At 61.4% G+C, this 57,671-nt stretch carries 53 protein-coding genes and 1 pseudogene (2 of these 54 only partly in view); 42 read left to right on the top strand and 12 right to left on the bottom strand.

The window, feature by feature from the left end; genetic code table 11:
* The 3 genes in view from hpaH to QCE64_RS19695 are tightly spaced (at most 29 nt apart) and all read left to right on the top strand, a layout consistent with a single transcriptional unit that may run on beyond the window.
* A protein-coding gene (gene hpaH, locus QCE64_RS19705; protein WP_310005663.1) for a 2-oxo-hept-4-ene-1,7-dioate hydratase crosses the window boundary here: on the top strand, nucleotides 1-636 show its 3' portion. 168 nt of this gene lie to the left of the window's left edge; only the last 636 of its 804 coding nucleotides appear in the window; its start codon lies beyond the left edge, outside the window; its stop codon occupies nucleotides 634-636.
* A gap of 9 nt (nucleotides 637-645) precedes the next feature.
* Complete coding sequence (gene hpaI / locus QCE64_RS19700; RefSeq protein WP_310005661.1) at nucleotides 646-1,461, top strand: 4-hydroxy-2-oxoheptanedioate aldolase; 816 nt, start codon at nucleotides 646-648, stop codon at nucleotides 1,459-1,461.
* Between the two features lie 29 nt (nucleotides 1,462-1,490).
* Nucleotides 1,491-2,234: an SDR family oxidoreductase gene (locus QCE64_RS19695; RefSeq protein ID WP_310005659.1), complete on the top strand. Its 744-nt coding sequence runs from the start codon at nucleotides 1,491-1,493 to the stop codon at nucleotides 2,232-2,234.
* Between the two features lie 20 nt (nucleotides 2,235-2,254).
* Here the strand turns inward: QCE64_RS19695 and QCE64_RS19690 are convergent, their stop codons facing one another.
* On the bottom strand, nucleotides 2,255-3,187 hold the full coding sequence (locus QCE64_RS19690; protein ID WP_309927774.1) for a LysR family transcriptional regulator: 933 nt from the start codon (nucleotides 3,185-3,187) through the stop codon (nucleotides 2,255-2,257).
* 96 nt (nucleotides 3,188-3,283) lie between these two features.
* Nucleotides 3,284-4,213, bottom strand: coding sequence for a LysR substrate-binding domain-containing protein (locus tag QCE64_RS19685; protein ID WP_310005657.1), 930 nt, complete (start codon nucleotides 4,211-4,213; stop codon nucleotides 3,284-3,286).
* Here QCE64_RS19685 and QCE64_RS19680 point away from each other — a divergent pair.
* The 5 genes from QCE64_RS19680 to QCE64_RS19660 are packed head-to-tail and all read left to right on the top strand — an operon-like array spanning nucleotide 4,212 to nucleotide 9,352.
* Nucleotides 4,212-5,699 carry a pyridoxal-phosphate dependent enzyme gene (locus QCE64_RS19680; protein ID WP_310005654.1) on the top strand — a complete coding sequence of 496 codons (1,488 nt, stop codon included), beginning with the start codon at nucleotides 4,212-4,214 and terminating at the stop codon, nucleotides 5,697-5,699. The genes QCE64_RS19685 and QCE64_RS19680 overlap by 2 nt on opposite strands.
* Nucleotides 5,700-5,725: 26 nt before the next feature.
* The gene (locus QCE64_RS19675) at nucleotides 5,726-6,601 is read left to right on the top strand and encodes an ABC transporter substrate-binding protein (protein ID WP_309931937.1); all 876 of its coding nucleotides are present in this window, start codon (nucleotides 5,726-5,728) and stop codon (nucleotides 6,599-6,601) included.
* A 9-nt stretch (nucleotides 6,602-6,610) separates the two neighbouring features.
* Nucleotides 6,611-7,546, top strand: coding sequence for an amino acid ABC transporter permease (locus tag QCE64_RS19670; RefSeq protein ID WP_310005653.1), 936 nt, complete (start codon nucleotides 6,611-6,613; stop codon nucleotides 7,544-7,546).
* Nucleotides 7,543-8,277, top strand: coding sequence for an amino acid ABC transporter ATP-binding protein (locus QCE64_RS19665; protein WP_310005650.1), 735 nt, complete (start codon nucleotides 7,543-7,545; stop codon nucleotides 8,275-8,277). The genes QCE64_RS19670 and QCE64_RS19665 overlap by 4 nt, the downstream gene beginning before the upstream one ends.
* Before the next feature lie 13 nt (nucleotides 8,278-8,290).
* On the top strand, nucleotides 8,291-9,352 hold the full coding sequence (locus QCE64_RS19660; RefSeq protein ID WP_310005648.1) for a succinylglutamate desuccinylase/aspartoacylase family protein: 1,062 nt from the start codon (nucleotides 8,291-8,293) through the stop codon (nucleotides 9,350-9,352).
* Nucleotides 9,353-9,374: 22 nt separating this feature from the next.
* Here QCE64_RS19660 and QCE64_RS19655 read toward each other — a convergent pair whose 3' ends face one another.
* Nucleotides 9,375-10,061 carry a response regulator gene (locus QCE64_RS19655; RefSeq protein ID WP_310005645.1) on the bottom strand — a complete coding sequence of 229 codons (687 nt, stop codon included), beginning with the start codon at nucleotides 10,059-10,061 and terminating at the stop codon, nucleotides 9,375-9,377.
* A gap of 580 nt (nucleotides 10,062-10,641) precedes the next feature.
* Between QCE64_RS19655 and QCE64_RS19650 the strand changes: the two genes are divergently transcribed.
* The 6 genes from QCE64_RS19650 (at nucleotide 10,642) to QCE64_RS19625 (ending at nucleotide 20,989) form a co-directional block, all read left to right on the top strand.
* Entirely contained in the window at nucleotides 10,642-11,853 is a 1,212-nt protein-coding gene (locus tag QCE64_RS19650) for an efflux RND transporter periplasmic adaptor subunit (RefSeq protein ID WP_310005643.1), read from the top strand.
* Nucleotides 11,850-14,969 carry an efflux RND transporter permease subunit gene (locus QCE64_RS19645; protein WP_310005641.1) on the top strand — a complete coding sequence of 1,040 codons (3,120 nt, stop codon included), beginning with the start codon at nucleotides 11,850-11,852 and terminating at the stop codon, nucleotides 14,967-14,969. Before QCE64_RS19650 ends, QCE64_RS19645 begins: the two co-directional genes overlap by 4 nt.
* Nucleotides 14,966-18,274 (top strand): efflux RND transporter permease subunit, encoded by a 3,309-nt coding sequence (locus QCE64_RS19640; RefSeq protein ID WP_310005639.1) that lies wholly within the window; start codon nucleotides 14,966-14,968, stop codon nucleotides 18,272-18,274. The genes QCE64_RS19645 and QCE64_RS19640 overlap by 4 nt, the downstream gene beginning before the upstream one ends.
* The gene (locus QCE64_RS19635) at nucleotides 18,271-19,740 is read left to right on the top strand and encodes an efflux transporter outer membrane subunit (RefSeq protein WP_309927758.1); all 1,470 of its coding nucleotides are present in this window, start codon (nucleotides 18,271-18,273) and stop codon (nucleotides 19,738-19,740) included. Before QCE64_RS19640 ends, QCE64_RS19635 begins: the two co-directional genes overlap by 4 nt.
* A 199-nt stretch (nucleotides 19,741-19,939) precedes the next feature.
* Complete coding sequence (locus tag QCE64_RS19630; RefSeq protein WP_310005637.1) at nucleotides 19,940-20,752, top strand: FAD-dependent monooxygenase; 813 nt, start codon at nucleotides 19,940-19,942, stop codon at nucleotides 20,750-20,752.
* Nucleotides 20,753-20,782: 30 nt separating this feature from the next.
* Nucleotides 20,783-20,989, top strand: coding sequence for a hypothetical protein (locus QCE64_RS19625; protein ID WP_310005635.1), 207 nt, complete (start codon nucleotides 20,783-20,785; stop codon nucleotides 20,987-20,989).
* A 185-nt stretch (nucleotides 20,990-21,174) separates the two neighbouring features.
* On the opposite strand, the gene QCE64_RS19620 is transcribed toward QCE64_RS19625, so the two are convergent.
* A complete protein-coding gene (locus QCE64_RS19620; protein WP_310005632.1) occupies nucleotides 21,175-22,740 on the bottom strand; it encodes an ATP-binding protein in 1,566 nt (521 codons plus the stop codon).
* Nucleotides 22,740-23,546: an alpha/beta hydrolase gene (locus QCE64_RS19615; RefSeq protein ID WP_310005629.1), complete on the bottom strand. Its 807-nt coding sequence runs from the start codon at nucleotides 23,544-23,546 to the stop codon at nucleotides 22,740-22,742. The genes QCE64_RS19620 and QCE64_RS19615 overlap by 1 nt, the downstream gene beginning before the upstream one ends.
* 355 nt (nucleotides 23,547-23,901) lie before the next feature.
* Here QCE64_RS19615 and QCE64_RS19610 point away from each other — a divergent pair, with 355 nt between their 5' ends.
* Nucleotides 23,902-24,294 carry a response regulator gene (locus QCE64_RS19610; RefSeq protein ID WP_310005627.1) on the top strand — a complete coding sequence of 131 codons (393 nt, stop codon included), beginning with the start codon at nucleotides 23,902-23,904 and terminating at the stop codon, nucleotides 24,292-24,294.
* 259 nt (nucleotides 24,295-24,553) lie between these two features.
* Here QCE64_RS19610 and QCE64_RS19605 read toward each other — a convergent pair whose 3' ends face one another.
* A complete protein-coding gene (locus QCE64_RS19605) occupies nucleotides 24,554-25,603 on the bottom strand; it encodes a putative zinc-binding metallopeptidase (RefSeq protein ID WP_310005625.1) in 1,050 nt (349 codons plus the stop codon).
* Between the two features lie 41 nt (nucleotides 25,604-25,644).
* Entirely contained in the window at nucleotides 25,645-26,454 is an 810-nt protein-coding gene (locus QCE64_RS19600) for a transglutaminase family protein (protein WP_309927744.1), read from the bottom strand.
* Nucleotides 26,455-26,896: 442 nt separating this feature from the next.
* Between QCE64_RS19600 and QCE64_RS19595 the strand changes: the two genes are divergently transcribed.
* The 3 genes from QCE64_RS19595 to QCE64_RS19585 all read left to right on the top strand — a co-directional run bounded on the left by QCE64_RS19595 (nucleotide 26,897) and on the right by QCE64_RS19585 (nucleotide 29,831).
* On the top strand, nucleotides 26,897-27,241 hold the full coding sequence (locus tag QCE64_RS19595; protein WP_310005623.1) for a response regulator: 345 nt from the start codon (nucleotides 26,897-26,899) through the stop codon (nucleotides 27,239-27,241).
* A 365-nt stretch (nucleotides 27,242-27,606) separates the two neighbouring features.
* Complete coding sequence (locus QCE64_RS19590) at nucleotides 27,607-28,233, top strand: tyrosine-type recombinase/integrase (protein ID WP_310005621.1); 627 nt, start codon at nucleotides 27,607-27,609, stop codon at nucleotides 28,231-28,233.
* Nucleotides 28,234-28,454: 221 nt separating this feature from the next.
* A complete protein-coding gene (locus QCE64_RS19585; protein WP_310005619.1) occupies nucleotides 28,455-29,831 on the top strand; it encodes a DUF308 domain-containing protein in 1,377 nt (458 codons plus the stop codon).
* 793 nt (nucleotides 29,832-30,624) lie between these two features.
* On the opposite strand, the gene QCE64_RS19580 is transcribed toward QCE64_RS19585, so the two are convergent.
* Entirely contained in the window at nucleotides 30,625-30,765 is a 141-nt protein-coding gene (locus QCE64_RS19580) for a hypothetical protein (RefSeq protein WP_310005617.1), read from the bottom strand.
* A gap of 1,402 nt (nucleotides 30,766-32,167) precedes the next feature.
* On the opposite strand from QCE64_RS19580, the gene QCE64_RS19575 reads away from it, so the two are divergent.
* The 3 genes from QCE64_RS19575 to QCE64_RS19565 all read left to right on the top strand — a co-directional run bounded on the left by QCE64_RS19575 (nucleotide 32,168) and on the right by QCE64_RS19565 (nucleotide 33,653).
* Nucleotides 32,168-32,371 (top strand): cold-shock protein, encoded by a 204-nt coding sequence (locus QCE64_RS19575; RefSeq protein WP_040048723.1) that lies wholly within the window; start codon nucleotides 32,168-32,170, stop codon nucleotides 32,369-32,371.
* A gap of 537 nt (nucleotides 32,372-32,908) precedes the next feature.
* On the top strand, nucleotides 32,909-33,262 hold the full coding sequence (locus tag QCE64_RS19570) for a hypothetical protein (protein WP_309920486.1): 354 nt from the start codon (nucleotides 32,909-32,911) through the stop codon (nucleotides 33,260-33,262).
* 82 nt (nucleotides 33,263-33,344) lie between these two features.
* Nucleotides 33,345-33,653: a hypothetical protein gene (locus QCE64_RS19565; RefSeq protein WP_309931966.1), complete on the top strand. Its 309-nt coding sequence runs from the start codon at nucleotides 33,345-33,347 to the stop codon at nucleotides 33,651-33,653.
* Between the two features lie 481 nt (nucleotides 33,654-34,134).
* Here the strand turns inward: QCE64_RS19565 and QCE64_RS19560 are convergent, their stop codons facing one another.
* Nucleotides 34,135-35,142, bottom strand: coding sequence for a serine protease (locus QCE64_RS19560; RefSeq protein ID WP_310005615.1), 1,008 nt, complete (start codon nucleotides 35,140-35,142; stop codon nucleotides 34,135-34,137).
* Between the two features lie 1,191 nt (nucleotides 35,143-36,333).
* Here QCE64_RS19560 and QCE64_RS19555 point away from each other — a divergent pair.
* The 10 genes from QCE64_RS19555 to QCE64_RS19510 all read left to right on the top strand — a co-directional run bounded on the left by QCE64_RS19555 (nucleotide 36,334) and on the right by QCE64_RS19510 (nucleotide 46,887).
* Nucleotides 36,334-36,573: a hypothetical protein gene (locus QCE64_RS19555; protein WP_309920492.1), complete on the top strand. Its 240-nt coding sequence runs from the start codon at nucleotides 36,334-36,336 to the stop codon at nucleotides 36,571-36,573.
* A gap of 389 nt (nucleotides 36,574-36,962) precedes the next feature.
* Nucleotides 36,963-37,403 carry a DUF4174 domain-containing protein gene (locus QCE64_RS19550; RefSeq protein ID WP_309920495.1) on the top strand — a complete coding sequence of 147 codons (441 nt, stop codon included), beginning with the start codon at nucleotides 36,963-36,965 and terminating at the stop codon, nucleotides 37,401-37,403.
* Nucleotides 37,404-37,549: 146 nt separating this feature from the next.
* Complete coding sequence (locus QCE64_RS19545; protein ID WP_310005613.1) at nucleotides 37,550-38,590, top strand: LacI family DNA-binding transcriptional regulator; 1,041 nt, start codon at nucleotides 37,550-37,552, stop codon at nucleotides 38,588-38,590.
* A gap of 107 nt (nucleotides 38,591-38,697) precedes the next feature.
* The gene (locus tag QCE64_RS19540; RefSeq protein WP_309920499.1) at nucleotides 38,698-39,882 is read left to right on the top strand and encodes an enolase C-terminal domain-like protein; all 1,185 of its coding nucleotides are present in this window, start codon (nucleotides 38,698-38,700) and stop codon (nucleotides 39,880-39,882) included.
* Between the two features lie 113 nt (nucleotides 39,883-39,995).
* Entirely contained in the window at nucleotides 39,996-41,339 is a 1,344-nt protein-coding gene (locus tag QCE64_RS19535; protein WP_310005611.1) for an MFS transporter, read from the top strand.
* The gene (locus QCE64_RS19530) at nucleotides 41,336-42,298 is read left to right on the top strand and encodes a D-glycerate dehydrogenase (RefSeq protein ID WP_310005610.1); all 963 of its coding nucleotides are present in this window, start codon (nucleotides 41,336-41,338) and stop codon (nucleotides 42,296-42,298) included. The genes QCE64_RS19535 and QCE64_RS19530 overlap by 4 nt, the downstream gene beginning before the upstream one ends.
* 5 nt (nucleotides 42,299-42,303) lie before the next feature.
* The gene (locus QCE64_RS19525) at nucleotides 42,304-43,353 is read left to right on the top strand and encodes an Ldh family oxidoreductase (RefSeq protein WP_309931976.1); all 1,050 of its coding nucleotides are present in this window, start codon (nucleotides 42,304-42,306) and stop codon (nucleotides 43,351-43,353) included.
* A 29-nt stretch (nucleotides 43,354-43,382) separates the two neighbouring features.
* The gene (locus QCE64_RS19520) at nucleotides 43,383-44,291 is read left to right on the top strand and encodes a dihydrodipicolinate synthase family protein (protein ID WP_309920511.1); all 909 of its coding nucleotides are present in this window, start codon (nucleotides 43,383-43,385) and stop codon (nucleotides 44,289-44,291) included.
* A gap of 18 nt (nucleotides 44,292-44,309) precedes the next feature.
* The gene (locus QCE64_RS19515; protein ID WP_309931978.1) at nucleotides 44,310-45,653 is read left to right on the top strand and encodes an MFS transporter; all 1,344 of its coding nucleotides are present in this window, start codon (nucleotides 44,310-44,312) and stop codon (nucleotides 45,651-45,653) included.
* Between the two features lie 52 nt (nucleotides 45,654-45,705).
* Entirely contained in the window at nucleotides 45,706-46,887 is a 1,182-nt protein-coding gene (locus QCE64_RS19510; protein ID WP_309920518.1) for a porin, read from the top strand.
* 95 nt (nucleotides 46,888-46,982) lie between these two features.
* On the opposite strand, the gene QCE64_RS37975 is transcribed toward QCE64_RS19510, so the two are convergent.
* The 3 genes and pseudogenes from QCE64_RS37975 to QCE64_RS19500 form a co-directional block, all read right to left on the bottom strand.
* Entirely contained in the window at nucleotides 46,983-47,249 is a 267-nt protein-coding gene (locus QCE64_RS37975; protein ID WP_404987416.1) for a DUF3331 domain-containing protein, read from the bottom strand.
* Between the two features lie 149 nt (nucleotides 47,250-47,398).
* On the bottom strand, nucleotides 47,399-47,908 hold the full coding sequence (locus QCE64_RS19505) for a nuclear transport factor 2 family protein (protein ID WP_404987415.1): 510 nt from the start codon (nucleotides 47,906-47,908) through the stop codon (nucleotides 47,399-47,401).
* A 26-nt stretch (nucleotides 47,909-47,934) separates the two neighbouring features.
* Nucleotides 47,935-48,028 (bottom strand): annotated as a pseudogene (locus QCE64_RS19500) (hydrolase); the annotation flags it as partial.
* Here QCE64_RS19500 and QCE64_RS19495 point away from each other — a divergent pair.
* From QCE64_RS19495 to QCE64_RS19445, 11 genes are all read left to right on the top strand, one after another.
* Nucleotides 48,018-48,299, top strand: a complete 282-nt coding sequence (locus QCE64_RS19495) for a LysR substrate-binding domain-containing protein (protein WP_404987400.1) — start codon at nucleotides 48,018-48,020, stop codon at nucleotides 48,297-48,299. The pseudogene QCE64_RS19500 and the gene QCE64_RS19495 overlap by 11 nt on opposite strands.
* A 303-nt stretch (nucleotides 48,300-48,602) precedes the next feature.
* A complete protein-coding gene (locus tag QCE64_RS19490) occupies nucleotides 48,603-48,989 on the top strand; it encodes a nuclear transport factor 2 family protein (protein WP_309920521.1) in 387 nt (128 codons plus the stop codon).
* 13 nt (nucleotides 48,990-49,002) lie between these two features.
* A complete protein-coding gene (locus QCE64_RS19485) occupies nucleotides 49,003-50,397 on the top strand; it encodes an amidase (protein ID WP_309920523.1) in 1,395 nt (464 codons plus the stop codon).
* 45 nt (nucleotides 50,398-50,442) lie between these two features.
* Nucleotides 50,443-50,997 (top strand): flavin reductase family protein, encoded by a 555-nt coding sequence (locus tag QCE64_RS19480; RefSeq protein WP_309920525.1) that lies wholly within the window; start codon nucleotides 50,443-50,445, stop codon nucleotides 50,995-50,997.
* A 41-nt stretch (nucleotides 50,998-51,038) separates the two neighbouring features.
* Nucleotides 51,039-51,461, top strand: coding sequence for an OB-fold domain-containing protein (locus tag QCE64_RS19475; RefSeq protein ID WP_310005608.1), 423 nt, complete (start codon nucleotides 51,039-51,041; stop codon nucleotides 51,459-51,461).
* Complete coding sequence (locus QCE64_RS19470) at nucleotides 51,458-52,606, top strand: acetyl-CoA acetyltransferase (RefSeq protein ID WP_310005606.1); 1,149 nt, start codon at nucleotides 51,458-51,460, stop codon at nucleotides 52,604-52,606. The genes QCE64_RS19475 and QCE64_RS19470 overlap by 4 nt, the downstream gene beginning before the upstream one ends.
* A gap of 28 nt (nucleotides 52,607-52,634) precedes the next feature.
* On the top strand, nucleotides 52,635-53,765 hold the full coding sequence (locus QCE64_RS19465; RefSeq protein WP_309920533.1) for an LLM class flavin-dependent oxidoreductase: 1,131 nt from the start codon (nucleotides 52,635-52,637) through the stop codon (nucleotides 53,763-53,765).
* A gap of 105 nt (nucleotides 53,766-53,870) precedes the next feature.
* Nucleotides 53,871-55,406: an AMP-binding protein gene (locus QCE64_RS19460; protein ID WP_309931990.1), complete on the top strand. Its 1,536-nt coding sequence runs from the start codon at nucleotides 53,871-53,873 to the stop codon at nucleotides 55,404-55,406.
* A 194-nt stretch (nucleotides 55,407-55,600) separates the two neighbouring features.
* Complete coding sequence (locus QCE64_RS19455) at nucleotides 55,601-56,737, top strand: extracellular solute-binding protein (RefSeq protein WP_309920538.1); 1,137 nt, start codon at nucleotides 55,601-55,603, stop codon at nucleotides 56,735-56,737.
* Between the two features lie 33 nt (nucleotides 56,738-56,770).
* Complete coding sequence (locus tag QCE64_RS19450) at nucleotides 56,771-57,595, top strand: ABC transporter permease (protein WP_309920540.1); 825 nt, start codon at nucleotides 56,771-56,773, stop codon at nucleotides 57,593-57,595.
* On the top strand, nucleotides 57,582-57,671 hold the 5' portion of the coding sequence (locus QCE64_RS19445) for an ABC transporter permease (protein WP_310005604.1). The gene runs 750 nt beyond the window's last position; only the first 90 of its 840 coding nucleotides appear in the window; the start codon lies at nucleotides 57,582-57,584; its stop codon lies beyond the right edge, outside the window. Before QCE64_RS19450 ends, QCE64_RS19445 begins: the two co-directional genes overlap by 14 nt.

Genomic DNA, 57,671 nt, shown 5'->3' with positions numbered 1-57,671 from the left:
ATCAAGGGACGAAAGATTGGCTTGACGTCGCGTGCGATGCAGCAGGCAAGCCAGATTACCGAGCCCGATTTTGCGCCCCTGATGGACGACATGTTCTTCGAGGGCGGCGGCGATATCCCGTTCGATCGCTTCATCGCGCCACGCGTCGAAGTGGAGCTGGCCTTCGTCATGAGCCGTCCGCTCAAGGGCCCGGGTATCACGATGTTCGACGTACTGTCCGCGGCGAGCTATGTGGTCCCGGCCATCGAGATCATCGATGCGCGCATCGAACAGCGCGACAGCGAAACGGGCGCGATGCGCCGGGTCTGCGACACCATCAGCGACTTCGCGGCGAACGCCGGCATCGTTCTCGGCGGACGTCCGATGAACCCGCTGGAAGTGGATCTTCGCTGGATCGGCGCGATGCTCTACAAGAACGGCGTCATCGAAGAAACCGGGCTCGCGGCCGGCGTGCTGAATCATCCGGCAAACGGCGTGGCATGGCTCGCGAACAAGATCGCGCCCTACGACGAACAGATCGAGGCGGGCGACATCGTGCTGGCGGGTTCGTTCACGCGACCGTGCTTCGCGGCATTCGGCGACAGCTTCCATGTCGACTACGGTCCGCTCGGCGCGATCTCGTTCCGCTTCCATTGAGGACTCTAGATGCAGATTCGCGAAAATTCATTTCGACGGGCGCTGCACGCGGGAGAGCGGCAGATCGGGCTGTGGGTGGGACTCGCCGACGCCAATGCCGCCGAGCTGCTCGCCGGAACGGGCTTCGACTGGCTCCTGCTCGACAACGAGCACGCGCCCAACGATGTACGGACGACGCTGGACCAACTTCGTGCGATCGAGCCGTATTCGTCGCACGCAGTTGTACGTCCGGTGCGTGCCGATGTGTCGCTCGTCAAGCAATACCTGGACATCGGCGCGCAGACGCTGCTCATTCCAATGATCAACACCGCCGAAGAAGCACGCCTGATGGTGCAGGCCATGCGCTATCCGCCCGAGGGCATACGGGGGCTTGGGGCAGCGCTGGCGCGGGCGTCGCGCTGGAACCAGATCGACGACTATCTGAATCAGGCCAACGGCGAGGTTGCCTTGCTGGTTCAGGCCGAGACACGGCAAGCCATGAGCAACCTGCACGAGATCGCATCGACCGAGGGCGTCGACGGCGTGTTCTTCGGCCCATCCGATTTGTCCGCGGACATGGGTTTGCGCGGCCAGGCCAATCATCCCGATGTGCGAGCGGCGATCATCGAGGGCATCGCGGTGGTGCGAAGCGCAGGCAAGGCGGCGGGTGTCCTCGTGACGGATGGCAAGCTCGCGCATGACTATCTGGAGGCCGGCGCGCAGTTCGTGGCCGTCGGTGTCGACACGACCTTGCTGGTGCGTGCGGCAACCGAGCTTGCGCGCAGTTTCAGGAACGCGGCTCTTGTCGCGAAGAGCGCGTCGCATGCGAACGACGGCGCTTACTAGACCTCGATCAGACTGGAAAAGGAAGCTGGATGAGCGATAAACCACTGTTCGTGATCACGGGCGGCAGCCGCGGCATTGGCGCGGCCATTGCGCGTCGCGCCGCGATGACGCATCCCGTGGTGATTCTCTATAAGAACGACGCGCTTGCTGCGCAGGGTGTCGTCGACGAGATCGAAACAAACGCGGGCAAGGCGTGGGCGATCCGCGCGGACATGGGCGACGAGCACGCGCTGCTCGACGCGTTCCGGCAGATCGACGAACTGGGCCGCATCGGCGTGCTGGTGAACAACGCGGGCATCACGGGCGGCACGTCCCGCGTGGCCGATCTCGATAGCGACAACCTGGCGAAGGTGTTCAGCGTCAACGTGATCGGCGCATTCATCGCCACGCGCGAGGCGGTGCGACGCATGTCGACGGAGCGAGGCGGCGCGGGCGGCGTCATCGTCAACATGTCTTCGGGTGCGTCGGTGCTGGGTGCGCCCAACGTATGGGTCCACTACGCGGCGACCAAGGGCGCGATGGATACGATGACCATCGGCTTGTCGAAGGAACTGGCGCAGGAAGGCATTCGCGTCAACGCGGTACGGCCCGGCGTCATCGACACGGAATTGCACCAGCAGCGCACGGCCGATTCGCTGGCTCGCTTTGCGAGCACGATTCCGCTGGGACGCATGGGAACGGCGGACGAAGTCGCGGAAGCGGTGGTGTGGCTGGCGTCGCCCGCTGCTTCTTATGTGACGGGCTGCCTGATGGATGTGCGTGGCGGACTATGACGATCGCCTTCGGGTAACCATCATCGCGCCGTCAGCGCCGCGACCGATTGCTCGTCTGACTTGAACAGGGAAAGAAAGGTCTCGCGCAGCCATGCGTGAGCGGGATCGGTGTCGAAGCGCGTATGCCAGTACATGCGGACATCGAAGAACGGGCAGGGGAAGGGCACGTCGTATACGTCGAGCGACATGCTGCGCTGAAAGTGCGCGGCGACGCGTGAGGGCACGGTGGTGAGCAGATCAGACTGCGCGATGACGCTCGGCAAGGCGAAGTAGTTCGGCATGCGCATGACCACCGTGCGCCGGATGTTGAGATCCTCGAACGCGGACTCGACCGGGTCGTCCAGTTGTTTGATGGCGACATGCGAACCCGACTGGAATTCGTCGAGTGTCAGCGCATTGGAGGCGCTGTCAGCACGATCCCGCTTGCGCGTCACGACCACGCATTGGTCGCGAAACACATGGGCATGCCGAATGGTCTGCCGGGTCATGTTCAGGTGACCCACCACGAGATCCACTTCGCGTCCCACCAGCATCTGTTCATAGCTCGAACGCGGCGCCTGGAAGATCGCGAGTTTCACCTTTGGCGCAATCTCGTTGAGGCGGCTGAGCAGGCGAGGAATGAACAGGATCTCGCCCACATCCGACAGCAGCAGGCGGAACTCGCGCGTGCATTCTTCCGGCAGGAATTCGATCGAGTCCAGCAGGGAATCCTGAATGGTGGCGAGCGCGGAACGTATGGGTTCCGCGAGGCGCTCGCAGCGGGCCGTCGGTTCGAGTCCGGCGGACGTTCTGATGAACAAGCGGTCGCCGATGGCCTCGCGCAGCCGCCCGAGTGCGTGACTCACCGCCGGCTGACTGAGATGGACTTCCTTGGCGACTTCCGACAGGTTTCGCAGGCGATAAACAGCGTCGAAAATCTTGAGGAGATTGAGGTCCAGGCGGTTGATGTCCATTTGAATTGTCTGTATCGCTCTGGCCCGCGGAGAGGGTGACAAGGGTACAACGAAGGTCAGGTTTTGAATAGAAGCGCTTACGCGAACATGAGTACATCACCGATAGTCCTGCTCGATCAAACCGGCTTTGCGCAACGCGTCGAACGTCGCCAGCTTTTCCTCCTCCATCGCCTTGATGAAACCGGCGCCCAATCGGGATGGCTTGCGTGATGCCGGAACGAGAAGCTCGATGGCGTTCCGGATGGAAAACTCGAGCGGCCGGAAAACGATGTTCTTGAAGCGGCCTTCGAGAAACATTAGCGGGTCGGTAATGGACACACCGATTCCATTCGCAACCATCGCGCATAGCACGCTGGCCGATTGCGATTCCGCGACGAGATTGCGTTTGACATTGCGTTCGGAGAAGGCAAGGTCCACTACATGCCGCGTCGGATCTTCGAGCGCCAGCGAGATGAATCGCTCGCCTTCGAAGTCTTCTTGCCGAAGCGAATGCTTGCGCGCAAGCCGATGACCTTTAGGCAGAACGGCAACTGCACTGTTCGCCATGAATGTATGGGTAGTGATACCGGCGAATCCTTCCTTCGGACCGGCGAATCCGAGTTCGCATAATCCGCCCGCCGTGTACTCCCAGACCTGACTGCTCGGCCTCGACTGAAATGAAATCGTTGCTTCCGGAAAGCGGTCGAGGAAGCGACGCATTGCCCGTGGAGCGAAATCGAACGAGAGCGCCATCAGGCTGGCCACTCGCAGTCGCCCGTTACCGAATTCCTTGATGTCCCGCGCAGCCTGACCAAGCCGGTCCAGTCCGGCGAAGCTGTGCTGCACTTCGCGGAAGAACGACAGCCCTTCGTCGGTGGGTGTCACGCGCTGCTTCTCACGATTGAACAGCTGGAACCCGACGTCTTTCTCCAGCGCGGCGATGGCCCGGCTGATGTTCGGTTGTGCCACACCCAAAGCCGCTGCGGCCCGGTTGATGCCGTTGTGCAGCATTACCGCCCGAAACAACTCGATCTGCCGCATATCCATGCTTTCACCTCGCTGCGTTGATATCTCGATTGAATCAACTACATGCAATTTGATATTTGACAGATATTATTGCCGGCTCGACACTTTTGAACAAGATGAACCGGGCTCAAGAAGCCGCCGGCATCGAGTCATCGCTCTTCGAATCTCCGGACCGCGGCGCCGCCAATCGCGCAACGCCACCCAGTCCGGCAGCACTGTGCAAGCAAGACCTGAGGTTATCGATCGAGTCGCAGCGGATCACGCTCGCGGACTGGATTCGCTTTGCCTTGTAAAACGCGAGTCGTTCTCGCATGAACCAGGGATATTCATGAAACACGTTGTCCGCAACCCTTTGTTGATTGGATTCAGAAGTCTCGACGGTCAATCGCATTTCGGCGTGGGAGACTGGTTCGAAGGCGATCCGGCGTCGAGAAGCCGCGGCGAGCCGACCTCGGTCGCCGCCGAATACAGACCGAGCGAGTTGTCGTTGCCGCCATGCGTCGGACCGATGCGATCGTACGGTGCCTGGTTGCCCTACCTCGACTTTCCGTCGCTCGGCGAAGGCGGAACGCCGGCCGTCGATGTGCCCGCGCTTGCAGATGCGATGGGTCTCGACAGGCTGATCTTCAAGCGCGAGTCGGCGAACCCTACCGGCAGCCATAAAGACCGGATGACGCCGCTGGCATTGGCCCGTGCGATCGAAACCGGTGCCGCCGGCGTGGTCTGCGCCAGTTCCGGCAACGCAGCGATTTCCCTCGCCGCGTACGCGTCGGCTGCAAGTGTGAAGTGCCGCGTGCTGGTGACGGCATCGATCTCGGATGCGTATCGAAGTCTGCTCGAACGGATGAATGCGGAGATCGTCGTGTGCCGCACGCATCTGGATCGCTGGAAGGTGATGGCCGGGATGGTGTCGGAAGGCTGGTATCCGATCACCAACTTCGCCTTGCCCGCGGTCGGGAGCAATCCCTATGGCGTGCAGGGCTACAAGACGGTCGCCTACGAAATCTTCCAGCAGGCAGAGGCCGTCGATGATGTCGTCGTGCCGTGTGCGCGGGGAGATCTGCTATGGGGCATCGGCGAAGGCTTCGACGAACTGAAGCGCGCCGGGATGATCGACAAGGTGCCGAGGCTGCATGCGGTCGAGCCATTCCCGCGCCTGTCGCGAGTCCTGCAAGGTCAGGCAAAGTCGACGGATCTTTTTTCGGGCGACACGCAGCAGTTTTCCATCGCCGGCGATACGACCACCGATCAGGCCGTCAGAGCCGTGACGGCGAGCCGCGGGTCGGCGGTCTGCGTCGACGACACGCTTGCAGCTGTGGCACAGAGCGACGCAGCGCGCCACGGCTTCGATCTTGAACTCAGCTCGGCCTCGGCGCTCGGCGCCATCCGCATTCTGAAAGCGAACGGCACGCTGCCGCACGGGGCGACCGTCGTGATGATCGCGACGGCCAGTTCGGCGCGCGAACCCGTCGCAGCAGGCGCGCCGCTGGCTGCACCAAACGCATGACCATTCAAAGAATCAGGAGATGCAACGTGAACCTCGATCGCTCGACCGGAACGCTCAGAAAGTGGTTGTCATGGATCCTGGCGCTGCTCGCGCTCGGCACGCCATGGATCGTCAACGCACAATCCCCGATTCAGACGCCGGCTGTCATCAAATCGGCAGGGGTGTTGCGCATCGCCAGCTACATCGGCTTTCCGCCGCTCGAATTCGACAAGGACGGTCAGATGATGGGCGCCGAAATCGATCTCGGGAAAGCGCTGGCCGACAAGCTCGGCGTCAAGGCGTCGTTCTCGAACGTGCCGTTTGAAGGCATCATCCCCGGGCTGCTGTCGGGCCGTTTCGACATGGCGCTCTCGGACATGTCGGATACCGAGGCGCGGCGCAAGCAGGTGGACTTCGTCGACTATGCGCAGGCGTTCACGTCGATCATCGTGCAAAAAGGCAATCCGCGGCATATCCGGAGTCTCGGCGATCTGTGCGGCCTTCCCGTCGCGACCCAGCAAGGCAGCATGCAATCGACCATTCTCGAACAGCAGAGTTCGAAGTGCGCCGCCGACGGCAAGCAGCCGATCGCGATCTCGAGGTTTCCCAGCCAGGCACAGGTCAGTCTGGACCTGAAGTCGGGACGCAGCGCGGCGGAAGTGCGCGATTTTGCGCTCGGCGTGTACGAGGTCGATCAATCGGAAGGACGGCTGGAAGTGGTCAGCGTCGATGGCAAACCTGCGATGGTCGGTGAATCCGGCAAGGTCGGGATCGCCGTGAAGAAGGGCAATCTCGAACTTGCCAAGGCCATCCAGGCCGCGCTGCAATCGTTGAAAGCCGACGGGACTTATGAGCGGATCTTCGACAAATGGAATGTCAGCGCGGAGAAGATTTCCGACTTCACCATCAACGACGGCCAGTGAGGCACACGCATGCCGGTCAACCCCATCATGAAAGGCGCGGCCACGCCGCTCGGCGCCGCCGCTGCTACCGCCGGCAGCGCGCTGCCGTACCGGAAGCGCAGGCGCACGGGCGCTTGGATCGTATCGATTGCCATCGTCACGATCCTGGCCACGCTCGCGCTCGATGTCGCGCACACCCGCGCGATCAACTTCGCGGCCGTCCCGCGCTTTCTGCTCGATCCGCGGATTCTCGCGGGCGTGAAAATCACGCTGGTACTGACCGTTGCCGGACTGGTGATCGGCGTGTTGTGCGGACTGCTGCTGGCGTGCGCAAGGTTATCGAGGATCGGGGTGGCGCGCACGCTGAGCGCCACCTACACGTGGGCGTTTCTCAGCGTGCCCGGTCTCGTCCAGCTGATCTTCTGGTACAACCTCGCGATCGTCTTTCCGCACATCCATCTGGAGTTGCCGTTCCTCGGCACGATCTGGGAAGGACAGACGAACGCGATCATCACGGCGATGACTGCGTCGATGATCGGACTCGGGCTGCATGAAGCGGCCTATTTCTCGGAGATCATCCGCTCCGGCATCATCTCCGTCGATCGCGGGCAGGTCGAAGCCGCGCAGAGCCTCGGCATACGCAGCCGGACGATCCTCTTCAAGATCGTGATGCCGCAGGCGCTGCGCGTGATGCTGCCTTCGGGCATGACGAGAGTGGTCGCGCTGATGAAGGACACGTCGCTCGTCGCGGTCATCGGCGGAGGCGACATCATGACCCACGCGCAGGAAATCTACTCCGACAACTTTCTCATCATCGAACTGCTGCTCGTGGTGAGCGCGTGGTACCTGTTCATGGTCTCCGCGCTGATGCTCGCTCAGGCGGCGGTCGAGCGATGGGCTTCCCGTTACCAGCGCTCCAGCGGGGCGGCGCCGGTCAGGAGCGCTGTCGTGGAGGAACTCGCATGAGTGCGCCCGTTGATATCGTCTGTGCGCGCAACGTAACCAAGCGATTCGGTGACGCTGCCGTCCTTGCCGATTTTTCTCTCACCGTCCGACAGTCGGAAGTCGTGGTGTTGATCGGCGCATCGGGTTGCGGCAAGACCACCTTCCTGCGCTGCATCAATGGTCTCGAGCAGATCGACTCCGGCGAGCTGACCGTCGCGGGGACGCCGGTGGGATTCGTACGCGAGAAGCATTGTTATCGTGAGGCGTCGGACAGGCAATTGGCGGAAATGCGTACCCGGATCGGCGTGGTGTTCCAGAACTACAACCTCTTCCCGCATTTGAACGTCCTCGATAACGCCGCATCCGGACTGCGTTTCGCGCTGAAGAAAAGCTGGAAGGAATCGCGCGAGCGAGCGATGCACATGCTGGAGCGCGTCGAAATGGCCGGCAAGGCGAATGCTTACCCATCCAGTCTGTCCGGCGGTCAGCAGCAGCGCGTCGCGATTGCACGAGCGCTTGCGATGGAACCGCAACTGATGCTCTTCGATGAACCGACGTCGGCGCTCGATCCGCGCATGGCCTCGGAAGTGCTGAAGGCGATGCGCATGCTCGCGCGGGAAGGGATGACGATGGTGGTGATCACGCACGAGATGCGCTTCGCTGCCGAAGTGGCTGACCGGGTAGCCTTGATCGAACAGGGGCGGGTAGCGCGCACCGGCACGCCTTCCGAAGTATTGAACATGAATGGATGAGGGAAAGATCGCCGTGGACAAGCTCACCGAAGCCAACGCAAGCAGGCTGACGACCAATATCGACTTTGCAACTCCGGGCAAGCAGCACGGTTACCTGAGCGTGCCCGATTCGAACGATCTGTCCGCCTACGGGCGCATCCAGATTCCTGTCGTTTGCATCCGCGGCAGACCGGGGCCGACGGTCCTCATGTTGGGCGGCAATCACGGCGACGAATACGAAGGGCAGGTGACGCTGTCGCGCCTCGCGCTCGAACTCAATGCCGGCGATGTCAACGGGCGGCTGATCATACTGCCCGCCGCGAATCTGCCCGCGGCCGCAGCGGGAACGCGCACGTCGCCCATCGATGGCGGCAATCTCAATCGGAGCTTCCCCGGCGATCGAAACGGCGGACCCACGGCGATGATCGCGCACTATGTCGAATCGGTTCTCCTGCCGATGGCCGATGTTGCAATCGACCTGCATTCGGGCGGGCGTTCGCTCGAGTATCTGCCGTGCTCCATCATTCGCGACTTCGGTAGCCCGTCGCATGTGGCGAAGACCTTCGCGCTGGCGCAGGCATTTGCGGCGCCCCATTGCATCATCAGCTACGGCGGCAGCCAGGGCGCGGAGCGCACCTTTCATTCGGCGGCGGATCGGGCCGGTACGGTGGTGCTGACGGCCGAACTCGGCGGCGCAGCGCGGATAACGCCTGACATCCTGGCGTTCGCGGAGGCGGGTGTGCGGCGCGTATTGCATCGGACCGGGATCATCAGCGTGACTCCGCAAGCCGCCGCGCAACCGATGCGCCTTTTCAAAAGTGCCGGTGGCAGGTCGTTCGTCCTCTCGCCCGAGCGCGGCGTGTTCGAACCGAAGGTTCGTCTGGGCGAACAAGTCGAGGAAGGGGAGCTGGCCGGTTATATGCACGATGTCGAGACGCCGTTGCGTGCAGCGACGCCCGTCTTCTTCTCCACGACGGGAACCGTGATCTGCGTACGCTCGATGAGCAAGACGCAACGGGGAGACTGCCTGTATGAGGTGATCGAGCCTGTCGATATGCCCGCGCTCGAAGACGGCGAGCTTTGTTGGGCGGAGTGAGGATAAATACGGCGCAGCGCGTTCACATCCAGTGGCCCTCGTCCGGCACGAACATGTAGCCTATGCCGCGAAGCGTTTGAATGCGACGCGGGACGGCGGGATTCTCCTCCAGCAGGCGGCGCAGCCGCCAGACCGGCACGTCCATGCCGCGTTCCGTCACCGTTGCGCGAGGCCCGTGCAGCAACTCCACAAGCCGGGCACGCGAAAGCGCCTGCATCGGATACTGCGTGAATATGACGAGCAACGCGTATTCGCTGCCGCATATCTTGAGCGGCGTCTGGTCACGCAGCAAGGTGCGGGTTGAGAAATCCAGCGTAAACGGACCGAAATGAAAGGGGTCGACGCGGCGCGCAGTGGCGCGCGGGCCGTGCATCAGCGCGATGATGCGGGCGTGAAGCTGCTGCGCGCTGAAAGGTTTGCTCAGGTAATCGTCGGCGCCGAGGCCGAGTTCAAGCGCGCGATCGATATCTCGCGGGTGAGCCGTCAACACAATGAGGGGCACGTGGGCGCCCAGTCCGCGCAGCGCCCGCAGAGCGGCAAGCGTGTCGATCACTGGCATCGTCAGATCGAGCACGACAAGTTCAGGGTGCTCGCTCTCGATGCGCTTCTCCACGCCATTGCCCTGCGTCGCCACGGTCAACTCGATGCCGTGCCGCTGAAGAAATGCACGCATCGACGCGGCCGATTGCGCGTCATCGTTGACCAGCATTACATGAAGCGGCGTTTGGGTATTCCGCATGAGTGAATCGCGGGACGGTCGGCATACGGTCAATGGCTCACAGGCTACCGCCAAAGCATGTCGCCGCGCGATGCATCGTCCTGATTCTTCTTTACCGCGCGTTACACCGGTGAGGCATACGAATCATACGTTTTGCTGACACGAAAATGGCGGATCAACGCCTGCCTGCTGTCCACACCGTTCATTTTCGCGGATTCATTCGACGCTATGCAACGAACGGCGGTTTTGCTTACCGAAGCATGCGGTCCTTTCAAGCGTGCAATGAAAACGTCAATACCCTTTGTTTCATGATTCGATTGACGATTGTTACGAAGTCTCCCGGCACGTAACCCGTAACGACCCACGCTCGGCTATCGTCTGCATTGCGATTCGACCAAGACGGGAACGACCCGGATGAACAAGCAATCAAACGGTGCTTACGAATCGTCATCTCTGCTCTTTTCGCCATGACCGAGGAGATCAACATGCTCAGAGGCGTTTCATCTTCAATCGCGTGCCTGAGTCGAAACGCGCCTTTGCACGTCAGCACACACCTCGCAAGGGTTCGGGCATGAGCGCCACCGGCGGGACGAACGACACGCCGCCCGCGCGCCGCAAACGGCACGGCTTGCGCTATGTGCTGTTGCTCATCGTAGTCATCGTGGCGGTGCTCGTGACACTGCACGTGATCAGGCGCAAGCCGGCGTTGCGCGGCGCTCAGGCACAGGTCGTGACGGTGGCCACGGTCGTGCAGGGCGACATGCCCGAAACGCTCAACGCGCTCGGCACGGTGACGCCCGTCGCCACGGTGACCGTGTTGCCGCAACTGTCCGGCTATCTCACCGAGGTGGGGTACAAGGAAGGGCAGGACGTCGTTAAAGGGCAGTTCCTCGCGCAGATCGATCCGCGCCAGTACGAGATCGACAAGCAACAGGCCGAAGCGCAACTCGCCAAGGATCGCGCGGCGCTGGCACAGGCCCGTGCCGATCTCGCCCGCTACACGCAGCTCAACGCGCAGAAGTCGATTGCCGAGCAAACCTTCGCCGATCAGCAGTTCACCGTGCAACAGGACGCCGCCGCCGTGCAGGCCGATCTCGCCAACATCAGGCAGTTCGACCTGGACCTGGTGTATTGCCGCATCGTCGCGCCGGTGTCGGGGCGTATGGGATTGCGGCTCGTCGATCCGGGCAACTACGTGACGGCATCGAGCAGTCCGGGCATCGCCGTCATCACGACCATTGCGCCGACCACCGTGGAGTTCGCCGTGCCGCAGGATTCGCTCGGCGGCATCCTGCAGCGCTTCGGGCAGGGGGCGAAGCTGCCGGTAAATGCCTACAGCAGCGACAACACCCGGCTGCTCGGAACCGGCACGCTGTACGCGATCAGCAATCAGATCGTCACCAGCACCGGCACCGTGACCTTGCGGGCGGATTTTCCGAACGCGGACAAGGTGCTGTTCCCGAACGAATTCGTGAACGTGAAATTGCTGATCGACACGCTTCACGGCGCGTTGCTCGTACCGACTGCCGCCGTGCAGAGCGGCGCGCCGGGCAACTTCGTGTATCGCGTGAACGCGAACGGCACCGTCTCGGTGAACAAGATCGGGATCGGTACGAGCGACGGCGTGCATACCGTCGTCACGTCCGGGCTCGCGGCGGGGGCGACGGTGGTGACCGACGGCATGGACCGTCTGAGCGATGGCGCGAAGATCCGCGTATCGGGAGCAGGGGGCGCGGCGAGTGCGTCCGCGCCGGGATCCGCCTCGCAGCCGCACGCGTCATGAACCTGTCCCGTCCCTTCATTCTGCGGCCCGTCGCGACCTCCTTGCTGATGATCGCGATGGTGCTGGTCGGGTTCGTCGCGATGCATTTCCTGCCGATCTCGTCGCTGCCCGATGTCGATTACCCGACCATCCAGGTGCAGACCTTCTATCCCGGTGCGAGCCCCGACGTGATGGCCACCACCGTGACCGCGCCGCTCGAAGTGCAGCTCGGCGAGATTCCCGGCGTGCAGCAGATGATTTCGTATAGCTCGGAAGGCGCGTCGGTCATCACGTTGCAGTTCGACCTTGCGCTGAGCCTCGACGTCGCTGAGCAAAACGTGCAGCAGGCCATCAACGCGGCCAGCAGCTATCTGCCGACCGGCCTGCCCGCGCCGCCGACCTATGCGAAAGTGAATCCGGCAGACCAGCCGATCATGACGCTTGCCATCACCTCGAAGTCGATGTCGCTCACCCAGTTGCAGGACGTGGCGAACAACCGCCTCGGCACCAAGATCTCGGAAGTGCCGGGCGTCGGCCTCGTCACGGCGGCAGGCGGCAACGTGCCCGCCGTGCGCGTGGAGGCCGATCCCCAGAAGCTCGCCGCCTATGACCTCAACATCGACGATCTGCGCACGTTGCTCGCGAACGTCAACGTGAGTCAGCCGAAGGGCAATTTCGACGGCCCCGAACTCGACTACACGGTCAATTCCAACGATCAGATCACCGATCCGCAGGATTACATGGACACGGTGATCGCCTATCAGAACGGCTCGCCCGTCTATCTGCGCGATGTGGCGCGCGCGAGCGCGGGTGCGCAGGACATCGAGCGCGGCGCATGGAGCGGCCGCACGCCCGCCATCGTACTGAACGTGCAGCGTCAGCCGGGTGCGAACGTCATCGCGACCGTCGACCAGATTCGCAAGCAGCTTCCCATTCTCGAATCCACCTTGCCTGCGGGCATGCAGGTGAAGGTGATCGCGGACAGCACGGGCGTGATCCGCGCGTCGGTGCACGACGCTGCGTGGGAGCTCGTGCTCGCGGTCGTGCTGGTGGTGGCGGTGATCTTCGTGTTCCTGCGCAACCTGCCCGCGACCATCGTGCCGAGCATCTCGGTGCCGGTGTCGCTGGTCGGCACGCTCGCGATCATGTATGAGCTGCACTATTCGATCGACAATCTCTCGTTGATGGCGCTCATCATCGCGACGGGTTTCGTGGTGGACGATTCGATCGTGATGATCGAGAACGTCGTGCGCTACCTCGAAGAAGGCATGAAACCGCTCGACGCGGCGCTCGCGGGCGCGGGGCAGATCGGCTTCACGATTCTCTCGCTGACGCTTTCGCTGATCGCCGTGCTCATTCCGCTGCTGTTCATGGGCGGCGTGATAGGCAGGCTGTTCAGCGAGTTCGCGGTGACGCTCGCCGTGACCATCGTGATCTCGGCGTTGGTGTCGCTGACGGTCGTGCCGATGATGTGCGCGCGCATCCTGCGTGCGCAGACCGAGCGCAAACCGAGCCGCTTCGAACGCGTGAGCGAGCACCTGTTCGAACGCACGCAACGCGCATACGAGCGCGGTCTCGTGTGGGTGCTCGAACACCAGATGCTGACCATGCTGATCTTTGCCATCACGCTGGTGCTCACCGCCGTGCTGTACATCGCGATACCGAAGGGCCTGTTCCCGACCCAGGACGTCGGCGTGATCGAAGGCATCAGCGTGGCGGACAAATCGGTGTCGTACGCGGCCATGTCGGCGCGTCAGCAGGCGCTTGCGGATGCCGTGCTGAAGGACCCGGATGTCGTATCGCTGACGTCGTATATCGGTATCGACGGCACGAATGCGACGCTCAACAACGGACGCTTCCTCATCAATCTGCGCGCGCACGATGCACGCAGCGCAAGCGCGGAGGAGATCGCCCGGCGGCTCACGGAAGAAACCGCGAACGTGCCGGGCATCAGGCTCTATGTACAGCCCGAGCAGGACCTGACGCTCGACACGTCCATCTCGCCCAACGCGTACAAGCTTACGTTGCGCGGTCCGAGCCAGCAGGTGTTGCAGCAATACGTTCCCGCGCTCGTCACGAAGATGAAGGCGCTGCACGGCCTGACCGATGTCACCAGCGACCTGGACAACTCCGGCGCCGGCATCCAGGTGGAGGTGAACCGGCAACTCGCGGCGCGTTACGGCATCACGCCCGCGACCATCGACAACGCGCTCTACGACGCGCTCGGCCAGCGCATCGTGTCGACCATCTTCGAGCAGTCGGACCAGCACCGCGTCATTCTGGTGGCGAAACCCGAATCGATTTCCACCGTTCAATCCCTCGGCGATCTCTATTTGCCCACGCAAACGGGCGCGACCGGACAGGTGCCGCTGCGCCAGATCGCGACGCTCAAGGTCACGAGGACGCCGCTCGTCATCAGCCGGCTGGCGCAGTTTCCGGTCGCGACCGTGTCGTTCAATCTCGCGCCGGGCGCGTCGCTGTCCACGGCGGTGCGGCAGATTCGCGAGGCACAGGCATCGCTCGCGTTGCCGGCGTCGATCAGCGTCGCGTTCCAGGGCGCGGCGCAGGCCTTCGAGGATTCGCTGTCGAGTGAAATCTATCTGCTCGCGGCGGCGTTGATCGCGGTATATATCGTGCTCGGCGTGCTCTATGAAAGCTTCGTGCATCCGGTGACGATTCTCTCGACCTTGCCTTCGGCAGGCATCGGCGCATTGCTCGCGCTGATGATCGCGGGCAGCGATCTGGATGTCATCGGCATTATCGGCATCGTGCTGCTGATCGGCATCGTGAAGAAAAACGCCATCATGATGGTGGACTTCGCGCTGGAAGCCGAACGCGAACACGGCAAGCCGCCGCGCGAGGCGATTTTCGAGGCATCGCTGCTGCGCCTGCGCCCCATTCTGATGACGACCTTTGCCGCGATGCTCGGCGCCCTGCCGATGCTGGTTGGCACCGGCACGGGCTCCGAGTTGCGCCGTCCGCTCGGACTCGCGATCATCGGCGGTCTGACGGTGAGTCAGGTGTTGACGCTGTTCACGACGCCCGTCATCTATTTGTTGTTCGACCGTATCGCGCAGCGTGTGCGAGCCGCGCGCGCATCGGGCGCATCGGGCGCGGCGAGCGGGGGCGCGCCGTGAACCCGTCGGCGCTCTTCATCCGGCGACCCGTCGCAACGACGCTGCTCGCCATCGCCATTGCGTTATCCGGCTTGCTGGCGGTGTTTCGTCTGCCGGTCGGCCCGCTGCCGAACACCGCCTTCCCGGTGATCGTCGTGCAGGCGATGATGGCGGGCGCGAATCCCGAGACGATGGCCTCGACCGTTGCCGAACCACTGGAAAGAAGGCTAGGCACCATTGCCGAAGTGAACGAACTGACCTCGATCAACTCCGTCGGCAGTTCGCTGATCGTGATCCAGTTCGGGCTCTCGCGCGACATCAACGGCGCGGCGCGCGACGTCGAAGCGGCGATCCAGGCCGCGCGCGCCGACTTGCCGACCACGCTGCGCAGCAATCCGACCTATCGCCAGTACAACCCGGCGGAGGCGCCGCTCGCGGTGCTGGCGCTCACGTCCGACACGCTCACCACCGCGCAGCTCTACGATTCAGCGGATTCCGTCATCCAGCAGCAGTTGTCGCAAATCAGCGGCGTCGGCCAGATTACCGTCGGCGGCGGCGCGCTGCCCGCGGTGCGCGTCGAATTGCAGCCGGGCAAGCTCAACAGCTACGGCATCGGACTGGAAGACGTGCGCGCGTCGTTGTCCGCCGCCAATGCCGACAGCGCGAAAGGGCATATCGATACGAACGGCCAGCGCTACGAAGTGCTGTCCAACGATCAGATCTCGAAGGCGGCGCCGTATCGCGATCTCGTCATCGCCTATCGCAAGGACGCGCCGGTCATGCTGCGCGATGTCGCCGACGTGGTCGATTCGAACGAAAGCATCCGCAACGCGGGTCTGTACAACGGCAAGGCAGCCGTGCTCGTCATCGTGTTTCCGCGTCCGGGGGGCAATGTCGTGCGCACCGTGGGGCAGATTCGCGCGGTGCTGCCGTCCATCGAAGCGACCTTGCCGGGCGATGTGAAGGTGCATGTCGCCGTGGATCACTCGCAATCAGTGCGCGCATCGGTGGGCGACACGGGGCGCACGCTGTTCATCGCGGTGCTGCTGGTGGTGGGCGTGGTGTTCGTGTTCCTGCGCTCGCCGCGGTCGGCGCTCATTCCGGCCGTGGCGCTGCCGCTGTCGATCGTCGGCACGTTCGGTCCGATGTACCTGCTCGGCTACAGCATCGACAATCTCTCGCTGATGGCGCTCACGATCGGCACCGGCTTCGTCGTCGATGATGCCGTGGTCGTGCTCGAAAACGTGATGCGCCATATCGAGGCCGGCATGCCGCCGCACGAAGCCGCATTGCAGGGCAGCCGCGAAGTGGCGTTCACCGTGGTGTCGATGAGCCTGTCGCTGATCGCCGTGTTCCTGCCGATCCTGCTGATGCCCGGCATCGTCGGACTGCTGTTCCACGAGTTCGCGGTGACGCTGTCGATCGCCATCGTCATCTCGCTGGTGGTGTCGCTCACGATCACGCCCGCGATGTGTGCGTACGTGCTCAGGCGGTCGCCCGGGCACGAACAGAGGCCGCGCTGGATCGACACGCTGTTCGAGCGCGCCTTGCAGGCCTATTCGCGCTCGCTCACGGCGGTGCTCGAGCACGCGCTGCTGGTGGTGCTGATCCTGATCGGCCTGATCGTCGCCAACGTCGCGCTGTTCCGTTACGTGCCGTCCACCTTCTTTCCCGAGCAGGACAACGGCACGCTGATGGGGCAGATCATCGCGGACCAGAGCATCTCCTTTCCGGCGATGAAGCAAAAACTTGCGCAATTGCAGGCGATCGTGCAGAAGGACCCGGCGGTGCTCTCCGTCGCGGGCTTCACGGGCGGCCGGGCGCTGAATACGGCGATGGTGTTCATCGCGCTCAAACCGCTGAACCAGCGGCATGCGTCCGCGCAGCAAGTGGTCAACCGCTTGCGGCCGAAGCTGGAGGCAGTGCCGGGTGCGCGGCTGTTTTTGCAGGCGCAGCAGGACTTGCGCATCGGCGGACGGCAGTCGGCGGCGGAGTACCAGTACACGCTCACCGCCGACGACGCCGATCAGCTCTTCAAATGGACGCCGAAGCTCGTCACGGCGCTCGGCAAGTATCGCGCGCAACTGGTGGACGTGAACTCGGACCTGCAACAGAACGGCCTGCAAACGATGGTGCAGGTGCAGCGCGCGACCGCCAAGCGCTACGGCTTCGATCCGAATCAGGTGGATAACGTGCTGTACGACGCGCTCGGCCAGCGCACGGTGTCCACCATCTACAACGCGCTGAACCAGTATGCGGTCGTGATGGAAGTGGCGCCGCCGTACTGGCAGTATCCGCAGGAGCTGGACCGCCTGTATTTGTCGACGGCAGCGGGCAACGCGAACGGCACCGCGCAGACGCAGATGATGAAAAGCACGGTGAGCGGCGTAACGGCCGCGTCCGCCGTCGCGGTAACGGGGAGCGCATCGTCGTCCGGCAATACGAACAACGCCGATGCCGAGGCCAACGCCACCACCAACAGCATTTCCAATTCGAAGGGCGGCACGTCGAGCGGCAGTGCGGACAGCACGGCCGCTGAAACCATGGTGCCGCTCACCGCGCTCGCCAGTTTCTCGACGAGCCATACCGCCACGCAGGTCAACCATCAGGGCGGGCAGGTGGCCGCGACCCTGTCGTTCAACTTGCCGCCGAAGGGCTCGCTGTCGTCGGCGGGGCAGGCGATCGTGCAGGCGAGCGCGGAAATCGGCATGCCCGCGTCCATTCACGGCGGGTTCGCGGGCGCGGCACAGGCGTATTCGCAATCGATGGGCGCGGTGCCGCTGCTCATCGCCGCAGCGCTCGGCGTGGTGTATCTCGTGCTCGGCGTGCTCTACGAGAACACGGTGCATCCCGTCACGATCCTCTCGACGCTGCCTTCGGCTGGAATCGGCGCGACGCTCGCGTTGCTGATCTTCGGCACGCCGTTCTCCGTCATCGCGATGATCGGCATGATTCTGTTGATCGGCATCGTGAAGAAGAACGGCATCATGATGGTGGATGTCGCGATTCAACTTCAGCGTCACGAAGGCCATGACGCCGCACGCGCCATTCACGATGCAGCGGTCGTGCGGCTGCGCCCGATCCTGATGACCACGCTCGCCGCCGTGCTTGGCGCGGTGCCGCTCGCGATCGGCATCGGGCAGGGCGCGTCGCTGCGTCAGCCGCTCGGCGTGACGGTCATCGGCGGGCTGATCCTGAGCCAGGTCTTCACGCTCTACACGACGCCGGTGATCTATCTCTATCTGGACCGGCTGCGTGCGCGGCTCGCGGGATGGTCCGCGCGGCTGCCGTGGAACCGGCGCCGCGAGTCCGAGGCTGCATCATGAACCCCCTTCGCAATGTCTGGACGCTTCTGTTCGCCGCGCTCATGACCGGCTGCACGGTCGGCCCCGACTATCATCGTCCACCCGTGCCGGTGCCCGCGACGTGGAAGGAACTCGACGGCTGGACCGCCGCGCATCCCGATGCCGCGGCGCTGTCCAAAGGCGACTGGTGGACCGCCTTCCATGATCCGCTGCTGGACGAGCTGGAACCGCAGGTGGCCGTGTCGAATCAGACCGTGCGGCAGAGTCTCGCGAACTATCAGGAAGCACTCGCGGACGTGCGGCTCGCGCGGGCGTCGCTGTTTCCGACGCTCGGCGTGACAGGGTCCGGCACGCGCGAGCGGGCGGGCACGAGTGCGAGCACTGCGGCATTCGGCAATCGCAGAACGGTGAACAACGCGGCGTCGCTCGAAGGCGATATCAGTTGGGCGCCGGACTTGTGGGGCGAGGTGCGCCGTTCGATCGAACAAAGCGCGGCCACGGCGCAGGCAAGCCAGGCGACGCTTGCCAACGCGACGCTCGCGGAACAGGTGGCGCTCGCGCAGGCAGTGATCGATTTGCGTGTCGCGGATGCCAATATCGACCTGTTTCAGCGGACTGTGCAGGCGTACACGGAATCGCTGCGGGTCACGCAGAACCAGTCGGATGCGGGCACCATCGCGCCGTCGGATCTCATCACGGCACGTACGCAACTGGAAACGGCGCAGTCGAGCCTGATCGCGCTGGGCGTTTCGCGCGCGAAGTACGAGCATGCGATCGCCGTGCTCGTCGGTCGCAATCCGGAAGCGCTCGACGTCGCGCACGGCGCGGCGTTGCCCGCGTTGCCCGAGATTCCCGCCGGCGTGCCGTCGACGCTGCTCGAGCGCCGTCCGGATATCGCCGTGGCCGAGCGCCAGATGGCCGCGCAGAACGCCGCCATCGGCGTGGCGGTGGCGGCGTACTATCCGACCATTTCGCTATCGGGGCTGGCGGGGTTGTCGAGTTCGCCGCTCGCGGGCCTGTTCAACATCGCCAGCTATGTGTGGTCGCTGGGCGGCAGCGCGAGCGAGACGATCTTCGACGGCGGCGCGCGCGGTGCGCGGGTGGACGCGGCGAGAGCGGCCTACGATTCGGCCGTGGCGAACTATCGCGGCACGGTGCTGGGCGCGTTCCAGAACGTCGAGGACGATCTGTCCGGCTTGCGGATCCTCGCGCAGCAGCAGAGCGCGATCGATCTCGCGGTGCAGGACGCGCGTCATGGCGCCCAAGTCGCGTTGAACGAGTATCAGGCGGGCACGGTGGACTATACGACCGTCGCCACGGCGCAGGCGACGCAATTGACCAGCGAGGAAACAGCCCTCGGCGTGACGGAAACACGGCTCATTGATACGGCGGCGCTGTTCGGAGATCTGGGGGGTGGATGGTCGATAAGCGAGCTGTGCGATGCGCGCAGGGTGTCGTGTGGCGGGGCGACAGATAAGGGGCAGTGAGTTGCGGAGGATAGGAAATGGGAAACCCGGCATCTGGCAACTCATCAAGGCTCGTCGTCTTGTAAAGCGGCTAGAATCGCCGGCAAGACCGACAGCGAGGAGATTTGCGATGACTCGAAACGTTCTGATATCAGGCGCCGGCGTCGCTGGCCTGGCGGCTGCCTTCTGGCTGGACCGTGCCGGGTAGGATGTGACGCTCGTGGAGCGTTCCGGCGAGTTCCGGCGCGGCGGTCAGGCTGTCGATATTCGCGGCGTCGCGCTGGATGTCGTGCAAGCGATGGGCTTGCTCGACGATGCAAGGGCGTTGCGCACGCAGCTCAAAGGCGTGTCGATGTTCGATGCCGATGGAAACGAGCTACATCGGACGGAAGAACGCACTTACAGCGCGGGCCGTCTCGACAGCACCGACATCGAAATCTTTCGCGACGATCTTTGCGAATTGCTGATGAACGCATTGAGCGCGAAGGTCGAGTTCCTTTATGGCGACAGTATTCGTTCAATCTCCCCGCGTGAGGACAGTGTCAGCGTCGCGTTTGAAAGCGGTTCCGACAGATCGTTCGACCTCTTGATCGGTGCGGACGGGATCTACTCGAATGTTCGCAAGCAGGTGTTCAACAACGAGGCGGCATCTGTGTTTCCGCTGGGTGTGGTTCTCGCGCTGTTCTCGACGCCCAACTTCATCGCGCTCGACGACTGGCAGATCGGACATCGCGTCGCCGATTTTGGGTACATCATCTATCCGAGCCGCGACAAGCGCGAATTGCGCATCGGGGCGGGCTTCGCTGCGCCTGAGCCGCCGTTGTCCCGCAACGATGTCGAAGGGCAGAAGCGCATCGTGTCCGAGAGCTGCGCGCATCTGAAAGGCGAGTTTCCCCGCTTCATCGATGCAATGAAGAGCACGGATCAGTGCTACTACAACGAGCTCGCGCAGATTCACATGCCTGCGTGGTCGAAGAGCCGTGTCGTGCTGGTCGGCGATGCGGCGCATTGTGCATCGCCGTTTTCAGGGTAGGGCACGAGCCTGGCGCTCGTCGGCGCGTTCGTGCTCGTGCATGAGCTCGTGCGCAACGGGTCGGATTTTGCGGCGGCGTTTGCGGCCTATGAGAATCGGATGCGTGCGTATGTCGATCTGATCCAGGCGCTCGTTGATCCGGAGCGCGAGGGGCCGGTGCCGGACGAGCAACTGGATGCGGCGAAGAATGGAATCGATTTGACCGGGCTGCTCGGGGGAGCGATCGGAAAGGGATAAATCCATCAATCCATAGGCTGCTCTATTCTGATTCCTGCCGTTGCACTGCTAGGGGTTCGACCGGCGGCAAAGGATCAATTTGCGCTGCCCGCAGCGGGCTGTATCCGGCCATGAACAGTCAGTCGCGGTTTCAACGGGCCCGTCGTTTAAACGGCGCATCCAACCATCAAACCGGCCATTCGTTGCTAGGCGGCAAGAAATTGGCACAGCACGCTGTAATCAACCGGCTTCGAAAGGTGCAGATCAAAGCCCGCGTCGAGCGCCATATCCCGATCCTGTTGCTGAGCTCGGCCGGTCAGCGCGATGAGTTTGGTCTCCCGGGTTTTTTCACGTTGACGTAGCACTTGCGCAACTTCATACCCGTTCATTCCGGGCAAGCCGATATCCAGAATGACCGTGTCCGCCCGGAATTCGACCTGGATGCGCAACGCATCCTTTCCGTCGCCCACCGTTCGTGTTTCATGGCCGTCCATTTCAAGCAGCATGGAAAGGCTCGCGGCTGCATCCGGATTATCGTCCACAATCAAGATTCGCTGCGTGCGGCGTGGGGAGGGTGTCTCCTGCTGACGCCGGTCAGGTGCAAAATCGGGAGAGCCCACATCCACGCCAATCACTGGGATGTGTACGGCGAACTCGCTGCCAAGCCCCTTTCCTTCGCTTTGGGCCGATACCGTTCCGCCATGGCGTTCAACAAGTGCTTTTACGAGTGCGAGACCAATTCCCAATCCACCCTGAGAGCGTGATTCACCCTGAGGTAGCTGCGCGTAGAGGCCAAAGATTGATAGAAGGTCCTGTTCACCGATCCCGATGCCGTTATCGCGGACCATAATGACGGCATCGTCTTCCTGCTGTTTGACGCTGAACCAGATGACGCCACCATGCGGCGTGTATTTCGCTGCATTGCTCAGCAGATTTTGCATTACCTGCGAGAGCCGCGTCGGGTCACCTTGCACAAGAAGCGGAGCGCTTTGAATGTCTACATTCACCGTATGTGCGGATGCCTTGATCAGGGACTGGGAGGATTCGAGTGCCTGTCGGGCGACGGAAACTACATCAACCGCCACGTCCCGCATCTGGAGCTTTCCTTCTCCAATGCGTGAGACTTCAAGCAGGTCATCCATCAGGTGCGTGATATGGCCGACCTGCCTGCCGATAACGCCACGCGCCCAGGTGATTTGGGGGTCGCTGAACTCCTTGCGTTCCAGAACGTCGGCCACTGCCCGAAGCGTCGCGAGGGGATTGCGGATCTCGTGTGCGAGTGTCGCGAGAAACTCATCCTTGTGACGGTCGGCGATCTGTAGCGCCATCTCCGATGAGGATGCGACCTTGAGCGCCAGTTCTGCCTTTTGTCGTTCGTCCAGCAGCTCCTGCTCGTAAGAATGTCTCTCGTCCATCACCATACAGGCCAGATGGTCGTAGTCAACGTCACCATGCGGGCGCCGTGCAGCATTGACAAGCATGCGTATTTTGCGGCCGTCCCTGTGGCGCAGCTCCAGCTTGACCTCGGCAACTGACCCTTGCAGCTGGAGCAGCGGTGACCAGTGCGTCTGGTGAAAAATGCGACCACCCATTGTCAGCAGGTCAGCGAACCGCTTGTGACCCACGATCTCGTCTGGCTGCATGCCAATCCAGCGACAGAACGTCCCGTTCGCCCTGACAATCCTGCCTTGGGTCGTCGTGACCAAGAGCCCACAGCCCGCGTTCTCGAAAATTTCATCTGCCGTTGGACCCAACCCCGCGACGCCCGTCATCACATTCCCTGCTGCTTTAGAAAAGCGTTCATCGCGTTTACGCAGTCAGCAGGAACACTCATGTGCGGACAATGGCCAACATTATTCACGACCGTCAATGTGCTTTCGCGCATCCTGTCATGCATGAATTCGCCTACGCCAACTGGAGCAAGAAGATCGTCGTCTGACTGGATGATAAGGGTGGGCGTCGTAACGTACTGAAGATCCGACCGGTGATCTGACAGGAATGTGACGCGCGCGAAGTGACGCGCGATGGCGGGGTCCGTCCGGCAGAAACTGTTCGTCAGCTCCTCGGAGAGATAGGGCTGATCGGGCGCGCCCATGATCACCGGCGCCATTTTGCTCGACCAGCCAAGGTAATTGTTGTCGAGGGATTCCAGGAGTTCCTCGATGTCGATCCGCTCGAAACCACCGACGTAACGTGTGTCGTTGATGAATGACGGCGAAGGCGCAATCATCAGGTTTGCAGCGAACCGGTCCGGACTTTCGTTCGCCGCAAGTAGCGCGATGATGGCACTCACCGAGTGTCCAACGTGCACGACAGGTTGGTCAGAGCAGGCGTCGATAACCTCAATCAAATCTGACGCGTAACCGTCAAGCGATTCGTAACGTGCCTCATTCCAGGCAGATAGGTCCGAATGGCCAGCGCCGACCAGATCAAAAAGCACAACACGGAAATGGTCCCGAAACGCGGGAACAATGCTTCGCCACATGGTCTGATCGCAACCAAATCCGTGAGCAAAGACCATTGTGGCTCGGCCACTACCAGTGATGTGGATATTGTTGCGCTTGACAATAGGGTGCATGCGGATGCTCGGGCTCCTCATGAGCCGCGTTCGCGGCAGGTAGCGGCACATTGCCAAGAGGTGGCTTGGTCCTCTAATCCGCCACGGCCGAGGTGAAACACGCGGAAGTAGCTCTGCAACTTTAACAGACTGGTCCCATATGACAGACAGCTTACGCAGGCAAATATCTTGACGAAGGCAAAGTATGCCGGGCTGGCCAGAGTGCCCTCGATGTAGCGCCAGGCTAATCTCGGATTACCTAGCGCACAAAAAAATAACAAATGCTACCTAGGATCGAAAGTTGCTCCACAATGCGGAACGGCACAGCCCTTGGGTGGGTATGGACAATACCGTCCGCCACTGATTGGGCAACAACTTGAATCTCCACAACGGTTCTACGGCCCCTCTCATCCTTCTGGTGGATGACGCGGTCGATCTGCTCGATGTCTGGGCAATACTTCTGAAAGAATCGGGATTCCGGGTTCTGACAGCTTCCAACGGCTTTGCCGGGCTGACACTGGCAAAAGAAAGTCTTCCCAATCTTGTGCTGACTGACTACATGATGCCCGGCCTCGATGGGTTGGCAATGTGCCGGGCGCTCAGGCAAGACAGCCGGTTTGCAACCGTCCCTTTTATCATGTGGACTGCGGCGATGACCGTTCCATCCGGTGCTCAGATCGACCAGCTGCTGTACAAGCCCGTGAGTGTCGACGCCTTGACGTCCGAAATTATCGACCTGCTGAACCGGCGAGGCGTCGCAGCGATTTAAGCGGGGCTGCTGAGGGGACGGGTAACTATTATAACTGTTCGCAAAACTATGGATTTGAGACCAAATGACTTAAATGGCCGACCAGCAATCGCTCGACCGCTCGAACGAGGGCGGCGATAATCTCCTCCGCCGGGGAGCGGTTGCCATGCAGGTTTGAAACAAATTGCGAAGATGTTGCCTCCGCAGGCGCAGTATGCTTGGGCAATCGCGTCCACTTCTTTCGTGCAGGCAGTAGCGAACGCCTTTGCCGTGAGCGACGTCAACCAGCTGTATCGATCACATAGTGGACGAACTCAAGTTTTTTCACGGCTGCGGGAGCCAGCGTGAATGGATAGGGATCCGGCATTCCCAAGCTTCGATTCAAGCTATTCATCGCGTACGTTAAAGGACACCATTGCTCAATCAGAGATTCGAAAGAAGGCAAACGAGAAGCCGGGCGATCGATTGAATAGGGCGCAGTAAGATCACGGGACTCAATTCTAATTCCGCATGCGCTGGCCGTGCCTACCGTGTCGACCATATGTAAATAATGGGACCATGTCTCGGCCCAATCCTCCCATGGATGCATGGTGGCGTAGGCACTGACGTATGCCTTTCCCCAATCCGCAGGCGCGCCATTATGATAGTGAAAATCGAGCGCGTCGCCATAATCCTTGCGCTCGTCACCGAACAAAGTGCGAAAGGACCTTAGATGCTCTGTGCCAGCCACGAGCCGATCAAAGTAATAGTGTCCAATTTCGTGCCTAAAATGTCCCAACAGGGTGCGATAGGGTTCACCCAATGCGATACGCACGCGTTCCCGCCGCATATCGTCTGCCTCGGCGATATTCATGGTGATAAGACCATCTTTATGGCCGGTCGTCACAATTGTGTTAGCACGACTTTCGCGAAACTCGAATTGCAGACCTGTCGCAGGATTCTGTTGTCTTGTCTCCACCCTCAACTGCAAAACGGAAAGTGTGTAAAGCAGTCGACGTTTGGCCGCCTCCAGCCTTGACCAATAATGCTTTCGTCGTGGTGCTCGGAGATTCGGAATGATCGAGGTCAGGCGGCATGATTCACAGTATCGATCGTCGGACGCCGAGGGGACCATCCAGTTGCAAACATGCTCGATCGCATAGTTATGGCATGGCCTATAGAACTTATCGTCGGCCGAATTGTGGGCCTTCCAGCGATTTGTGCCTTCGTCGGTGAACGCACTCATTTCACCGGTTTCGGAGATGAATCCGAGTGCGCTGCCGCAGCGTTCGCACTGCACGTGTTCGAAAAAGATCGGGTGTGCGCACGCTGTACAGTGGAAGATTCTCATGGCTGCCCTACAGGTGCACCGAGACGAGATGTGAACATCCTTCACTCATGTTTTTCACAGATCACTTTGAATCCAATAAGGTCGGCGGCTCCAAATGTCATGCTGATTGGCACGTCTGCTGCGTCGCGGCCCCGGGCCATGAGCACCCGGCCTGTGCGTGGGGCGTTGTTACGGGGATCGAAGATCTGCCAAGTTCCACCCAAATAGGCTTCAAACCAGGCACAAAAATCCTGATCCGCGTGGGGCGGCGGCAGATTGACGTCGCTAATGTAGCCTGTGCAGTATCGCGCGGGGATATTCAAGGCGCGGCACAGTGCGATGGCCAGATGAGCATAGTCCCGACATACGCCGATTTTTTCGTTGAAAGTTTCGAACGCCGTGCGGGTCGGCCTGGCTGATGAATAATCGAATCTAACGTGATCATGCACGTAGTCGCAAACGGCAAGGACTCGGGCGCGACCTGGAGCCACGCCGCTGAACAGAGTCCACGCGAAATTCGAAAGCAGATCCGTCTCGCAGTAGCGACTACCCAGAAGAAACTGAAGGGCATCGGGAGGCAGAGACTCCACCGAATGTTCGCTACCGTCTACAGGGTGCGTTTCGACCGTATCTGGCAAGTCGAGCACGCCTTCAGTTGCGACAACAAGCGAGCCTCCAGCGGGCGTGACGATGCGCGTGCACAGGTTTCCGAACGCATCGTAATAGTGAGTGAACGACAGCGGCGGATCGAACCATATGCGATCCGCTTCCAGCATACATTCCGCTACCGAGGGATGGGTATTCATCATCAGAATGGCGGGTGTCGCTTGCGTACACGCATAGGTCAACTGGAAGCCAACACGAAGTTTCATGAAACCATGCTCCTGGCGATCGGAAGTGATCCCTCAGTGCTTCAGGGTCGAGAAAATAGTTGTATGGGAGGCGCGTGTCGGACCTTCGCACACGTCAATGCAACTGCCGTACCCACCTGGAAGACAATCGGGCACGGACGCTTGTTGAATGGAATAAAAACGCAAACGCCTATGAAAATAGGCGGTAAGCACTTGCGTGAAGCAGGAACCCGGAAGAAACCTCTGGCACCTTGAGACCGTCCAAACACGAACATGAGCACAAAATGTGCGGGTATGGACCGTGCGACATGCCTACATGCGTCGAGACGTTGGACCAAACATGGCGGACGCGCGTCGAGCCAAGGCGAAAACATTGAAATTTTGCTTCCATCAGCTATCGAAATCGTGCCATAGCAGCAGCTACCACGAGGGCAGGCCGAGGGGATCATTGTGTGAGGGACTCATGTTATTCCTGTTCATTGAGGATGATCTCGACTCTGCGGAGGCATTTGCGGCGCTCGCTAATTCTCTCGGTCACCGATCCCATCTTGCTCACGAGGGAGGAGTCGGCTTGCGGCTGGCTGCAGCCACCCGATACGATGCAATCTTCATGGACATCGGTCTGCCGGATATCGATGGCCTGACGCTGTGCAAATACATTCGCTCCGCTGGAAACTCAACGCATGCCTGCATCGTGGCCGTAACGGGCAAGACTCATCTCGAAGAAGAGCAAATGGGAGACTTCGACGGATACGTCACTAAGCCAATGACCGAATTGGGCATGACCCGCATTATCCAAGCCTGTTGACCTCGCGAAACTAGCACCTAAGTAACAAGCCGGAAAACGTCTCGTGAGGCATGCGGCGAATCGCGGAAACTTCTCAAAAGGCTTTAGCGGCAACGGTACTGGAGAAACTCGACGATCTCCGTGCGAGGGCTGATTACAGAGAAAAAAATGTCTCAATGCGCATCGTCCAGGTTCCGTCGCCGTAATCGCTTTCAGCCGTGCTTGATCTGTGCTATCCCGTCGCATGGCTCGCCGAATGACCGATATCTCTTGTGACCGGTTATGTCCATGTCGCCCGATCGAATGCCTGTTCGGGGTCGGAAGCGACCGCTGGCGTGAGCGGAAGGTTGATCTCCCTTCATTGAAGAATTGAAGAGGAGGTTGCCATGGAAGCGCTTGATTGTTCGCCCGCTCGTCGGGTGCCGTGGAATAAGGGGAGGCTGACCGGACAGACGCCTCCATTGAAGCTTCGTGAGATCTGGGCGATTCGGACAAGACTGCAGATGTCATCCAACGTTCGCGAGTTGGCGATGTTCAACCTTGCGATCGACAGTAAGCTTCGAGCGTGCGATATGACGCGTTTGCAAGTGCAGGACGTCTCCATGGAAGGTCATGTCGTAGCTCGCGCGACTTTCATGCAGCTGAAAACGCATCGACCGGTTCAGTTTGAAATAACGGAGCAGACTCGTCAAAGTGTTTCGGCTTGGATTTGTGCTCGAGGATTGAAGCCTGCCGATTATTTGTTTCCAAGTCGGCTGCATGCCTCAGCGCATGTGTCGACGCGTCAGTATGCGCGCATCGTTCATCGTTGGATCGCGTCGATCGGACTTGACGACAGCGCATACGGTACGTACACAATGCGACGAACAAAAGCTTCGTTGATCCATCGCCGCACCAAGAACCTGCGCGCGGTCCAATTGCTATTGGGCCACACAAAAATCGAGAGCACGGTGCGGTACCTTGGGATCGAGGTAGACGACGCACTTGAGATGGCTGAGCAAACGGAAGTCTAGCTTCCGTGGCCAACGAGCGTGCGCTTGTCGGCCACGCGCGGTCAGCCACTAGCAAAGGAGAAATGATTTGCAGGGGTCTGATATTCTTCGAGAACGGTCACGCGAGAGCTAGCCTGTCGCATGAACCATAGGTTGCGAGGAAAGGGCGAGCTACAACTGGCGAGCAATTGGCGCGCGTTTTTTCCGACTCCAGAAGGACATCTGCACGGAGAAAGCCCTTCATGTTTCGACTGGTATTGCTGGTTTTGGGCGTCAATCTGATCCGAAAACGTTGGCTGGTCTTCCTCGTGCTCGGCGTGGTCTGGATTCTGGTCGGGATAGGCTTGTTCATCGACGCTCTCGACAATGCCCTTTCGTTCCCTTTCGCACCTCTCGCCTGGTTTCTGTTGGTCGATGGCTTCATTGCAATGGCAGCTGCGTCAGTCGGCGTTGGAGGGCAGCGCATCCTTCGTTTTGTACGAGGAGCTGCAGTGCTGCTAGCAGCCGTCCTCATTTTTGCGGGGCATCATCATGGCCATTTTATCCTCGCGATGATCTTCGGCACATTCTTTCTAGCGGATGGAGTGTTGCAATGCACTTCCGCGTGGGTAGTTCGTCATCGCCGATGGCGCGCCGCATTCGCGTGGGGAACACTGGAAGTGCTATTTGCGATCTCGGTTTATCAGCCCTATCCAACCCACTACTACGGAACAGTGCCGTGGTGTCTTGCTGCGCTTTTCGTCTTTATTGGAGGAAACACCTTGCTCGTTGGCGCACGCGTGCGAAACATGGTGCGCAATCCGGCCTTCGCGACTTCGAATAAGTCCATGTTACGTCCAGCAGCGGTGCCAACGACAGTCATGCCGGTTTTCAGCCAAACAGAATGGGATGGCCCACCGCTTGATGGCGAGACCGCACTCACGGTGCATGTTTGGACGCCAACGGGCTCATCCAAAGGTAAGCCTCAGAACTATCCTTTGATCGATCGTTATATTGCAGCAGTCGACGAAAACGGAGTGATCTCGACCGGTCATGCAGCCTTGGAGACACCAGAAGGCGTCTATGTGAGTCTTTATCCTGCCGCAGAAATTGACCGGTCGCCCGATGAATTTTCACGGCTGCTACGAGCAACTCCCGACAACAATGTTCCAGGTGTATTTCAGCCAAGTTACCCGTACGAATCGAAAACGTGGTGTCCATCGACGACGCAGGTTCGCATTCGCAATTACGACCCTGCAAGCCTGCAAGCGTTTTGGGATCACTACCGGCAGAATACGACATATAACCTTACTCATCGCAACTGTTCGAGTTCGGTGGCGTACGCGCTTGAGGCCGCACTTAATGGTGCTGTCGGGCGTCTATATGGCAACAGAGCGGGCTGGGGCGCCTTCGTGCGGCTATTTTTTACGCCGGAACTCTGGGTCGCTGCCCAGATTCGCAAGCGCGCCCTAACTATGGCGTGGACACCAGGGCTCGTTCTCGATTACGCCAGGGCGCTGAGCATGCTGGCTGACCCTCGGCCGTTCTGGTGGCGCAAGATTTTGCGCCGTGCCTGGAGGATACACTCACATGCTGATAACTCGGGAAGCGATTCCAAGCGATCCGATGGCGGTTTGTGAGACTTGTTACTGGGTGCACGCCTGCGAATCGGCGGATGTGAATGAGAGACTTTCTACATCCGAAACCGCCGTTGCGGTTGTCTTGTTGTTTTAGATTGGCAGGCAGATCTAAGAGAACGAGGGCCATCGTATCGGACAAAGGTCGGCCCATCAAACCGTTTGACCAGCGATGCATGCGGACATTCGAAGGTCCTCTCGGGACGAGGCAGTCACCTGGCGCAGGCCAACACGGTCCAGTTGTATCGCACTGTCGCCATGAGCAACGCGTCGCATTGCTGACGTTTGAGAACAGATAGTCGAATGTCTCAAAAGGTCGGCGCGCGAACATCTCTTATCTGAGGGCTCGCCCACTTCTCACCTCAGTTGGTAGGTTCGAGGGACCTGTCACGTGGCATGACCATGGAAAATAAGGTTTCAGAATCATCAGACTCTGCTTCAATCGCACCCCGATGGGCTTCAACGATCTCACCGCTATGTACAGACCGAGTCAAAGATTCTCAGATTGGTCACTTGAATTGCTGTTCTGCCCTCTGAAAAGCGGTTCGAAGATACTGGTAAGAATCATTCCCTGGATAGCAGGCCCGCTATTGCCAACTTGAATCGGCAGCTAACTGAACGATAGTAAAGCCGGATCGGGCTCGAAGCAGCGCGCGAGTTTGCGCGACCGTCTCGCCAGCCTCGGCAAGTGCCGTCCCCTTGCCAATCGAATGACTGGTTCTCTCTCGGACCTGCCAAAGCACAGCGCTCAACGATACAGGCGACGCGGGATCGCAGAACGGCAGATCAGCCCGGTTCAAGAAGCCCACTCCGACGAGCAAATCGGTTTATTCCGCGTCGACACGCCAACACCGATCGTGATCTTTTTTTTAATGCTGTCACGCCAGCGCTCCAACGTCTCTTTGCTATCCGCCATATAGCTTCCATCTTCATCCATACGGCTCTCGGGCAAGGGCGATCAGGACGGCGACCATAAGGTGATCCTTTGCGGAGCGACTTAAAGCATGCTCCAAACGTTGCACGATCAATTCCGCGATGACGGTAATCCTGGTTGCGCCCCGATGGCCGAATTTTCCTGCGCGAGCGGTGTTGAGGGCATTCGTGTCTAGTGTCATTCATGTCTCGACCGGCACGACGTCAGGGCGACGATGTGCGTGGCGCCTTCTGACCCGCCGTGACAGGCGCCGTCTCGGACATTGCAGCAGTAATCACTCGCCCCTCGTACCGGGGGCGCATAATGAGCTACGTGCATGCTCAAGGAGGTTTGATGAATGCGAATGAAAAAGGTGCCGTGCACCGTGGGCTTCGAGGCTTTACGCACTTGATCGAAGAAATGGGCGCGCGTCGCTCGAAGCAAAAGCGCGCGAAGCGGTGCGGACACTCCGATCCGTCGCCGGTGTCAAAGGTTGTCGTGAGCGGAGCAGTAAAATAAGTACGCTACCGTCGAGTGCCTAGGCGATGACCAGCCTGTGGAGCCTGTGACGTGTCGCACGACTCCGGCATCCAGCGTGTTCTGTGCCAGCGAGCGGTGGCGAGAAGCATTAGGGGCCATCTAAGTGTTCGTGTGGGACACGACCGACGTGGAATTGCGTGTCGCAGCCGCAGTCCTAGCGCTCATTGTCCCAATGGCAGCCCATCTGCTTGGCTTTGTGGAATGCCACCGAAACAAGCGAGACCAAAGCTGCGGTGGGCATTGGCAGGTGCCTCGCATCACGTTTTCAACTGGTGTTGCTGAGAGGCCTGTTGTCCCACGGCTCTCAGCGTGTGGAGTGCGACGCTGGCGCGGCAACTACTGAAAGGTGCATCAATGATAGCGATGACGGTCACTATGTTGGTCCTTGGTGCATGGCTCATCTTTTATCTTGCTGACAAGAACAACAGCGACAGTATTCCGCGGAAAACATGGGAACGCGAACCTGGAGATTCGCACGGAGACCGCTAGGAGACGCCTAAGCGGCTCAACGTGTTGAGTGGTCAACTCGTCAATCGTGCGAGGTACAACCATCATGCCGTTCGGCAGGACGATTGCCACGACAGCACGTGCGTCGGCGTTGCGGCTTCAGGCTGCAACGGCTCACGGCCGACTTCCGCATGTCAAGAGCCGATCGATATTCGAGTCGTCATCAGGGCGCAATTAGCCGCCCCAGTTCCACTGAGAATCGTCTAGAAAAGCATTGACAAGGCCATGCCACCACTATATTGTGAAAAATGAAATATTCAAGAAGCTCGATTGCTGATCACCATTATCCGCGTCGTCGGCGCGGTACTCGCTATCCTCTCTTCTTCCTTGAAGTTTTTGTCGCTCCGAACGCGAGCTCTTATTTTTTCAAGGAATTCTAATGGATACCGGTACAGTCAAGTGGTTCAACGATAGCAAGGGCTTTGGTTTCATCACCCCTGATGCGGGTGGGGACGATCTGTTTGCTCACTTCTCGGAAGTTAAAGGCGACGGCTTCAAGACGCTCGCGGAGAATCAAAAAGTAAGCTACGAGACAAAGCGCGGTCCGAAAGGCATGCAAGCCGCGAATATCTCACCGCTGTAACGCAGTTCAAGGGCCGGTCTACCGGCCCTTTTCTGTCGCTACAGTCGACACCCGCGCGTCACAATTTGCGCGATCGCATCGGCGCGCTTTAGTGGAACCTCTTTGTCCGATGCGTCTGACCATATAGTCAGCTCGTCCTGCCAGTCATCTCTCCCCGGAAATCGGGGGTCGACTACCGGTGATAGGATCGCCGGATCATAGCTGTTTGCCGGCAAGGTGACGCGCAGTACTATGGCGGTCTGCCATAAGTCGATATACGCGACCGTTTCAGCGGCTGAACAGAGCCAGCGCCTGCCCACATGTGATCGCTAGCGATCATGGGAGCGTGGCTATGAGCGGATTCGCGGCAGTCTGCGATCTCATTAACGATTGCCCTTTCGGCATTCAAGGATTAAAGCAGAGCGACTCCCGCAAAGCGTGCGATAGCGCTGCGTTTAAAACGTTTGTATTCCTGGCGACTGCGTGATCGGTGTTCCCACCGTTGCAGCGCGCTGAATGATCCCCCAACCTATCGCAGGCACAGGCCCCGGAGGGCAAATGTATCCTCTACTGGAGTTTCTTTCGACACTTCCGCAGTTCCACGCAGATCGTGCTCGAAGCGAAGTGGTGCACATTGGCACCGGGTGCATTTTGTCGAGTAGGGACAGTTACGGGCCCGATGTAGATCCAGTACTTCTCGCGCGGTGGCCGGGGCAACCGCTAGGCGATGCCCGCACCATTGACGGGCTCGATGCTGTGAACTTCTATATGCGTCAAGCGCGTAGCATGGGCGCCGAGGTCGGCCTGCTGAACCGAGCGATCGGTGTACTCGATCGATCGATGGGCGGTGAGACGCTTTTTTCGAAATCGATCTACGTTTCGCCGGCGCGTGCGACCGACGACGGCAGTTGAGGGCCGGCGCTATCGATGTCACATGCGTCGCTTGGGCTGACGCCCCGTGGCAGTCACTACACTGGACATCCGTGATAGGCCCATGCAGCGAAGCCCGTACGAAGGCGTGCGAGAAGTGGGCGCGGACAGTCCAGCATATTTCAAGCAACTCGCGGCTATGCTCGTCGAGTACGGACGTACCCTGGGGATTGACATGGCGACAGAAGAAAACGTACTTGCTACCTTTGAGCAGTTCAACGCTGAGGGAAGAGACTACGTGACGTTGAATGACGCGTGCAACGGACTCGCGCAGTGGCTGGCGTCGGCCTGGGATCGTCTGGAGGAAGGAGACGCCCAAGTTCTGATGGCCGTCGGTGCCACGTTGTGGCGAGAGGGCTATTCCCAGAGGTAGTTTCTGTAGTTGTTCGGCAGTTGCCGACGTCGGCTGGGTGCACCATTTCACGAAAATGCAGGAGGCTCGGGCTGCGGCATGCCATCTCGACGGGGCGCATGTCCGTAGCATCCTGCGTTTGCGTTCAGACAGGATGAGTTCCGTGAACGAGTGGACCTTCTCGGTCGCAACCGATTAGTGATTCAATGACGTGCCCAACTCGTAAGCAGGCAATCTGCTGAGTACGTCGTGCGCCTGGCTATGGTTTGATCCGGTGGCAGCTTAACGACCACCACGAGGGCAGGCCTGGTCCGCGGATGCCCATGGCGAAATCGTGCCCTTCCGCAAGCCTTTGACGGCCCTGTCTCGGCCCTCCTGCAGCTTTTTCAAAGCAGCGCCGCCTTGGAAGGCCGGTAAGTTTGTGCGTCCGTCGTCATGGCAAGGTGGACCGCTCAGCGCTGTTGTCGGAAGGTAGCTGCCGGCGCCGGGAGAAACGACTGCCTCAGTGTTCCGTGAGCGTCATCAAAATGTCGGCGTACCATGCGCTGTTGAGGCCGAGCGTCTCGTCGACTTGGAGGTCGCGACTGCCCATGTCAATGGTGGATGAGTGAACGCCAAGAAGCGTCCATGGCAAGCTCTCACCCATCGCCGACTGTTCTTTCAACGGCTTGCTCATCACCACAGGTGCGCCGCTTGTCCCTCGATGCGTTCGCGCATCCGTAATGAAGCATCCCTTACCCTGAAAGCGAAGACCGAACGCCGATGCAACGACGCCTTGTCTCACGACGGGAAGATGGTGGAGCGAGTCGTGAAAGCCGAGCGGAAACCCCACGATGAGAACCGAGGCGCCTATCGGCATGGCATCGCCAGACTTCGGCAGATGCTCAGGCGTGAACGCGTTGAAGACGGCACTTGATGGCAGCCTAGCTTTGTGAATTTCCAGCACCGCGACATCGATCGAGCCGCCGTCGTCGGAGCCTTGTCGCCACGCTGCGACGCCTTCTGAAAACAGTGGCATCGAAAACCACGTCGACGCACCGAGATTATCTCGATCGACGTGAAGCTCTATGTCCAGGCGATCGGGGAAGTGCTTGCTAGGTTCGTCGTTGACCACATGACGGCTTGTGACGAGAAAGAGGCGCTCGTCACGGGCAAAGAAGAAGCCGCTTGCATTGGTGAGATGCTGTGCGCTGGCGAAGGTCCTCACACGAGCCGCCGTGAGAAGCAATTCATCTGCAGTAGGTCGATGCAGTGCGGGGACGTCTGCCGGTACAGTCGAGCAGGCGCTTGCGAGCGGCAAGGCAAGTCGGCTGATCAGTCGAAGCAGCGCATCTTGCTGCGGCGTTGCGCCGTCGGTGCAAAGAAAGGCCGACAGGGACAAATCTGATGAGCGTCCCCCCGAAGCGGTGCTGGGAACGTGCCGAACGACGGGATGACCGTTGGCTGCGGCAACCAACAACCACCTATCGCCATTCGGGCTAACGTACAGTTCGACAAGGTTAGCGTTCATAGAGAGGCCTGTGCAACGGATGAAGCTCCGAGGGCGAGCTTGTCGAGATAATTGGATGCAGGACCGAGTGGACTGAGAGACGACGGTAAAGCCCACGCAAAGCCGCCTTGTCAATCCTTTTTGCTGCGCATCGAGGAGGGCATCGACTGCCGCTTGCCCGGCGCTCTCTGCAATGAGATAGGCCCAGCGACGAGTAAAAGGACCCTAATGAATCTGGATGCGGTGGCCGGCGCGACCAAGCACGCCAGGATTGGAGCTGCCTTTGATTGGAAACGTCACGTCATACATGTCTTCGGCTGACACCGCCCCGCGGACGTGGCGAAGCCGCGGAATGGAATGATCCGGTACATAGGCGCTCCATTGGGACAGACAGGCGCCGCTTCGACTGACGGAGAATGCTTAAGTATAGCCCGTGAATCGCTGTATAACGCGCTTCCTTCTAACATCAGCCAAAGTTGTGCGCTCAAAGTAAGCTAGACAAAGGGAAGCGGGTAGGATGGGACGTGCCGGCTGGACCGAATGCCGCTTTGTGTTCCAGCAGTGCTTCGACGAACTTACCGAAGTCCATCATGCAAAGCTGCTTTGCACACCGTCTTCTTTGGCGCCTGAGCGGCTCGAGGGCTCACTCATGCCAGTCAATTTCCGCCTATATCGTGGGCTGGAAATCTATCCGCTCGTCTTTCCACGCCAGCCGGACCATGTCCGGTCACGGTCACAACGATGAGGACGGATTCGATGCCGCCGTGTGCATTAAAGAGCCGGAAGCGGAAGACGGTCAGTCGCGGAGCTGCGTGTTCAGGCTGCCTGCCCAAAGCGGGTATCAGAGCGCGGGCGATGCAGAGCGCGCTTGCACGGCATAAGCACAGGAAGCGATCGACACTTGCCCAAAGAGCCGCGCGTTTTTCGGCGAGCAACCGAACGATCGCGTGCGGGAAGAGAGCAGCGACCCAGCGGGATGCAACGACCCAAGCGCTCCCGCCCTTCAAACAGGTCGATAGAACAGTTGAAGATCGTGCAAACGAGTTTGTTCCAAGAAGCATTCACGCAATCGGTAATTGCGGTCCTGAAGGTTCCGGCATGTAGATAGTTGAGGACGCGTGGTGGCGCATGCATGACGACCTATCCAAAAGGTTGCGGAGACCGTCCGATGCTGACTCATGTTAGTCTCCGAAGACGAAAAGGGAGGCTTTCATGCACCGAACGATCGCATACCGCGGCTTCGAGATTCAGATCGAACTGACTTCGGCTGCTGACGAGAACACCTTTGACGTGACCTTTCAGATAAGAGGCGCCACGAACCTCGAAGTGCTCGGTGCGCGGGGAAGCCGCATCCCGTTGCGCAACGGACCTTTTACTGAGCGTTGGGCCTATCTGGTGGCCGAAATTGCCGGCCAAGCCGCAATCGACGTGTTACTCGGTCCCGTCGATTGACTGCATGTTTGTTTCCCGACCCACTACACTCAGTAATTGTTCACGGACGGCACCTGGCCGGTTTCAGGGGTAAGGTTGGATTGACGATCACCCGCGTACGGAAACGAACATCGGTCGGCCCCGATTTTAAACCGGCAAGAAAGCGCCCTTTCAAGATTCCGCTCAGCTGCTGCCCGGCACGGCCTATAAGTATACGAACGGCGGCAGCGTCTCGGCCGCGACCGGAATCGGGCGAGACCAGCGCCGACTATCCCCGTCCAAGCGCACAGACGTCTCAAGACACTCATCAAGCCCCAACCGAAGCCAACGGGTAGAGGTATGCTGAATATAAAGACCCGGTGCGCCATGTCGCATCCGGTCTCCTTGAACTCTGTCTGAGGGGCTGGCCAATGAACCGGTATCTGGTACTTGCAGGCATCATGGGAACGATGCTGATGGGAATGACCACAATCTCGAAGGCCGGGGGAAGCACAGCACCCTCTGTCGAACAGTACTCATGGCAGAAGCGTTTGCTCATCATCTTCGCCGGGAATGCCGATTCTGCGGCACTGTCGAAACAGCGCGCGACCATCGAGGGAAGCAAGGGCTTTCCGGAGCGCGATCTCCTGGTGATCGAAGTGATCGGGAATGACGTGCAAGGCGTCGGCGATTCCGCCAGCGCTCTACGTCAACGTTACGGAGTCAAGGCCGGCACGTTTCGCGTGCTTCTCGTCGGCAAGGACGGCGGCGTAAAACTGGACTCGCACGAGCCGATCGAATCCCGTGAGTTGTTCAAGACCATCGACGCCATGCCGATGCGCAAGCAGGAGGCAGCAGGCCGCGGGACGTAGTCAACTTCAGCTGGAGCACGCCACCCCACGCGCCGCGCCTCCGGATCCTCTCGTACGCCATGCTGCACAGCCCTTCGGGCATACTTCGCCTGTGGAGCTCGTCGAAGCACGAGCATTGTTACTCGCACGTTTCGAGGGAACGCGTTTTGTCAGTCGACAACCCTTCTTCATTGGTCAAGCGTCGCGCGCGCAGAGGCAGCGGACGCGTGACGCTGGCCGATGTCGCCCGGGCAGCCGGTGTGGCGCCGATGACGGCCTCGCGAGCATTGAATTCGCCGGAAACTGTCAATCCGGAAATGGTCGAGCGAGTACGCCTCGCCGTGATCGAAACGGGCTATGTGCCGAATCTGCTTGCCGGGGCACTTGCATCGGCGCGCAGTCTGCTGGTGGCCGTCATCGTGCCGAGCATCGCATCGACGATCTATCTCGAGTTCGTGCAGGCCCTGCGAAGCGCGCTGGCGAAGAAAGGTTATCAGGTCATTCTCGGCGAGAGCGACTACGGGCATCAACTCGAGCCCGCACTCCTGGATACGCTGATCGCACGCCGTCCCGACGCGATCGTCACGGTGGGCGCCGTGCGCTCGAAGGAAGGGCGCAAGCGGCTGCTCGTATCGGGCATTCCGGTCATCGAAACCTGGGACATGCCCCCGGAGCCGCTCGACATGCTCGTCGGTTTCTCGCAGACCGCCGTGGGTCGCGAGGCCGCCGAATTCCTGATCGGCGAAGGGCGGCGCCATATCGCCATCATCAGCGCGAACGACGACCGCGCAGCCATGCGCGCACAAGGTTTCATCGCCGCCATACGCGAGCACGACAAGAAGGCACGCGTCGAATCCGTCCTGATTCCCGCGCCGAGCACGTTAGGCGAAGGGCGCCGCGCGCTCGCCGACTTGCTGTCGCGGCCCGCACCGCTCGACGCCGTATTCTGCACCTCCGACATGGTCGCGCTCGGCGTGCTCACGGAAGCGAAAGCGCGCGGCATCGACGTGCCGGAACAGCTCGCCGTAATGGGTTACGGGGACATGAACTTCGCGCCGGACACCGATCCCCCGCTCACCACGATCCGCGCAGACGGCAAGATCATCGGGCAGGAAGCGGCGCGGCTCATCGTCGAGCGCGCATCGAAAGACGTGACCGAACGCGTCGTCGATGTCGGCTTTTCTGTCGTGCGACGCGCTTCCGCGTAAACCCCAAGTTCGAAAAGTAACGCAAAAAGCTGCTTGTCATCCGGATGAGATAGCGCTATCTTGCACGTCAGATAGCGCTATCTCGCGCCGAACACCGGAGACTTGTCATGAGCAAAATCAACCGCGTCGAGATTTTCGACTTCGAATACGAGGTCGAGAACCTCGCCGCCGCGTCCGAGCATACGCACAACCACGTCGCCTACAAGAAGGGCGGCAGGATGAAGCTGAAGAAGTACGCCGTCGTGATTGAAGCGGACGACGGCGCGCGTGGCGAATACGTGGCGATGTGGGGCGGCACGCGCCCGGCGCTCGCCCAGTCGATCATGCTTGCCCCGGACCTGCTCGGCCGCGATCCCGCCATGCGCGAAGAGCTCTACGACGAGTTCAAGCGCAAGCTGCATCACTTCGATCACATGGGCCACGGTCCGGTCGACATCGCGTTGTGGGACCTGGTCGGCAAGCAACTGAATACGTCGATCGCGAACCTGCTCGGCGGATATCGTTCCCGTCTGAAGGCCTATGCGAGCACTTTCCACGGCGATCGCAACGGAGGTCTCGACAGCCCCGAAGCATATGGCGAGTTCGCCGTGCGCTGCCGCGAGATGGGCTATCGCGGCTACAAGATTCACGGCTGGTTCGACGGTAACCCGAAGGAAGAGGCCGCCGCGATTCTCGCGACGCGCAAGGCCGTGGGCAACGAAATGGACCTGATGTACGACGGCGCCTGCGATCTGAAGACCTTCGCCGATGCGCTCTACGTCGGCCGCGCCTGTGACGAAGCCAACTACTTCTGGTTCGAAGATCCGTATCGCGATGCCGGCCTGTCCGCGTTCTCGCACAAGAAGCTGCGTGAAATGCTCAAGACGCCGCTGCTCATCACCGAGCATGTGCGCGGCCTCGAACCCAAGGCGGACTTCCTGATGGCGGGCGGTACGGACTTCCTGCGTGTCGATCCGGAATACGACATGGGCATCACCGGCGCGATCAAGACAGCGCGTCTCGCGGAAGCCTTCGGTCTCGATGTCGAAGTGCATGCGGTCGGCCCGGCGCATCGTCACGTGATGGGCGCGATCCGCAACTCGAACTACTACGAAGTCGCGCTCGTCGGTCCGGACTGTGCGAACAACATCCCGCAGGTCTATGCGTGCGACTACAACGACCAGATCGACTGCATCGACCGCGACGGCACGGTGCCGGTACCGACCGGCCCGGGGCTGGGCGTCACCTACGACTGGGACTACATCAAGCGTCACACGAAGCAGCATCACGTCTTCGAGTTGAACAAGCGCTAAGCACGGCGCCTGGCAAAAAGAGCTGCATCGAGCAGCCACATGCAGGGGCGGCCCGCCCGGGCCGCTTACCCGACGGGCGGTATGAAGGCCGTCCGACACTCAGGAGACATTCGATGTCAACGCAGGCTGTTCTCAGCGCAGTCCGTGCGCGGCACCGCTACGTGCGGTACTACGTGCTCGCGCTCATTCTGCTCGTCACCGCAGTCAATCTCGGCGATCGCGCGAACCTCTCGATTGCCGGCGCACCGATGGCCAAGGAACTCGGCCTGAGCAGCGTCACGATGGGTTATGTGTTCTCGGCGTTCGCTTGGGCTTATGTCATCGGGCAATTGCCGGGCGGCTGGCTGCTCGATCGTTTCAACTCGATCAAGGTCTATGGTGCGGCACTCTTTCTCTGGTCGTTCTTCACGTTTCTCCAGGGCTATGTCGGCTTTCTGCCAGTGACGCTTGCCATCGGCGCGTTGTTCGCATGCCGCTTTCTCGTCGGTCTCGTAGAGGCGCCGATTTATCCGGCCAACAACTACATCGTCGCGGCGTGGTTTCCGCTGCGCGAACGCGGACTCGCGACCTCGATCTTCAGTTCGGCGCAATACGTCGCGGTCGTTCTGTTCGTCCCGGTGATGGGCATGCTCAGTCACGCGTTGAGCTGGCACTGGGTGTTCTGGTTCATGGGCAGCTTCGGCATGTTGCTCGCGGGGGTCTGGTTCGCGGTCATGCGGGCGCCGGACAAGAATTCCAAAGTGACGCAGGAAGAGCTCGACTATCTGCGCGAGAACGGCGCGATGATCGATATCGAAGCGAACAAGAAGAAGCGTGTCCCGCCGCCCGCCGGTTCGATCAAGGTGCTGCTCAGGAGCCGCATGATGGCGGGCGTGTATCTCGGCCAGTATTGCATCACGTCGCTTCAGTATTTCTTCATCACGTGGTTCCCGATCTACCTGGTCAGGGGCCGGGGCATGGATTTGCTGCACGTCGGTTTCGTCGCGACCTTGCCCGCGATCTGCGGTTTCGTCGGCAGCGTGCTCGGCGGATGGATTTCCGATCGCGTGTTGAAGAGCGGCGGCAGCGTGACCGCCGCGCGCAAGATTCCGTTTGTCTCCGGCATGTTGCTCGCGAGTCTGCTCGTGCTGTGCAACTTTACGGATTCGACCGCCGTGATCGTCGCGCTGATGTCGCTTGCCTTGTTCGGCAAAGGTCTTGCACAGATCGGACTTGCCGTCGTCGTCGATACCGCGCCGCCTGAAATCGTCGGCATCGCGGGCGGACTGTTCGGCGTAGCGGGGAATATCGCGGGCATCGTGACGCCGATCGCCATCGGCTACATCCTCGCGATCACCGGCTCGTTCACGGGCGCGATGTATTTCGTCGGCACGCATGCGCTGGTCGGTGCATTGAGCTACCTCTTCATCGTCGGCAAGCTGAAACGGCTCAAGTTGCCGGAGGCGGTCGTGGCATGAAGCATCGAATCATTCTGTCGCGGCCGATGCAGCCCGCCGTCGAGGAACGTGCGAAGGCGCGGTTCGATGCCATCGTTCCGCACCAACCGCTGTCGGTCGACGATCTGGTGAGCCGGGCGCATGCCCACGAAGCGCAAGGCTTGCTGTTCTCGGGCGCGCTGCGTCTGGATCGCACGCTGATTGAGCGCCTGCCGCAGAGCCTGCGCGTGGCGGCGACGACCAGCGTCGGTTTCGATCACATCGACCTCCAGGCGGCCGAAGCCCGGGACATCGTCGTGACGAATGCGCCGGTCGTGACCGAATGCACTGCCGACGCGACGCTGCTGCATATTCTCGCCGCCAGCCGGCGGGCCCGCGAACACCTGCAGGTGATGCAGGACGGCTGGGGCCGCGCGCTCGGGTTGAGCGAGCTGCTCGGGCATCGGGTGACGGGCAGCACGCTCGGCATCGTCGGGATGGGGCGCATCGGGCAGGCGGTTGCGCAGCGTGCCCGTGCGTTCGGCATGAGCATCCTGTATCACAGCCGCCGTCGCGTTGCGCAGGACATCGAGCAGGGCGCGCGCTACTTCGACTCGCTCGACGAGCTGTTGCCGCATGCACGGATTCTGTCGCTGCATCTTCCTGCGAGTCCGGGCGCGGCGCCGCTCATCGGCAGCCGTCAACTCGCGATGCTGCCGCGTGGCGCGATTGTCGTGAACACCGCGCGTGGTTCGCTGATCGACGAAGCCGCGCTCATCGACAGCCTGCGCAGCGGCCACATTGCCGCTGCGGGACTTGACGTGTTCGCCAGCGAGCCGCACTTCGACAGGCGCTTTCTCGAACTGCCGCAAGTCTTCATGACGCCGCACAGCGGGTCGGCCACCGTGCAGACGCGCAACGATCTCGGTCTGCGTGGACTGGACAACATTGCGCTGGTGCTGGGCGGAAATCACTGCCCCGACACGTTGAACTTTCACTGAACGCCATGCCAACTTATTCCCATATCGACCTGACACGGTACGCATCGCAGGCCTTGCAGCGCTGCGGCATGTTGGCTGACCATGCGGATCAGGTCGCGGCAAGACTGGTCGATGCCGAGTTGCTCGGACATCGCAGCCACGGTCTCTGGCTGCTCGCGACCTATCTCGAACGCCTGCAGGCAGGTCAGATCGCAACCCAGGGCGAAGTGCGCGTCCTGTCCGATACCGACAGCGCATTCTCATGGCATGCGAACCGCCTGCCGGGCGCGTGGGTGATGCATCGTGCGATCGACGAGGTCATCGCGCGCGCGACGTCGCGTGCCGTGGTGGTAGCAACGATTGCAGAGTGTTCGCATATCGGCTGCCTGCAAAGCTATCTGTTGCCGCTCGTCGAACGCAATCTCTTCGTGACCTTGTCCGCGACCAATGCGGGCGTGGCTTCGGTTGCGCCGTTCGGTGGCATGGACGCAGTGCTGACGACGAATCCGATCGCCTACGGCATCCCGACGCGGCGCGATCCGATTCTCATCGATCAATGCACATCGCTCGGCAGCAATACGTTCTTCACGGCCTTCGCGCAGCGTGGCGAAACCTTGCCCGGCGACTGGCTGCTCGATGCGCAAGGCAAGCCGACGAACGATCCCCACGTCCTGACGGCCAAGCCGCCCGGCACGGTGCTGCCGCTGGGCGGCGTGGAGTTCGGCTACAAGGGCTTCGGGCTCGGTCTTGCCGTCGAGGCACTGACGCTCGCGCTGCCGGGATCGGGCCGCCGCACGAAGCCTGACAAGTTTGGTCAAGGTGTGTTCCTCCAGGTACTGAATCCTCGTCTGCTCGGCGGGCTGGATGCGTTTCTGGACGAAACCACCTGGCTCGCCGATGCGTGTCACGCCAGCCGCGTGCGCGAAGGTGCGCCGCCGGTGCGCCTGCCCGGCGAGCGCGCGCTCGCACTGCGCCGCGAACAGATACGCGATGGTGTCGCGCTCACTGACGACGTCATCGTCCGCATGAAAACCTGGTCCGACACACTCGATCTGCCGATGCCTGCATCGGCGTGATCCAACGCAATTCAACTCTGGAGTTCCCCATGTTGCGCGATTCAAAAGGAGTTTTCATCGTCACGCAGACGCCCTTCGACGAGAGCGGTGCGGTCGATCTTGAAAGCATCGACACGCTCGTCGATTTCTACATCCGGCACGGTGCGCAGGGCTTCACCGTGCTCGGCGTGAGTGGCGAAGCGGGCAAGCTGAACGCGGACGAGGCCTTGCAGGTCGCGTCGCGCTTCATCAAGCGCGCGGGTTCGCGGCCGTGCGTGGTCGGCGTAAGCAACGCGAGCCTGGCGCAGCTCACCGACCTGTCCGCGCGCGTCATGGACCTCGGCGCGGCAGGCGTGATGATCGCCCCGCCCGCCGGCATCCAGACCGACGAGGAATTGCACGGCTATTTCGCCGATGTGTTCCGGCGGAACGTCGGGGTGCCGACGGTACTGCAGGACTTTCCCTTCGCGTCGAAGGTGGCGATGTCCGTGCCGGCGATGCTCGCGCTCATCGATACGCACAAGGAAATCGAACTGGTGAAGGAAGAGGATCTCCCTTGCCTGAACAAGATTTCTCGCCTGCGCGCTGGCGGCGGCCGTCGCGTTGCGATCCTGACGGGCAACAACGCGATGTATCTGCCGCTCGAACTCGGCCGCGGAGCCGATGGCCCGATGGCCGGCTTCTCGTATCCCGAGATGCTGTCCGAAGTCTACGCGCTGCACGCCGCGGGCAAATTCGATGAAGCCGACGACGTCTTCGACATCTATCTGCCGTTGTTGCGCTACGAGGCGATGGGCTTCTGGGGAGTCTGCGCACGCAAGGAAATGATGCGTCGTCGCGGCGCGATCCGTTCCGCCACGATGCGTACACCGGGTCCGAAGCTCTCTGCAGCCGACATCCAGGAACTGGACCGCCTGTCGAGCCGGCTGGAGAAGAGACTCGCCGAACGCCGCGCTTAAAGAGAAGACAGAGGAGACATGCAAATGAAAAGCGAAAGCGTCGCCGCGGGCGTAGCGATGACGCAGCGCACCTCCGTGCGTTACGCGGTGCTCGCGATGCTGGTCATCGCCAGCGCGGTCAATCTGGGTGACCGGGCGAATCTGTCGATCACCGGCTCAGCGATGTCGGCGGATCTTGGGATCGGACCGGTCGCGCTCGGCTATGTGTTCTCGGCGTTCGCATGGGCCTATGTGCTTGCGCAACTGCCTGCGGGCTGGCTGCTCGACCGTTTTGATTCGATCAAGGTCTACGGCATCAGTCTCGTACTGTGGTCCCTGTGTACGGTGGCGCAGGGCTTTCTCGGCACGCTTTCGACGGCGGCCGCCATCGCCGGATTGTTCGTACTGCGCTTTCTGCTGGGTCTGGTCGAGTCACCGGTGTCGCCGGCGAACAGCCACATCGTCGCGGCGTGGTTTCCGGTCCGCGAGCGCGGCCTCGCGACGTCGATCTATAACTCGGCGCAGTACATCGCGGTCGTCGTCTTCGTGCCCTTGATGGGCTTTCTCGTGCACAAGGCCGGCTGGCCGAGTGTGTTCTGGATCATGGGTGCACTGGGTCTCGTGCTGGCGATGGTCTGGTTCAAGGTGATGCATCAGCCGCAGGCGCATCCACGCGCGAATGCCGCCGAGCTCGACTATCTGCGCGAAGGCGGTGCGAACCTCGGTACGAACGGGAAGAAGGCGCTCGAGACAGGCAGTGTCGATCTCGGCGCGGTGCGCTTCTTTCTGAAGAGCCGGCTCATGCTCGGCGTGTATCTCAGCCAGTATTGCCTGACGTCGCTGCAGTATTTCTTCATCACGTGGTTCCCGATTTATCTGGTCAAGGGACGCGGGATGAACATCGTGGAAGTCGGCTTCCTGGCGACGCTGCCGGCGATGGCAGGATTCATCGGCGGTATCGCGGGCGGCTATCTGTCGGACTCGCTGTTGCGTCGCGGCCTTGACGTCAGTGTGGCGCGCAAGACGCCGTTCGTGATTGGCATGCTGCTCGCGTCGAGCCTCGTGCTGTGCAATTTCGTCGCATCGCCTTATACCGTGGTTGCGCTGATGTCGCTCGCGATTTTCGGCAAGGGTCTCGCGGCCGTGAACTGGGCCGTGGTCTCGGACACCGCGCCGCCGCATCTCGTCGGACTGGCGGGCGGCCTGTTCAATCTGTTCGGCAGCATCTCGGGCATCGTCACGCCGATCGTCATCGGCTATGCGTTGCAGCTGACGGGCTCGTTCACCGGCGCGATGTACTTCGTCGCGGCCCATGGGTTGATCGGCGCGATCACCTATCTCTTCATCACCGGAAAGATCCGTCGCCTCGAAGTGGCGCGCTGAGCGCGCGGCTTCCCGCCATCACTATTCTTATCAGTACAGTAAGGAGACTTGCATGAAAAAGACGCTTGCGCTCGGCGCGGCTTGCATGACGCTGTCCACGATGTCCCACGCCCAAAGCAGCGTGACGCTTTATGGCGTCATCGACGAAGGGCTGACGTTCAATACCAACATGAATGGCAACCGCTCCTACGCGATGCAAAGCGGCGTGCTGTCCGGCAGCCGCTGGGGTTTGAAGGGTGTCGAGGACCTCGGCGGCGGGCTGAAGGCAATCTTCACCCTGGAGAACGGTTTCGATCCGAGCACCGGCAAGCTGGGGCAGGGCGGTCTGGAGTTTGGCCGCCAGGCGTTCGTCGGCGTGTCGAGCCCGTTTGGAACGATTACGCTGGGGCGTCAATACGATTTGAGCGTCGACTTCGTCGGACCGCTCGAAGTGGGCGCGCAATGGGCGGGCAATATCGGCGCGCATCCGGCTGATCTGGACAACCTGAACAACGCGTACCGTACGAACAACGCCGTCAAGTTCAAGAGCATTTCGTACGGCGGCTTTTCGTTCGGCGCCATGTACAGTCTCGGCGGCGTCGCAGGCGATACTACGCGCAACCAGATCTGGTCCCTTGGGGCAGGCTACGCAAGCGGGCCGCTGACGCTTGGCGTCGGCTATATCAATGCACGCAATCCGAACGTGAGCTTCTTTGGCAACTCGACCTCGGGCACGCCTTCAGCGACAACAGCAAATTCGGTCTATCCGGTGTTCAGCGGTTATCTGTCGGCGCATACCTATCAGGTCATCAGCGCCGGCGCGGCGTACAACATCGGCGCGGTAACACTGGGCGCGACGTATTCGAACATCGCGTTCAAGGGACTCGGCAACACGTCGAGCGGGCCGAATCCTTCGGGCTATAGCGGCAACGCGACATTCAACAGCGCGGAATTGAGCGCCAAGTATCAACTGACGCCCGCGTTGCTGATCGGCGCGGCGTACAGCTACACGGATGGCGGCAGCGTGACGTCGGCAAGCGGCCGCAACGAAGGCGCGACGTATCATCAAGGCGATATCGGCTTCGATTACTTCCTGTCGAAGCGGACCGACATATCGCTGCTCGGCATTTACCAGAAAGCGTCAGGTACAGACTCGCGCAATCGTGCGGCGGTGGCGTCGATCAACAATCAGAGTTCGCCGTCCAGCAATGATCATCAAGCTTTGGTGCGGATCGGTCTTCGCCATAAGTTCTGATCGATGGATGAATGCGGGCGCGCCATCTCCGCGAAGCGGAAAACGTGGAGATTGGCGTGCGGGACTAGCTCGTGGTGCGATTCGGCAGTGTGCCGCTATTTGCCGGATGACCGAATGCAGAACCTGCGCATCGCATGTTCGCAGACGACATACTCCGCGTTGCCGGGCAGATTCCGTTTTCGACACGACGGGCGAAAGACAGGATCACCTCTTCGCACGGCGCAACCCGATAACGCGCATCGACCCGGCTTTCTCGCTTTATTCAGCTTCCAGACTTGCTCTGCATAGTCTCCGGTCGTCGCGCCGCGCCAGGACAGGATGACGGATCGCGAGTCCGTCCATTCGATCAACCCGATTGTCACGTTGTCGAGGAGAGGGTGGGGGCGACTCGTGCCGATCGCCTGCCTGCGATTGTCCGGCGCGTTGCCGTAACCCGACGTTGTGAGCGCTCCTCGAACAGGCCGTGACAGTTCGGAGATCACGGCGCTCCAGACGCTAGAAATGGGCAACGTCAATCAAACTTCCGCCCGTCTGATTTGCGAAGCGCACTCTTCGGGATCGAACATCGATGTGCCGCTGAGCGCTGCCGAGTCCGGCACTTCGTCTTGCAGCACGTCCCAGTGCTCTGCAAGCTTGCCATCTTCGACACGGAAGTGATCAACGACCACCAGCGGTGTGGGTGCCCAACCGCGAATGCGATCATGAATGGCACGAAGTCGCCCTCGGCGACCGTTATGCCGGGCTCGTAGCACACGTCCGGCGACAGCTTGGCGACAAATGCGCGAAGTTCGTCGCGTCCCTGGCGAATGTACGGGTTGTGCTGAACATGGCCGAGTGCATAGAAGCGCTCTACTGCGGCGGGATCGTGACGCTGGAACACTGCTTTCATGGCGTCGAGCACGAGCGCCTTGTTGTGCGCCGGGCGATCGTCCGCGATTCTTTCTGTCGGCCGGGTCACAATCATGGTGCCGGTCATGCGCCAGAACTCGCCGGTTGCCAGCGTGACGAACGACAGGAACACGCCGCGATCGTAGTCCTGGACGTTGATCACCGTCGCGCCTTCGCCGAGTGCCTGGATCGCAGGCAATGCCACGCAGATTTCTGTCCACAGGCCCGCAACGATCAGTTGCTTGCGGCCAGTCTTCAAGGCCGACAACGCCAGCGCGCTCGTTGCAGCCGCAGTGGCCGGGTTGGGCATTGCCTTTATCCCCGACGGCGTGACCAACGAACATGTCGCTTCCGGTGCGCTCGTGCCTGTGATGTGCCGGTTTCCGCCGCCTGCCGCGGGGATCTATGTCGTTCGCCCGGCGGGTCAACATCCCACGGCGAAAATTCGCGTCTCACGGACATTCGCACGAAAGCAAAGGCCGGCGAGCGCGCCCGCTCGCCGGCGTCCCGGTTCATGCCGGTAGCAGGCCACGCGTCTACCCCATCCCCTTCGAGACGCACCATCCCCCCGCCACTTGCCGAGCCTTCCCGCTGTCATGAGCAGTTCGGAAGCCTGCAATTCTTCCTCACCTCGCGCGTCGGCTCGCTGCAGCCTTGCCCGTTCCAGGCACGCGCCTGACTGTCCCATCCCCGTTTTTTGACACAGTTGACAGACCCGAAACCCGGCAATATCCTTGTTATACGTTCAACAAAGATTGAATCGGGATGATGGCGGGCTGCCGGAGAAGGCGGCAGCGCGTCATGCCGCCTGACGGGAGCGGAAAAGGATGAGCAACGAATCCGGCGCATTGATGCAGATGCTCGAAGCCTTCGCGGCTGCGTGGAACGCCCACGACGCCGACGCATTGATGAGCTTCATGACCGACGACTGCGTATTCGACACCTCGGCGGGGCCGCATCCGTTCGGGCAACGTCATGAAGGACGCGAGGCGGTCCGCCGCAGCTACGCAGCCATCTGGGAAACCTTTCCCGATGCGCGCTGGAACGACGCACGGCATTTCGTCGACGGCGACCGCGGTGTTTCTTACTGGACCTTCACCGGCACGAAGCGGGACGGAAGCCGCGTCGAGGCACGCGGATGCGATCTGTTCCAGTTCAGGGACGGGCGAATCCAGGTGAAGGACTCGTATCGCAAGAACGTCGTCCAGGGATGAGGCGGGTCATCGAATGAACGACGAACTCGCCTTTCTGTCCGCTACCGACCTGGCGGAAGCGTATCGCCGGAAGCATCTGTCGCCGGTCGAGGTGACGCGGGCCGCGCTGACGCGTATCGAACGGCTCAATCCGCGCATCAACGCCATCTACTGGCTGGCCGCGGACGAAGCCCTCGATGCGGCCCGCGCCTCGGAAGAAAGATGGCGGCGCGGCGCAGCGCTCGGTCCGCTGGACGGCATTCCCACGACGGTGAAGGACGCGTTGCCGGTGGCTGGCATGCCGGGCTATCGCGGATCGGCCTGCACAGCCGACGGCGGCACTACAGCGACGTTCGACGCCCCGTCTGTCGCGCGGTTGCGTGAGTCCGGCGCCATCCTGCTTGGCAAGAACACCATGTGCGACTACGGCATCCTCGCGGGCAGCGTCAGTTCCCGCTTCGGCGTCACGCGCAATCCGTGGAACCTGTCGCGATCGGCGGGCGCGTCGAGTTCCGGCGCCGCGGCGGCGGTGGCAGCGGGCCTGCATCCGCTCGCCCTCGGCACCGACATCGTGGGTTCCATCCGGTTGCCGGCATCCTTCTGCGGACTGGTCGGGCTGAAGCCCTCGTATGGCCGCGTTCCCTACTACCCGCCAGTGAGCCCCGCGCTGGTCGCCGGACCCATGGCGCGAAGCGTGGCGGACGTCGCCCTCATGCTCGACTGCATCGCCCGGCCCGACCGGCGCGACTTCAGCGCGTTGCCGCCTGCGCGACAGTCGTACCGCGAAGCGTCGAAGCAGCCGGCCGAGCACGTCCGCATCCATCTCGTGACCGATCTGGGCTTCGGGCTGAGTCCGGACGCCGAAGTGGTGGAAGCGGTCCGGGCAGCGGCCGGGCGGCTGGAACAAGCGGGCATCGCCTCAATCGAGGAACGGCCCGCCCGCTTCGCGCATGAACAGGTGGAGGCCGCGGAACGCTTCTATCGCGCGCGCTGCTTTGCGGAATTGAACCAGCACGCACCGGAGCGGCAGCCGCTGTCTCCCTTGTTGTACGAATGGACGCGCGCCAGCGCCGGCGAGTCCGCCGAGTCCGTGATCGACGCGATGCAGGCCTTGCTGGCGCTGCGCGAGCAGGCCATGGCGCTGCTCGATGATGCCGACTTCCTGATCCTGCCCGCCACGCCGACCGCTGCATTCGCGGCGGAGCGCGCCGCGCCCGACGAGACACGTTTGTTCGATCCCTGGTGCAACACCTTTCTGTTCAACCTCACGGAACAACCAGCCATATCGGTTCCGTGCGGCAAGACTGTGGACGGCCTTCCGATCGGCATGCAGATCGTCGGCAGGCGTTATGACGATATCGGCGTGCTGCGGCTCGCCAGACTTTTCGAGGATCTCACGGGCCCGTTCGAAGCCTGCCCGGAGCTCTGAACACCACGATGACACGCACTGCCATGAGTCTGCGAAGGAGAGTAAATGATGGGCAATGAACACCTCACCGCGCCGAGTATCCAGGACGATTTTCGCGCCTGCTTCCAGCGTCACATGACCACCGTCACCATCGTGACGTCGCAGTTCGGCGGCTTGCGCGCGGGCCTCGCGGCCACGGCCGTGTGTTCGTTGTCGGACTCGCCGCCTTCCATGCTGATCTCGATCAACCACAACGCACGCGCCTGTGAACTGATCCGTGCAAGCGGCGCGTTCTCGGTGAACATGCTCGCCGATTCGCAACTGGACGTCGCCACGGTCTTCTCGCGCTCGGCCAAGAGCGCCGACGAAGCCGAGCAGAAGTTCATCAACGGCGGCGCGTGGGAAGAGCAGGACGGCCTGCCGTGGTTGAGCGGCGCGCTCGCGAATGTGTCCTGCCGCGTGCTGAAGGAAGTGCCCGTTGCGTCGCACTCGGTGTTCATCGGCGAAGTGCAGGGCATCCGGCTGCTCTCGAACGGCAATCCGCTCCTGTACGGATTCCGCGAATTCCACGGCAAAGGCCTGCCCCTGCAACGGGCCGTCTCCGCCTCCGTGGCCCGCTAGCCGCGCCCCTAACGCATCCACGCGCCATCACACGACATCTCATGAATCACGAACTCGGACCGGAAGCGCAATTCTTCGCTTTTCTGAAGCAGGGAAAGTTCATGCTGCAGCGACACCGCACCAGCCACGACCATGTGTTCTATCCGCGCGCGCTGCATGCCCGCGGCACGATGGACGACTTCGAATGGGTCGAGGCGTCCGGTGACGGCGTGGTCTATTCCTGCACGCACATGCGTCGCCCCGCTGAACGCGGCGGCGACTACACGATTGCACTGATCGATCTGGCTGAAGGGCCGCGCATCTTGTCGCGGCTCGTCGATGTCGAGCCGGAGCGCGTTTCCATTGCCATGCCGGTTCGGGCAACCATTCTCACGCGCTCGTGGTCGAGCGCCGAGCCCGATTGTCCTGTCGTGGCGTTCACACCGCTTGCACCGCCCGCACCGTCACAAGGAGACCGCTCGTGATCGATTCCTTGCGCGGCAGTACGGCCATCGTGGGCACGGGCCATTCGGCGCTCGGCAAAGTGCCGGGCTGGAGTTCGCTCGAACTGATGGCCCAGGCCACCCGTGCGGCGCTCGACGATGCCGGCATCACGCTGGATGAAATCGATGGCGTATGCGCGAGCACGCTCTATCACTTCCTGCCTTCGTTGTCCGCCGCGGAGTATCTCGGCATCCGGCCGAAGTGGTCGGGTTCGGAATCCGTCGGCGGCTCATCGTTCATGTCGGACGTGCTGCAGGCGACGCTCGCGATCAACGCCGGCTTGTGCGAAACGGTGCTCATCGCGTACGGCAGCAACGCCCGCTCGAGCGGCAACCTGAACGGTCTGATCGAGACGCCGCGCTTCGAAGCGCTCTACGAACTCCCCGTGCCGATGGCCGGCTACGCCATGGCGACAGCCCGGCACATGCACCAGTACGGCACGACGCGTGAGCAACTGGCCGACGTGGCGGTCTCGGCCCGGCGCTGGGCGCAGCTGAATCCCGAGGCCACCTCGCGCGCGGAGCTCTCGCGGGAAACGGTGCTCGCGGCGCCGATGATCTGCGATCCGCTGACGCGCTACGACTGCTGTCTCGTGTCGGACGGCGGGGCGGCGGTCATCCTGATGTCGGCGGAACGGGCGCGGGCGCGCGGCATGAAGTCCGCCTATGTGCTGGGTGTGGCGGGTGCGCACTGGCATCGCGAGATCTCGCAGATGCCGGACCTGACCGTCACGGCCGCGACGGAAAGCGGCGCACGCGCCTATGCAATGGCAGGCATCACGCCTGAGGAGGTGGATGTGGTCGAGCTGTACGACGCATTCACCATCAACACCATCCTGTTCCTGGAAGACCTGGGCTTTTGCCGGAAAGGCGAAGGCGGCGCGTTCGTCGAGGGCGGGCGGATCGGACCGGGCGGGACATTGCCCGTCAACACGAACGGCGGCGGCCTGTCTTGCGTTCATCCGGGCATGTACGGCCTGTTCTGTCTGATCGAGGCGGCGCGGCAAGTACGAGGCGATGCGCGGGGCTTCCAGGTCGACGGCGCCGAGATCGCGATTGCACACGGTAACGGGGGCACCTTGTCGCATCAGTGCACGACGATCCTCGGCGCCGGGACCACCGTCTGACTTCGAAATGCAACATGGAGACTGAAAAATGAAATTCACATTGCTGGCCATCCCCTTCATGCGGCAGCGGGGCGAGCAAGTCGCGCTCGCGGGACGTGATCCGCAGCGCTTCCAGCACATGATGCACGCGGTGCGCGATCAGATGGTGTTCGCCGAGGAACTCGGCTACGACGGCTTTTGCATGACCGAACATCACTTCCAGGTGGAAGGCGTCGAGGCCACGACCAATCCGTTGATGTGGAATCTCTTCGTCGCGCAGCACACGAAGAAGATGCGCGTCGGGCAGCTGGGCATGAACCTGACGGCCATGAATCCGATCAAGGTCGCGGAAGATATCGCGATGCTCGACCAGATGACGGGCGGCCGCGCCTTCGCGGGCTTCTCGCGCGGCAATACCGCGCGCTGGACCGCGACGATGGGACAGCATCTCAACATCCTGTCGGCGGAATCCGACCGGTCGGAAGCGGACCAGCGCAATCGCCGGGCGCTGTACGAGAACTGGAAGATCGTGAAGTCCTTGTGGATGGACGATCTGACCTCGTTCCAGGGCGAGTTCTGGAAAGTCCCGGAGCCGGTGCCGTGGGAATTCAATCCGACGCGCGACTGGGGCGCGGATGCGGTCGATGGCGAAGGCATCCTGCGCAAGGTCGGGATTACTCCGCGTCCCTTGCAGACGCCGTATCCGCCCATCTACGCGCCGTTCAGCTATTCGGTCGAAACCGCGCGCTTCTGGGGTGCGGAAGGCGGCAAGATGGTGTCGTTCGTGCGGCCCGAGAAAGAGGAGTTCATGCCGATCGTGCTCGACGCGTGTCTGGAAGCCGCGCACACGGCCGGGCGCAACAGCGCGCCGCGCGACGTGCTGGCGATCGGCGGACATCTGGTCATGGGCCGCACCGAAGCTGAAGAGCGTGCAATGAAGGAAGGTTTCATCGAGCTCTTCAACTATGCCTACGATGCGCCTCCCTACCATGTGCCGATGGGCCGCGTGTGGACCGGTTCGCCGCAGGCCGTGCTCGACGACGTCATGCGCCTGCATGAAAAGTACGGAGTAGACGAGTTTTTTGTCTGGCATCACATTAACTACTTCGGCGACGAGCTCGAACGCGGCTCCTTGCAGGCCTTTGCGGACGCAGTCATCGCAAAGGTTCCGAAAGACTGACGGACAGCGGCACACGAAACTCCGCTTGCGGCATCCCGCGCGGAGTCGTCAACCCGGCGCGCATGACGCATGCGCGGCCACGCATTCAAGCCTTGGGAGCAATCGATGAATACGTTCGGGCAACTTGTCCAACGGCACGCGCGGGTGCGCGGCAGTGCGCCTGCTTACGTCGATCACCGACGTCGCACGACCTGGCAGGACATCCATCTGAACAGCGATGCACTCGGGCGCTACATGCGCGAGCTGGGTGTGTCGTCGGGCGATCGCGTGGGCATCGTGTCGCCCGACTGCGTCGAAGTCGCCGAGGTCTTCTATGCGTGCGCGAAGATCGGCGCATTGCGCGTGGGACTCAACGGCCGTCTTGCCGCACGGGAACTCGCGCAGCTGGTCGATGACTCGGCGCCGGCCGTGTTGTTCGTCCATGCCCGCTACGGCGCGATGGTCGAAGCCGCGCTTCTCGAGAGCGCGCAGAAGCCGGTTGTCATCGGCATGCACGACGGCCATCCGTTCCTGCTCGACTACACCGAGTGCCTCACGCAGGCCGCGGGCAGCGACCCGCTGCCGCACACGCCGAACGATCACCTGATGATCTGCTACACGACCGGCTCGACGGGCTTGCCCAAGGGCGCCGTGTACCAGCACGAGGCGATGCTGCGCTCGACCCAGGCCATCGCGCTCGCGGAGGGTGCGAACCATGACGATGTCTGGCTGCATGCCATGCCCGCGAGCGGCGTGCCCATCATGCATCTGTTGCGCAATGTCGTGCACGGGTCCAAGACGGTCATCGTCGGGGACTGGGATCCGGCGGCGGCGCTCGCGCTGATCCAGCAGGAGAAGACCACCATCACCGTGCTCGTGCCGACGATGCTCGCCTCACTGGTGACGTCGGGCCGGGCGTCCGATTTCGACCTGAGTTCGATGCGTCAATGGGGTTACGGCGCCTCGCCCCTGCCGCCCTCGATGGTCCGCGAAGCCGCGCGCGTGCTGGGCGGCAAGCTGCTCCAGATGTACGGGACCACGGAACTGATGGGCATGTCGATGATGCTGTTTCCGTCCGAGCACGAGCTGGCGATCCGGGAACGTCCGGGCCTGCTGTCATCGGCGGGGCGGCCCTTGCCGTACGTGGACGTGCGTATCGTCGATGACGAGATGCGCGACGTTCCGGCCGGCGAAGTGGGCGAACTGCTGATCCGGACCGAGTTCGTGACCTCGGGCTACTGGAACGCGCCCGAGAAATACGCCGAAGCGGTGAAGGACGGTTGGCTCTGCACGGGCGACATCGCCCGGCAGGATGAAGACGGCTACCTCTACCTGAGCGACCGTGCCAAGTTCCGCATCAAGACCGGCGGCTACAACGTGTTTCCGACCGAGATCGAAAACGTGATTGCCGAGCACGAAGCCGTTCGTGAAGTCTGCGTCGTGGGTTTGCCCGATGAAAAGTGGGGCGACCGCATTCACGCCGTCGTCTCGGTGCGCGCCGGATTCAGCCTCACGCCCGACGACGTGCGCGCGTTCTGCCGCGACAAGATTGCCAGCTTCAAGATACCCAAGACGGTCGAGATCTGGGACGAGATTCCGAAAGGACCGACCGGCAAGATCCAGAAGCGCTCCGTCATCGATTCCTACCTGCAGGCGAGTTGAGTCCCGCTCACTCCGGACGGAGGCGCATCCGCGCGTGTTCCGTCCGGAGGCTTGGATTGCCGGCATTCCGCGCGCCATTATCTTGCTGAACGTATAACAAGTAAGGACGCGTTTTCTTTCCGCTTCATTGCAACGGTGCGCGCTGACGCGCAGACGTGCCCGTTGCTTCAAGTCGCCCAACTGGAGACTGTCCAATGACTCGACGGACCCGCCATGCCGCAGACAGCAGCACGCAGTTCACCGATGAAATGAATGACGCGCAGACGGGCCGCCGTCGCGTGCTGAAAGCCGCCGCGGCCGGATTCGTGCTCTCGACGTCGGGCGCGTTGATCCGCAGTGCGGCAGCGCAGAGCCGGACGCTGAATATCGCGTCCTACGGGGGCAGTTACGGCGATGCATTGAAAAAGGCGTGGCTCGAACCGTTCGAAAAGGAGACGGGCATCAAGGTGAATCTCGGTGTCAACGCGAGCCTGTCGCTGGCGAAGCTGCAAACCATGAATCCGAATGGTGCCGAATGGGACATCGTTGACTTGACGGGCCCGGAGTTCAGCATCGCGACCCGTCAGGACATGCTTCTGCCGATGGACCCGAAGCAGGTCGATACGAGCCGGCTGCTGCCCGAGTACGTCAAGACCCATGGCTTTGGCTATGCGGCGTATGTGTGGGGCATGGCCTGGGATCGCCGCAAGATCCCCGATGCATCCGCGCCGAAGTCATGGGCCGATTTCTGGAACACGCAAAAGTATCCCGGCAAGCGTTCGCTGATCACCGTGAATACAAACGGACACTCGCTCGAAGCCGCGTTGCAGGCGGACGGCGTGCCGCCGTCGAAGCTCTATCCGCTCGACATTCAACGCGCCTTCAAGAGCCTCGACAAGCTCGGCCGGAACAACATCGTGTGGGCTTCCACCAATCAGGAGCCGGTGCAACGGCTCACGTCGGGCGAGTGCGTGCTCGCCGGCATGTACGTGGGGCGCTCGATCATGGCGAACCGCTCGGGCGCGAACATCGGCTTCACGCTCGACGGCGCGGCGGTCGCGGGAGACTTTCTCGGCGTGATCCGCAATGCCCGCAACAAGCCCGAAGCCTTCGCGCTGCTCAACTACATCGCGACCCATCCCGAACGCGCGGCGGAGTTCACGGCCATCACGTCCTATCCGGTGCCGATCCGGGGAATCGAGGCGCTGCTGCCGGCCAGTGCGGCGGATGTCAAGGCCGTGCTGCCGAGCAATCCTGACGTGCGCGCCAAGGTGTTCTACGAGGAAGACGATTACTGGGCCAGCAATCTGCCCCAGGTTGCCGCGGCCTTCAAGGCGTGGCAGCTGTCGTAGCGAGTGACACGAACCGACCAAGGGAATCTGGCCATGCCTCGACGTTTCAACCTCACCCAGTCACTGATGCTGACGCCGGTCCTGATCCTCTACGGACTGGCCGCGGCCACGCCCATCCTCATGATTGCCCAGTTGAGCTTCAAGAAAGGGCTGGGCACGTTCGGCGACCTGTTCGCTTCGCCGATCTTCCTGCGCATCGCGCAGAACACGCTGGTGATTTCTCTCGAAACGACCCTTGTCGCCGTGCTGCTCGCCTATGCCATCGCGGCGCTGCTCGCGCAGTCGGGCGAGCGTGCGCGGGCGTGGATCATGGCGGCCATCCTGCTGCCGTTCTGGACGGCCGCGCTGATCAAGAACTTCGCGTGGTCCGCGCTGCTGCAGGACAACGGCGTCATCAACCTCGCGCTGATGCACCTCGGGATCGTCTCGCATCCGTTGCCGCTCCTGCATACGCGGCTGGCGGTCGTCATCGGCATGGTGCATTACGTCATTCCGTACGCGGTGTTTCCCATCTACAGCTCGATGCTCGCGATCGATCCGCGCCTGTATCGCGCCGCCAGGAGCCTCGGTGCGCCGGGCTGGCGAACGGTGGTCTCCGTCACGCTGCCTCTGACCCGGCCCGGCCTGTATGCAGGCGGTCTGCTGGTGTTCATCATCTGCCTGGGCTTCTACATCACGCCGGTGCTGCTCGGCAGCCCGCGCGAAATGATGGTCGCGAACCTGGTCGATTTCTACACGCATCAGATCATCGACTTTCCGATGGCGTCCGCGCTGGCCCTGGTGATTCTGGTTGCGACGGCGTTCCTCATCGCGCTCTATCACTCCATTCCGAAGGAAGGTCAGTATGGAAAAATTTGAATTGCACGCGCCGGCCTTCAAGGCGCCGCGCATCGGGCTCTCGGGCCATGCGCTGCTGTTGATCGCGTGCCTGCCG

This window comes from Caballeronia sp. LZ043, assembly GCF_031451075.1.
GTDB lineage: Bacteria > Pseudomonadota > Gammaproteobacteria > Burkholderiales > Burkholderiaceae > Caballeronia.
The sequence above is the reverse complement of the archived record's forward strand: the minus strand, read 5'-3'. Positions and strand labels throughout refer to the sequence as shown.

Coding starts and splice junctions, on each gene's coding strand:
- hpaI (WP_310005661.1), top strand. CDS start 646: ATGCAGATTCGCGAAAATTCATTTCGACGGGCGCTGCACGCGGGAGAG.
- QCE64_RS19695 (WP_310005659.1), top strand. CDS start 1,491: ATGAGCGATAAACCACTGTTCGTGATCACGGGCGGCAGCCGCGGCATT.
- QCE64_RS19690 (WP_309927774.1), bottom strand. CDS start 3,187: ATGGACATCAACCGCCTGGACCTCAATCTCCTCAAGATTTTCGACGCT.
- QCE64_RS19680 (WP_310005654.1), top strand. CDS start 4,212: ATGCTTTCACCTCGCTGCGTTGATATCTCGATTGAATCAACTACATGC.
- QCE64_RS19685 (WP_310005657.1), bottom strand. CDS start 4,213: ATGGATATGCGGCAGATCGAGTTGTTTCGGGCGGTAATGCTGCACAAC.
- QCE64_RS19670 (WP_310005653.1), top strand. CDS start 6,611: ATGCCGGTCAACCCCATCATGAAAGGCGCGGCCACGCCGCTCGGCGCC.
- QCE64_RS19665 (WP_310005650.1), top strand. CDS start 7,543: ATGAGTGCGCCCGTTGATATCGTCTGTGCGCGCAACGTAACCAAGCGA.
- QCE64_RS19655 (WP_310005645.1), bottom strand. CDS start 10,061: ATGCTGGTCAACGATGACGCGCAATCGGCCGCGTCGATGCGTGCATTT.
- QCE64_RS19650 (WP_310005643.1), top strand. CDS start 10,642: ATGAGCGCCACCGGCGGGACGAACGACACGCCGCCCGCGCGCCGCAAA.
- QCE64_RS19645 (WP_310005641.1), top strand. CDS start 11,850: ATGAACCTGTCCCGTCCCTTCATTCTGCGGCCCGTCGCGACCTCCTTG.
- QCE64_RS19635 (WP_309927758.1), top strand. CDS start 18,271: ATGAACCCCCTTCGCAATGTCTGGACGCTTCTGTTCGCCGCGCTCATG.
- QCE64_RS19620 (WP_310005632.1), bottom strand. CDS start 22,740: ATGACGGGCGTCGCGGGGTTGGGTCCAACGGCAGATGAAATTTTCGAG.
- QCE64_RS19615 (WP_310005629.1), bottom strand. CDS start 23,546: ATGCACCCTATTGTCAAGCGCAACAATATCCACATCACTGGTAGTGGC.
- QCE64_RS19605 (WP_310005625.1), bottom strand. CDS start 25,603: ATGAGAATCTTCCACTGTACAGCGTGCGCACACCCGATCTTTTTCGAA.
- QCE64_RS19600 (WP_309927744.1), bottom strand. CDS start 26,454: ATGAAACTTCGTGTTGGCTTCCAGTTGACCTATGCGTGTACGCAAGCG.
- QCE64_RS19595 (WP_310005623.1), top strand. CDS start 26,897: ATGTTATTCCTGTTCATTGAGGATGATCTCGACTCTGCGGAGGCATTT.
- QCE64_RS19590 (WP_310005621.1), top strand. CDS start 27,607: ATGGAAGCGCTTGATTGTTCGCCCGCTCGTCGGGTGCCGTGGAATAAG.
- QCE64_RS19585 (WP_310005619.1), top strand. CDS start 28,455: ATGTTTCGACTGGTATTGCTGGTTTTGGGCGTCAATCTGATCCGAAAA.
- QCE64_RS19580 (WP_310005617.1), bottom strand. CDS start 30,765: ATGGATGAAGATGGAAGCTATATGGCGGATAGCAAAGAGACGTTGGAG.
- QCE64_RS19575 (WP_040048723.1), top strand. CDS start 32,168: ATGGATACCGGTACAGTCAAGTGGTTCAACGATAGCAAGGGCTTTGGT.
- QCE64_RS19570 (WP_309920486.1), top strand. CDS start 32,909: ATGTATCCTCTACTGGAGTTTCTTTCGACACTTCCGCAGTTCCACGCA.
- QCE64_RS19565 (WP_309931966.1), top strand. CDS start 33,345: ATGCAGCGAAGCCCGTACGAAGGCGTGCGAGAAGTGGGCGCGGACAGT.
- QCE64_RS19560 (WP_310005615.1), bottom strand. CDS start 35,142: ATGAACGCTAACCTTGTCGAACTGTACGTTAGCCCGAATGGCGATAGG.
- QCE64_RS19555 (WP_309920492.1), top strand. CDS start 36,334: ATGCACCGAACGATCGCATACCGCGGCTTCGAGATTCAGATCGAACTG.
- QCE64_RS19550 (WP_309920495.1), top strand. CDS start 36,963: ATGAACCGGTATCTGGTACTTGCAGGCATCATGGGAACGATGCTGATG.
- QCE64_RS19540 (WP_309920499.1), top strand. CDS start 38,698: ATGAGCAAAATCAACCGCGTCGAGATTTTCGACTTCGAATACGAGGTC.
- QCE64_RS19535 (WP_310005611.1), top strand. CDS start 39,996: ATGTCAACGCAGGCTGTTCTCAGCGCAGTCCGTGCGCGGCACCGCTAC.
- QCE64_RS19530 (WP_310005610.1), top strand. CDS start 41,336: ATGAAGCATCGAATCATTCTGTCGCGGCCGATGCAGCCCGCCGTCGAG.
- QCE64_RS19525 (WP_309931976.1), top strand. CDS start 42,304: ATGCCAACTTATTCCCATATCGACCTGACACGGTACGCATCGCAGGCC.
- QCE64_RS19520 (WP_309920511.1), top strand. CDS start 43,383: ATGTTGCGCGATTCAAAAGGAGTTTTCATCGTCACGCAGACGCCCTTC.
- QCE64_RS19515 (WP_309931978.1), top strand. CDS start 44,310: ATGCAAATGAAAAGCGAAAGCGTCGCCGCGGGCGTAGCGATGACGCAG.
- QCE64_RS19510 (WP_309920518.1), top strand. CDS start 45,706: ATGAAAAAGACGCTTGCGCTCGGCGCGGCTTGCATGACGCTGTCCACG.
- QCE64_RS19490 (WP_309920521.1), top strand. CDS start 48,603: ATGAGCAACGAATCCGGCGCATTGATGCAGATGCTCGAAGCCTTCGCG.
- QCE64_RS19485 (WP_309920523.1), top strand. CDS start 49,003: ATGAACGACGAACTCGCCTTTCTGTCCGCTACCGACCTGGCGGAAGCG.
- QCE64_RS19480 (WP_309920525.1), top strand. CDS start 50,443: ATGATGGGCAATGAACACCTCACCGCGCCGAGTATCCAGGACGATTTT.
- QCE64_RS19475 (WP_310005608.1), top strand. CDS start 51,039: ATGAATCACGAACTCGGACCGGAAGCGCAATTCTTCGCTTTTCTGAAG.
- QCE64_RS19465 (WP_309920533.1), top strand. CDS start 52,635: ATGAAATTCACATTGCTGGCCATCCCCTTCATGCGGCAGCGGGGCGAG.
- QCE64_RS19460 (WP_309931990.1), top strand. CDS start 53,871: ATGAATACGTTCGGGCAACTTGTCCAACGGCACGCGCGGGTGCGCGGC.
- QCE64_RS19455 (WP_309920538.1), top strand. CDS start 55,601: ATGACTCGACGGACCCGCCATGCCGCAGACAGCAGCACGCAGTTCACC.
- QCE64_RS19450 (WP_309920540.1), top strand. CDS start 56,771: ATGCCTCGACGTTTCAACCTCACCCAGTCACTGATGCTGACGCCGGTC.